The following is a 54231-nucleotide window of genomic DNA, read 5'->3' as shown; positions in this document are numbered from 1 at the left end:
CAGCACCTGCTCGTCGTCGTCCACCAGGCGGGTGAGCAGGCCGAGCCGGCACGCGTCCTCGGCGCCGACCGGTTCGGCGAGCATCAGCAGCTCGACCGCCTTGGCGTGGCCGACCAGTCGGGGCAGGGTCCAGGAGGCCCCGGTGTCGGCGGCCAGCCCGACCCCGGCGAACGCCATCAGGAACCGGGTCTTCGGGCCGCCGATCCGGAAGTCGGCGAGGAACGCCAGCGAGGCGCCGGCCCCGGCGGCCATCCCGCGCACCGCGGCGACCACCGGCTTCGGCAGGTTGGCCAGGCGGGCGGCGATCGGGTTGTAGTGCGCCCGGACCGTGCCGAGCGGGTCGGCGTCGGCCGACTCCAGCGTCTGCACGTGCTCCCGCAGGTCCTGCCCGGCGCTGAACGAGCCACCCGCGCCGGCGAGCACGACCGCCCGGCAGGAACGGTCGGTCTCCAGTTCGGCGAGGGCGTCCCGGAGCGCCTCCTTGAGCGCCACGTCGAGCGAGTTCATCGCCGTCGGGCGGTTCAGCGTCAGGGTGACGACGGCGTCGGTGCGGTCGACGAGCAGCGGCTCGGTCACGTGTCTAACGACCCTTCTGTCGGGCGAGGCGGTTGCTGGCGTCGAGGCACTGCTCGACGTACCGGTCGGCGGCCGGCCGGAGCCGGGCCGCGTGCCGGTCGAAGAACCCGGCCGCGCTGGTGCCCGGCCAGCGCTCGGGGAGCAGCGCCGGGGGCAGCTGCGGGTCCTGGAACAGGAAGGTACGCCACGCGTGCACGAGCCGGAACCGGGCCGCGTACGCGTCCTCGTCGCTGCTGCGCACGGTGACGCCGGAGAGCAGCGGCTTCTGCTCGGCGACGAAGCGTTCGTACGCCCGGCCGATCTCGGACAGGTCCCAGGCCCGGCGGACGACGCCCATGGCGCCGGGCGTGCCGGCGGCGTGCGCGGCGGTGAACCGCTCGTAGCGCACGCCGGCCTCGGCGAGCAGCAGGTCGACGTCCTCGCCGGGGCGGGTGGCCACCCAGGTGCAGTCGTCGAGGGTGCCGTAGCCGAGGAAGCTGAGGTTGGCGGCGAGCCGTTGCCGGTCCCGGCGGGACGGGGGCGCCGTCAGCACCAGGAGGTCGAACCGTCCGTCCCAACTGTGCCGACCGGTCCGGTAGATCCGGGAGGCCGCCTCGTCGAGTCGACGGCCCGCCTTCGGGGTGATCGAATATCCCGGTCCGGAGGCCAGCCGGAGCGGTTCCAGCCAGCCCTGGCGGACCATCCGGGAGACCGCGGTGCGCACCGCCGGTGGGGCGATGCCGAGGGGTGCGAGCAGCTTGACCAGGGCGGCGACCGGTGCGCGGCCACCCCTGGCGCGGAGGTGGTCGCCGTACAGGTCGAAGAGTGCCGACCGTGCCTGCATGACCGCACATTGTGACAGGCCTATCCAAGATAAGCTAGATGCTGTTACATCAATGCTGCTTCGGTTTGGGTCCGGCGGTGTTCATCAGGGAAAATCGTTGGTCGACGCCTCCGCGACGCTTGCGGGTGGCGATGGCGAAGTGGCTGTGGGGCAACCCACCGACCCTGGTGTAGGTCTGAGGGGAGACAACATGGCGGCGATGAAGCCGCGGACGGGCGACGGTCCGCTGGAAGTCACCAAGGAGGGCCGGGGCATCGTCATGCGGGTCCCGCTGGAGGGTGGTGGCCGGCTCGTCGTCGAGATGACTCCCGACGAGGCCACCGCGCTGGGTGACGCACTGAAGGCGGCTGCCGGCTGATGCGAGGAGCGGGTCGCGCGGCGTTCGCCGCGCGGCCGGTTCGTCCTACCCTGAGCCACCGGCTTGGCCGGTGGCTCAGGGCCTTCATCGGCCAGTGAGCGGCAAACTGTCCCGCTAAGAGCATTTTCGGAGGTACGGTCCAGCGTGCTGGCCATTCGTCTGGTGAGCGGGTCCGTGCGACCCGACACCCTCGTCCTGCCCGTTCGTCCCGGAGGGCCGGACTCCCCGGCCGTGCTGGTGCCGACCGCCGCCCCGTCCGCCGACGACGTCCGGGCCGAGGCGGGCGCGCTGCTGCCCGCCGCCCGACTCACCGGCGCCGCCGGCGAGGTACGCGAGCACCTGCGCCCCGGCGCCGCCCCGGACCGCCTCTGGCTGCTCGGTGTCGGTGCCGGCGACGAGCAGGACTGGCGGATCGCCGGAGCCGCGCTGGCCCGCGCCGCCAAGGATGAGACGCAGATCACCATCGCACTTCCCGACGACGCCGGGACGGCGCTGCGCGGGCTCGCCGAGGGCCTGCTGCTCGGCTCCTACCGCTACCGCCTCACCGACGCCGGGGCGCGGCCGTCCCTGGCCGGGGTGGACCTGCTGGTGACCGACCCGCAGGCGCACGCCGACACGCTGGCCGCGGCCCGGACCACGGCCGAGATGACCGTGCTGGCCCGGGACCTGACCAACACCCCCTCGTCGACGAAGCACCCGGAGTGGTTCGCCGACCAGGTGGCCGCCGCCGCGTCCGGCCGACCCGACCTGCACCTGCGCGTGCGCGAGCCGCGGGAGTTGGCGGCCGAGGGCTTCGGCGGGCTCCTCGCCGTCGGCGGCGGCTCCGCCCGCGGCCCGCGCCTGGTCGAGCTGGACTGGCGCCCGGCCGGCGCGCGTACCCACGTGGTGCTGGTCGGCAAGGGCATCACGTTCGACACCGGCGGCATCTCGATCAAGCCGGTGCCCGCCATGAAACTGATGCGCAAGGACATGGCCGGCGCCGCCGCCGTGGTCGCCGCGACGCTCGGCGCCGCCGCGCTGGGCCTGCCGGTACGGGTCACCACGCTGGCCCCGCTCGCCGAGAACATGGTCAGCGGCTCGGCGTTCCGCCCCGGCGACATCATCCGGCACTACGGCGGCCTGACCAGCGAGAGCACCAACTCGGACGCCGAGGGCCGGCTGGTGCTGGCCGACGCCATGGCGTACGCCGTGCGGGAGCTGAAGCCCGACCTGCTGGTCGACCTCGCGACGCTGACCGGGGCGAACGCGGTGGCCCTGGGCAAGCGGCACGCCGCGCTCTACAGCGAGAACGACGACCTGGCCGCGGGCCTGCTGGCCGCGATCTCGGCGGCCGGGGAGCGGGCCTGGCGGATGCCGCTCGCCGACGACTACGTGGAATACCTGGCCAGCGACATCGCCGACCTGCACAGCTCCCCGGCGCGGGGCGCGGGCTCGGTGGTGGCCGCGCTGTTCCTCCGCGAGTTCACCGGCGACCTGCGGGACCGCTGGGCGCACCTGGACATGTCCGCCCCCTCGTGGTCCGACGACGTGCACGGCGAACTGGTCAAGGGCGCGACCGGCTGGGGCGTACGCGGGCTGCTGCGCTGGCTGGGGACGCTGGGCTGACCGGCGGCGGGTCAGCTCCGCACGGCGGCGAGCAGGCCGTGGCCGACCGGCAGCAGCGCCGGCACCCAGTGCTCGGACTCGCGGATCGCCTTGACGGTCTCCCGCACGGTGACCGTCTCCACGTCCCGGGCGGCCGGGTCGCCGATCCGGCCGCCGGCCAGGGCGCCGTTGAGCGCGAGCACGCCGCCGGGCCGCAGCAGCCGCAGCGCCGCGTCCACGTACGCCGCGAAGCCGGTCGCCGCGGCGTCGGCGAAGACCAGGTCGTAGGCGCCGTCGGCGAGGCGGGGCAGCACGTCGAGCGCCCGGCCGGTGATGATCCGGGTACGTCCCGACGGGAAACCCGCCTCCTGGAACAGTCGGCGGGCGAGGCGCTGGTACTCGACCTCCACGTCGATCGTGGTGAGCACGCCGTCGGGGCGCATGCCGCGCAGCAGCCAGACACCGCTGACCCCGGTGCCGGTGCCGATCTCGACCACCGCCCGGGCGTTGCCGGCGGCGGCGAGCAGTCGCAGCGCGGCGCCGGCGCCGGGCGTCACCGCCTCGACGCCCACCTCGCGGGCGAGCGCCCGGGCGGTGCGCAGCACGAGGTCCTCGGTGACGTACGACTCGGCGAACTGCTGCGCCTGGGCCGTCGAACTGCCGTGACCGGCGACCGTGGCGATGGGACACCTCCGGGGGCGGGCTGGTGCGAGGGGTCGGTTGGCACTGTGAGCGTAGAGGCGACCCGGTACGGGCGCAGCCGCGAGTCGGCGGTGGGACGATCACGGGCGGCAACCCCTGACTCCACGCGGGGCATCCGTGCAATCCTGGAGGTGTCCCGCGCGTCACGGTCGTCCGGCTCCGCCGGCGCCCGGCACGGGGCGTGCGGGACGGAGTGGGAGGCACGGACGTGACCGACGGCTGGGACTGGCGCCAGCCCGGCGGAGCGCCGGCACCGGCGGGAGGGCCGGGGCCCGGGCAGCCACCGCAGGGTTCCGCGGGTGGGACGACGTCGCCCTGGTGGTCCGACGCGCTGGCCGACCCGTGGCGGGATCCGTACGCGCCGGCGGCCGTGGTGGTCCCGGCCGCCGCGCCCGACGGGGCGGGTGAGCCGGAGCCGGTCACCGACCCGGACCTGCCGACCCGGCCGGGGCTGCGCCAGGTGGTGCTGATCTCGTTGATCACCGCGCTGCTGGCCGGCTCGCTGGGCAGCGCGCTGACCTACGCCCTGATGCGCGGCGGCGACGTGCCCACCCTGGGCGCGCAGGCCGGGCAGGCCCCGGCGCTGGCCCAGCGCAAGCCCGAGTCGCTCGCCGGGGTCGCCGAGCGGGTGCTGCCCAGCGTGGTCACCATCCGGGTGGCCAGTCTCGGCGGCATCAGCGAGGGCTCCGGCTTCGTGGTGAGCACCGACGGGCACATCGTCACCAACGACCACGTGGTCGCCGACGGGCCCGGCAAGGCCACGGTGATCTTCAACGACGGCAGCACCACCCCGGCGACGGTCGTCGGGCAGGACCCGGAGTCGGACATCGCGGTGGTCAAGGTGACCCGCAGCGGGCTGACCCCGGTGCAGTTCGGCGACTCCGACGCGCTCGCCGTGGGCGACCCGGTGCTCGCCATGGGCTCGCCGCTGTCGCTGGCCAACACGGTCACCGCCGGCATCGTCAGCGCGCTCGACCGCACCATGCAGGCCGGTGAGCCGGGCGGCCCGACCCGCTACTACGCGGCCATCCAGACCGACGCCGCGGTCAACCACGGCAACTCCGGCGGCCCGCTGGTGGACGGCGGCGGCCGGGTGGTCGGCGTGAACTCGACGATCAAGTCGTTGGTGGCGGACGGGCAGGAGGCCGGCAACATCGGCCTCGCCTTCGCCATCCCGATCAACCAGGCGAAACGGGTCACCGAGGACATCATCGGCACCGGCAAGGCCCGGCGTACCGTGATCGGCGCCCAGGTCGGCGGCACCGGCGTCACCGGCGGCGGCGTACGCCTCAACGCGGTCGAGCCGGCCGGCCCGGCGGCGGCGGCCGGGATGCGCACCGGGGACGTGGTGCTCCGGCTGAACGGGCATCCGATGACCGATCCGACGGATCTGGTGGCCCTGGTGCGCAAGTACGCGCCGGGTTCGGTGGTGACGGTGGAGTACCGGCGCGGGTCGTCGCGGCAGAACGCGTCGGTGACGCTCGCCGCCGACGCGAAGTGAGGAGGGGTCACCCCCTCCCCGTCGGCCACCTCACGTGCGTAGTCTTGCCCTGGACACGGACGAGGAGGCCGCGGTGTTCGAGAACCTGAACTGGTGGGAGATCGGCGTCCTGCTGCTCCTGGCGCTGTTGATCTTCGGGGACAAGCTGCCCAACGTGATCAACGACGGCCTCCGGATGGTCCGCAACCTCCGCAACATGGCGCGGAACGCCACCGGCGACCTGAGCCGCGAGCTGGGCACCGACATCCAGCTCGAGGATCTGCACCCCAAGGCGTTCATCCGCAAGCACCTGCTCAGCGAGGAGGACGAGCAGGCGCTCCGCAAGCCGCTGCAGAGCATGTACGACAACCTGCGCTCCGACGTCACCGGCGTGCACGACGAGCTGAAGGACGTCGCGAAGGCCGCGGACCTGCGCAACCCGGGCCCCCGCCCCGCCGTCGCGACCCCGGCCGCCCCCACCCCGCCGGCCCCGCGCCCCTCGTACGACGACGCCACCTGACCCATCCCGTCCCGGCGACCGGCACGGGCGGGGTCAGGGCGGACGTGAGCCGCCCCCTCCCGGCGGGCCGGAAGGGGGCGGTGGGGGAGCGGTGGATCGAGGTCTAGCGGCCCGCCGGCTTCAGGCCGAGCGGCTTGCCGAGCAGTGACTCGCGGCGCACCGCGAGCCGGTCGGCCACCTGGAACAGGGCCTTCGCGGCGGGCGCGTCCGGCTGGGCCAGCACGATCGGCTGGCCGGCGTCGCCGCCCTCGCGGACCCGGGTGTCCATCGGGATCTGCCCCAGCACCGGCACCTGGGCGCCGATGGTCCGGGTCAGCGACTCGGCCACGGCCTCGCCGCCACCGGCCCCGAAGACCTCCATCCGGGAGCCGTCCGGCAGCTCCAGCCAGGACATGTTCTCGATCACGCCGACCACCCGCTGGTGGGTCTGCAGCGCGATGGCGCCGGCCCGCTCGGCCACCTCGGCGGCAGCCGCCTGCGGGGTGGTGACGACCAGGATCTCCGCGTTCGGGAGCAGTTGTGCCACCGAGATCGCGATGTCGCCGGTGCCCGGGGGCAGGTCGAGCAGGAGCACGTCCAGGTCGCCCCAGTAGACGTCGGCGAGGAACTGCTGCAGCGCCCGGTGCAGCATCGGGCCGCGCCAGACCACCGCCGCGTTGCCGGGGGTGAACATGCCGATCGAGATCACCTTCACGCCGTGTGACTGCGGTGGCATGATCATGTCTTCGACGCGGGTCGGCGCGCCGTCGGCGCCGAGCATCCGGGGCACCGAGTGGCCGTAGATGTCGGCGTCCACCACACCGACCGACAGGCCGCGGGCGGCCAGCGCGGCGGCCAGGTTGACCGTGACGCTGGACTTGCCGACGCCGCCCTTGCCGCTGGCGACCGCGTAGACCCGGGTCCGGGAGCCGGGCTGGGCGAACGGGATCACCGGCTCGGCGGTGCCGCCGCCGCGCAGCTTGGACTGCAGCTCCTGGCGCTGCTCCGGACTCATCACACCGAAGATGATCTCGACGCCGCTGACGCCGGGCACCGCGCCGACGGCGGCGGTGATGTCGGTGCGCAGCTTGTCCTTCAGCGGGCAGCCGGCCACGGTGAGCAGCAGTTCCACCCGGACCACGCCGTCGTCGTCGCGCTCGGCGGAGCGGACCATGCCGAGTTCGGTGATCGGCCGACGGATCTCCGGGTCGTTGACGGTGGCCAGGGCGGCCTGGATCGCGTCGGAGACGGTGCTGACGGGTGCTGACATGCCCGCAATGTTACGTCGGGCTCTCCTGCCGGCCGTCGTGGGCGTAGTCACCGTCGAACTCGTCGCGGGGCTCGTCGAGCGGGTCGCCGCCGGCCCGGCGCCGGGTCTCCTGCCCCTGCTGCCGCCGTTCCAGCTTGCGTCGCCGCTCGGCCGCCTCGTCCAGTTCCTCGGCCAGCCGGGCCAGCTCGGAGCGGAGGAAGTCGCGGGTCGCCACGTCGCCCATCGCGATCCGCAGGGCCGCGATCTCCCGGGCCAGGTATTCCGTGTCCGCCTTCTGCATGGTCGCCCGGCGCCGGTCCTCGTCCAGCGCGATCCGGTCCCGGTCCGCCTGCCGGTTCTGCGCGAGCAGGATCAGCGGGGCCGCGTACGAGGCCTGGAGCGAGAGGATCAGGGTCAGGAACGTGAAGGTGTACGGGTCGAAGCGCAGGTCGGCCGGGGCGAGCGTGTTCCACAGGAACCAGGCGGCGAGGACCAGGGTCATGTAGACCAGGAAGTTCGCCGTGCCCATGCCCCGGGCGATCCCCTCGGCCCACCGGCCGAAGGAGTCCGCGTCGATCCGGGGCAGATGCAGGCCCCGGGGGGCGCGCGGCTGGTCCAGCCGCTCGCCGCGTCGCTGCTCAGTCATCGTCCACGGTCCCGTCGTCGGTGGCGGACGGGGTCGGCGCCGCGTCCCGGTCCCGCCAGTCGCGCGGCAGGGAGTGGTCCAGCACGTCGTCCACGGTCACCGCGCCGACCAGCCGGTTGTTCCCGTCCACCACCGGCATCCCCACCATGTCGTAGGTGGCCATCCGGCGGGTGATCTCGGGCAGCGGGGTCGACGTGCGGAGCGGGTCGATGTCGTTGACCACGATCCCGCCGAGCATGTCGGCCGGGGGTTCGCGGAGCAACCGCTGGAAGTGCACCATACCCAGGTAGCGCCCGGTCGGCGTGGTCAACGGCGCCCGGGTCACGAAGACCTGCGCGGCCACCGCGGGCGAGAGCTGCACCTCGCGGATCCGGGCCAGCGCCTCGGCGACGGTGGCGTCCGGCGGCAGGATCACCGGCTCCGACGTCATCACGCTGCCGGCGGTGCCGGAGGCGTAACGCAGCAGTTGGCGTACCGGGTCGGCCTCGTCCGGCTCCATCAGGTCGAGCAGCACGTCCTGCTCCGGCGGGGGCAGTTCGTTGAGCAGGTCGGCGGCGTCGTCCGGGTCCATCTCCTCCAGCACGTCGGCGGCCCGTTCCCGGTCCAGCGCGGCCAGGATCTCCACCTGGTCGTGCTCGGGCAGCTCGCTCAGCACGTCGGCCAGGCGCTCGTCGTCGAGCGCGGCGGCCACCTCGTTGCGCCGGGCGTCGGGCAGGTCCTGGAGGGCGTTGGCCAGGTCGGCCGGGCGCATGTCCTCCAGCACGGCGAGCAGGTTGGCCGTACCCCGGTTGTCGCCGACCGCGCCCAGGCCGCGGACCCGGTCCCACTCGACCTGGTGGAGGTGGCCGCGGCGGGTGAGCCGGTTGGTGTGCTCGCGGACGGCGACCCGGGTCAGCGCCCACTCGCCGCCCCGGCTGCACTCCATGGCCACGTCCACCACCGAACCGGCCGGACCGGAGTCGAGCTGGACCCGCCGGTCGAGCAGCTCCTGAAGGACCAGCAGCTCGTTCGGACGCTTCTCGAAGCGGCGCAGGTTGAGGGTGCCGCTGCCGAGCACGACGGCGTCCGGGTCGATGGAGGTGATCCGGTTGATGGAGAGGAAGATGCGTCGCCGCATCGGCATCTCGGCGACCAGCCCCACCACCTCCGGCGGTCGCTGGGTCGGACGCATCCGGGCCACGGCGTCACGGATCCGGCCGACCTGGTCGCCGTTCGGGTCGAAGACGGCGACTCCGGCGAGTCGAGCGATGTAGACCCGGTTCGGCGTGCTCACGGGCACCAGCCTAAGGGCCTAGTGTCTACCAACATGTCGACCCTGTCCTACGAGATCGTGGACGTCTTCACCGATCGCCCGTTCGCCGGCAACCCGCTGGCCGTGGTGTTCGGCGCGGAATCGCTCGCCACCGAGCAGATGCAGGCGCTCGCGCAGGAGTTCAACCTGTCGGAGACGGTCTTCGTGCTGACGCCCACCCAGGTCGGCGCGACCTACCGGGCCCGGATCTTCACCCCGGTCGACGAGCTGCCGTTCGCCGGGCACCCGAGCGTCGGCGCCGCGGTGACGGCGAGCCGGCGCGGCGTGTTCGGTGTGGGCAGGGTCACCCAGGAGTGCGGCGCCGGGGTGCTGCCGATCGAGGTGACCGCCACCGGCGCGACGCTGACCGGCGGCACCCCCACCCTCGGCCCGGAGCTGGACCCGGAGCCGCTGCTGGAGATCGTCGGGCTGACCGCGGCCGACCACGCCGGGCCGCCACCCCGGGTCGCCGGGTGCGGCCTGGAGTTCCCGTACCTCCCGGTGCGGTCGGACGCGGTGGCCCGGGCCAGGCTGGACGCGGCGGCGGCGGAGCGGTACGGCGTGGAGCACGTCAGCCTCTTCTCCTGGGACGCCGACGCGCAAACCGCGCACGCCCGGGTCTTCGTGCCCGGCCTCGGCGTCCCGGAGGACCCGGCGACCGGTTCGGCCGCCCTGGGCCTGGGAGTCTGGCTGGTCGCCAGCGGCCTGCTGCCCGGGGAGGGGCGCTCGGCCTACGCGGTACGCCAGGGCGTCGAGATCAACCGCCCGTCGTCGCTGGCCTGCACGGTGACCGCGGCCGGCGGGACGGCGGTGGGCGCGACGGTGTTCGGCCAGGTGGTGCCGGTGGCCCGCGGCGAGATCAGCGTCCCGCCCTTCGTCGGCTGAGCCGTCCCGCCCTTTCGTCGGCTGGGCCGTCCCGCCCTTTCGTCGGCTGGGCCGTCCCCGCCCTTTCGTCGGCTGGGCCGTCCCGGTCAGGTGACGGCCCGAACGCGGCCCGGGGCGGTCCCTCTTTCGGATGCCTTTCGAGCTGAGTCGATGATGATGTCAGGGTCCGTCGTGCGGTGGTCGCGGACGGACGGCCGCTATGCCGGGCCCGTGCTCCGGGTCTGCTTCCGGCTGAGTCGTTTCTGATATCAGCTCGAAAGGGCGACGAGCGCCGCCCCATCGGCCCGGGCGGAGACGCCGGAGCCGGGCGGGGCCGCCGGCTCCGGGCTGTGCGCGCCGGGGCGCGGGATGCGGGAGGATGGCGGGGTGAGCGACGAGGTGGACGAGCGGGTGACCCCGCCACTGCTGGACGAGGCGGTGAAGAAGGCCGCCGTCTGCTGGGTGAGCGTTGCCGGAGGCCCGGCGTACGCGCTCTGGTGCCTGCCGCTGGACGGCGCGCTGCTGGTGGTGACCGGGCCCGGCGAGCAGGCCGCGCCCGGGCTGGCCGACGCCGACACGGCCGACGTCACGCTGCGCGGCGACCACGGCGGGCGGATCGTCAGCTGGCCGGCCCGGGTGACCCGGCTGCGGCCGGGCGCCGAGGAGTGGGACACCGCCGCCCCGCTGGTGGCGGCGAAGCGGCTCAACGCGTCCGGGTCGGCCGCCGAGCTGGTGGCCCGGTGGGCGGCCGAAGGCTGTGCGCTCAACCGGCTGACGCCGGCCGGCACGGCGGTGACCGGAGCCGACCTGCCGGCCGACTCGTTGGCCGAGCAGCCCCGCCCGGCCCCGGCGGTCCGGGCCGTCCGCAAGCCGTTCCGCCTGCACAGGGTCCGCCGCCGCTGATCGTCCGCTCAGTCCTTCAGGGGCGCGGCGTCGGCCGGCACCGGGACCGGCTCGACCCGGCGACCGGCGCGCGCCCCACCGAGCACGACCACGGCCACGCCGGCCAGCAGCAGCGCCAGTCCGGGCAACGCGAGCGGTCGGGGCAACTGGCCGAGCCAGGCCCAGCCGATCAGCGCCGCGCCGGGCGCCTCCAGCAGGATGAGCACGCTGACCGTGGTCGCGGAGACCCGGTGCAGGGCGTAGTTGAACATCGAGTGCCCGAGCAACTGGGCGCCGGCCACCAGGCCGATGATCGCCAGCCACGTCCCGCCGTCCCAGCCGTGCAGGCGGACCCCGCCGAGCAGGCAGACCACCAGCAGGATCACCGCACAGACGCCGTAGCAGATCGTGGTGTAGGTGGTGGTGCTGATGCTGGCCCGGGCGCGCTCGCCGAAGGCGGTGTAGACGGCCGCGAACATGCCCCCGACCACGGCCAGCAGGTCACCGCCGAAGGCCCGGCCGGAGACGGCGAAGTCGGCGCCGGTGGCGAGCGCCGCGCCGAGCACCGCCACCCCGATGCCGGCCCAGACCGCGACCGGGAGCCGCCGCCCCTGCCAGCGGGCGATCAACCCCTGCCACACCGGCTGCGTCGCGCCGAGCGCGGTCGCGGCCGCCACCGTGGTGAGCTGCGCGCTCGGCATCCAGGTGGCGAAGTGCGCGGCCAGCGCCACCCCGGAGAGAACGCAGTAGAACCCCTCCCGCCGGCCCGGCCCGACGGTGAGCGAGCGGAGTTCGGCCCGCCGTCGGGCCAGCGCCACCGGGCCGAGCACCGCGACCGACAACGTGTTGCGCCAGAACGCGATGGCCAGGGCCGGGGCGGCGGCGAACGCCACCAGCGGCGCGGAGGAGGAGACAGCGGCGACGGCCAGGGCGAGCGCGCCGAGGGTCGGCGCGCCCAACGGTGGGCGGTGCGGAGCGGTGGGCACGGAAAGCAATCCTCACACGGACACCCGACACCACGGAACGTCAGCGCTCCGTTACGATCACGCATCATGCTCAGGTTCCGCGCGGTGCTGTTCGACTTCTTCGGCACCCTGACCCACAGCGTCCAGCGCGGAGCCGCCCACGGCACCATCGCGGAACTGCTCGGCTGCTCCACCGAGGCGCTGGTCGAGGTGCTCGACGGCAGCTTCTACGAGCGGGCCAGCGGGTTCTTCGGCGACGCCGAGTCGACCATGCGGTGGGTCTGCGCGCAGGTCGGCGTACGCCCCTCCGACGCGGCCGTCCGCGCCGCCGTCGCCTCCCGTCACCGGGCCGTCCGGGCCGACACCCGGCTGCGCCCGGAGGCGGTGCCGGTGCTGGCCACGCTGCGCCGCCGGGGCGTACGCACCGGGCTGGTCAGCGACTGCACCCACGAGCTGCCGGCGTTCCTGCCCCAGCTCGCGGTCGCCCCGCTGCTCGACGCCCAGGTGTTCTCGGTGCAGGTGGGCCGCTGCAAGCCGGACGCGGCGCTCTACCTCGCCGCCTGTCACCGGCTCGGCCGCGCCCCGGCCGACTGCCTCTACGTGGGCGACGGCGGCAGCCAGGAACTCACCGGCGCGGAGCGGGTGGGGCTGCGCGCGTTCCGACTGGCCGCGCCGGACCTCGCCGGGCACATGGTCTTCAACGCCGACGACGGCTGGGACGGGCCGGAGCTGGCCTGCCTCACCGACGTGCTCGACCTGCTCGAACCGGTCGCCGTCGGCTGATTCCGGTCGGCCGAACTGTGGCCGTTCCGGCCACCGGCCAGGCCGCCGTGCACGACAGTGCGGGGGTGGGGGCGGACCGGCACGACGCGGCGGAGCAGGGCACCGTCGTCACGCCCTCGGCCGAGTTCCCGCCGCTGGACGACGCGGAACGGGCCGCGCTGGGCCGGATCGGCGCCCGCTGGCACGGCCCGCGCCGGGCCGACGACCTGCCCGTGGACCCGACGCCGGGCCGGCGTGCGGGCCGCCCGGCGCCCACCCGGTTCGGCCGGCTCACCCCGATCGACCTGTTCACCGTGGCGCAGCCGGACGAACTGGTCGCCACCGGCGCGGCGCACCTGCCCGGCAACCGGTTCGGCCGGGCGGTCACCCGGATCCGCCGCACCCTGGTCGGCCCGCCGCTGGCCAGCTCCTCGGTGCTCTACGAGCGGATGCGCAAGCTGGTCGCGTTGCCGGTGCTCTCCTCGGACCTGCTCAGCTCCGTCGCGTACGGGCCGGAGGCCATGCTCGTCGTGCTGGTCCTGGCCGGCAGCGCCGCGCTCGGCCTCGCCCTGCCGCTGGCCGCGCTGCTCGTCGTGCTGATGGTCGCGGTCGGGCTCTCCTACCGGCAGACCATCCCGGCCTACCCGCACGGCGCCGGGTCGTACATCGTGGCCGGGGACAACCTCGGGCGTACGCCGGGGCTGGCCGCCGCGGCCGGGCTGATGCTCGACTACGTGCTGACCGTGTCCGTGTCGGTGGCCGCCGGGGTGCACGCGGTCACCTCGGCGCTGCCCGGCCTCACCCCGTGGACCGTGCCGCTCGGGGTCCTGGTGATCGGCGTGCTGCTCGCCGGCAACCTGCGCGGCGTACGTACCGCCGGCAACATCTTCGTGCTGCCCACGTACGCCTTCGTGGTGGTGGTCCTCGCGGTGCTGGCGGTCGGCTACGCCAAGGCCGCGGCGCGCGGCTTCGCGCCGGTGCCGCCGCCGTCGGTGCCCGCCACGGAGGGGCTGGGCCTGCTGCTGGTGCTGCGCGCGTTCTCCTCCGGGGCGGTGTCGATGACCGGCATCGAGGCGGTCTCCAACGCGGTGCCCGCGTTCCGCCCGACCGAGTGGCGCAACGCCCGCACGACGCTGGGCTGGATGGTCGCCATGCTGGTCACGCTCTTCGCCGGTCTGGTCGGGCTGATCCACCTCGACGGCCTGGTGCCGCGCGCGGACGAGACGCTGTTGTCCCAGCTCGGCCGGGTCACCTTCCCCAGTGGGCCCGGGTACGCGATCCTCCAGGCCACCACCGCGCTGATCCTGCTGCTGGCGGCGAACACCGCGTTCAACGACTTCCCCCGGCTGCTCTTCTTCATGGCCCGCGACGGCCACGCGCCGCGCCGGTTCCTGCACATGGGTGACCGGCTGGCGTTCAGCAACGGCCTGGTGGCGCTCGCCCTCGCCGCCGCGGGCGTCTTCGTCGCCTTCGGCGGGCACACCGAGCGGCTGATCCCGCTCTACGCGGTCGGCGTCTTCCTCGCCTTCACGCTGTCGCAGACCGGGATGGTGGTGCACTGGCACCGCCGGCCGGGCCCGGGGCGGCGGCGCCGGCTCGCGGTCAACGCGGTCGGCGCGACGCTGTCCGGGCTGGTGCTGGTGACCGCCGCGGTCGCCAAGTTCACCGAGGGCGCCTGGGTGGTGGTGGTCGCGGTGCCGCTGCTGGTGCTGCTCTTCCGGCGGATCCACCGGCACTACGCCACGCTGCACCGGGCCCTCGCGCTGCACCCGCCCCCGCCGGGTCCGTCCGGCCCCGCCGGGTCCGCCGAGGGCGAGGAACTGCCCCAGCAGGTACGCCACCTGGTGATCGTGCCGGTGGCCCGGCTGAACCGGGCCTCGCTGCGGGCCCTGGCGTACGCGACCTCACTCGGTCGGCCGACGCTGGCCGTGCACATCGCGCCGGAGGAGGCCGAGGCGGACCGGTTCCGCGAGCAGTGGCGGGCCTGGGGCGACCACCTGCGGCTGGAGACCATCGTGTCGCCGTACCGGTCGGTGATCGGGCCGCTCGCGCACTATCTGGAGGCGTTGCACAGCAGCCGGCCGGAGCTGACGCTGACCGTCATCGTGCCGGAGGTGGTGCTGCGGCGACGCCGGCACCGGCTGCTGCACAGTCGGGCCGAGCAGCGGTTGCGGGCGGCGTTGCGGGCCCTGCCCGGCGTCGTGGTCACCAGCGTCCCGGTACACGTGTCGCAGTGACGTTTCACAGGTACCCGGCGAAGTGGTCGGTGACCAACGCGGCGATCGCCGCGGCGTCCCGGCTGCCGTCCACCTCGACCACGCGGATCCCGAGCGCGTGCGCGGCGGCGACCGCGTCGGCGGCGACCAGCTCGTCGCGGGCGATCCGGTTGCGCCGGGCCCGTTCCGGGTCGCTCACCCCGGGGTGTCGGGCGGTCGCCCGGGGCAGCCGTTCCACCTGGTACGCGCGGAACTCCGGCGTCGGCACCAGCACCACCATCTGCCGGGTCGACCCGACCACCGGCGCGACCAGTTCCGGACGCAGCCCCCAGCCCTCGGCGATCACCCGGCCTCCGCTGACCAGGGCGCTCAGGTCGTCCAGCACCCACTCGAAGCGGCGCGGGAACCCGGCGAGGGTCTCGGCCGCCATCCGCCGTGGGTCGGTCGCCACCCACGTCTTCTCCGGGTCGGGCCCGTCCGGCGGTTCTCCTCGGCGGACCCGGTCGGCGATCCGCCGGTCGTCGTGTCCCCGCGCGTCGTGGCGGTCGTAGAGGTAGGCGGTCAGCCCGTGCCGCAACGCCAACGTGACGGCGAGCGTGGTCTTGCCGGCCCACTGCCCGCCGCCGATCCAGAGGGCACGGCGGGCGGTGGCCAGGGGATCGAAGTCCATGCCCCGACCCTGCTCCCCGCCAGCGCCAAGATCAAGTCTTGTTCTCGGCGTCGGAGCGTGATGAAGTGAGGGGGAGGGACAGGTCAGACGTCGTGGACCTCCAACACCCGGGTGGTGGGGGCGGCGTCGCCCAGCTCGGCCCGCAGCGCGGCGCGCTCCGGGTCGGCGAGGAACGCGTCCAGCCCGGCGCGGGCGGTGAAGCGGATGACGTGCACCTCGGTCTGCCCGTCCCCGGTGCGCAACCGCCGTTCCAGCCGGCCGCCGTGCCGGTCGAGCAGCGCCAGCACGGCGTCCTCGTAGCGTCGCCCGGCCGGCGCGTCGGCGCTCAGGTCGACCAGCGCGACCAGCAGGACCTCGTTCCCCGTCGTCATGGGCCGAGTCTGGCAGCGCGGGCGACCCCGCGGCGACCCCGCCGGCGACGTGCCGGGGCGGCGACGCCTCGGGCGGCGATCCGGTGGGCGGATCCCCTCAGGCGTCGATGCCGACCGCCTTCGCGCTGGCCGTCCAGAGCCGCGCCGCCAACGCCGGGTCGGCCGCCTTCGGCCGGGGCCGGTGCGGCTTGCGGTCGGCGTAGTAGCCGCCGTCCACCAGCCGGGACGGGTCCTGGCGGGCGAGCCAGACCAGCGTCTCCGCGCCCTTCTCCGGGCTGCGGAACGGCAGCAGGCGCATGCCGAGCGCCACCAGGCGGCTCTCGTTGCCGAAGCGGGTGCGCACCACGCCGGGGTGGAACGCGTACGCCGGCAGCTCCGGCCAGCGCCGCGCGGCCTCGGCGGTGAACAGGATGTTCGCCTGCTTGCTGGTGCCGTAGGCGCGGAACGGCCGGTAGTGGCGCAGCGACGCGTTCAGGTCGTCGGGGTCGAGCACGCCGCTGCGGTGCGCGTCGGAGGCGGTCACCACCATCCGGCGGACCCGGTCGGCGAGCAGGTTGCTGAGCAGGAACGGGGCCAGGTGGTTGGCCTGCATGCTCAGCTCGAAGCCGTCGACCGTGGTGATCGGTTCGAGGGCGATCGCGCCGGCGTTGTTGGCCAGCACGTCGATCCGGTCGTAGTGCTCGCGCAGCCGCTCGGCGAGCCCGCGTACGTCGTCGAGCACGGCGAAGTCGGCGCGGAACAGCTCCGGCTGCTCGCCGCAGGACTCGCGCACCCGCTCCCCGGCGGCCCGCAGCCGGGCCGGGTCGCGGCCGACCAGCACCACCTGGTCGCCACGGCGGGCCAGCTCGACGGCGGCGGCCAGCCCGATGCCCGAACTGGCCCCGGTCAGCACCACGATCCGACGCTCAGTGAGATCTTCCACAGGTCCATTCACCCCGGTCACGGCACGAGGTTACCGTGGCGTCACCACGCCCTTTGGGATCGTTAAGTTCTCGACATCCACCGCCCGCGTCGGCCCCGTACGGCCGGACGCTGGAAGGAGCGCATCCATGGCCGTTGTCGGTCGCCCCCGCCGGTCCTGCCTCGCGGTACCCGGCTCCAGCGTCAAGATGCTGGGCAAGGCCCAGGGTCTCCCCGCCGACCAGGTCTTCCTCGACCTGGAGGACGCGGTCGCCCCGCTGGCCAAGCCGGACGCGCGCAAGAACATCGTGGCCGCGCTGAACGACGGCGACTGGACCGGCAAGACCCGGGTGGTCCGGGTGAACGACCTGACCACGCCGTGGACCTACCGGGACGTCATCGAGGTGGTCGAGGGCGCCGGGGCGAACCTGGACTGCATCATGCTGCCGAAGGTGCAGAACGCGGAGCAGGTGCACTGGCTGGACCTGCTGCTCACCCAGATCGAGAAGACGCTCGGTCTGGAGGTGGGCCGGATCGGCATCGAGGCGCAGATCGAGAACGCCGCCGGTCTGGTCAACGTGGACGCCATCGCGGCCGCCTCGCCCCGGGTGGAGACCATCATCTTCGGTCCGGCCGACTTCATGGCCTCGATCAACATGAAGTCGCTGGTGGTCGGCGCGCTGATCCCGGACTACCCGGGCGATCCCTACCACTACATCCTGATGCGCATCCTGATGGCCGCCCGGATGCACGACAAGCAGGCCATCGACGGCCCGTTCCTGCAGATCCGGGACGTGGACGCGTTCCGCGAGGTGGCGAAGCGCTCGGCCGCGCTGGGCTTCGACGGCAAGTGGGTGCTGCACCCCGGCCAGATCGACGCGGCCAACGAGGTCTACTCGCCGGCGCAGGCCGACTACGACCACGCCGAGCTGATCCTCGACGCGTACGACTTCTACACCTCGGAGGCGGGCGGGAAGCTCGGCGCGGTGATGCTCGGCGACGAGATGATCGACGAGGCGTCCCGCAAGATGGCGCTGGTGGTCGCGGCCAAGGGCCGGGCCGCGGGCATGACCCGTACCTCGTCGTTCACCCCGCCCACCGAGTGACCGCACGCCGCTGACGTCGCCGGGCCGCCCCCTCGCCGGGGGCGGCCCGCGCGCGTCAGTAGCTGCTGGAGCTGTCCGAGTTGACCGCGATCACGATCATCACGATGTAGAAGACGATCAGGGCGACCAGCAGGGCGGTGAGGATCCAGCCCACGATGATGGCCGCCTTGGCCATGCCCTCGCCCTGCTCACCGGTCTCCCGGATCTGCTTGCGCGCGACATGGCCCATGATCGCGCCGATCGGGGCGGTGATGCAGGAGGTGAAGCCGACCAGCGAGAGCACCAGCGCCACGATGGCCAGCGAGTTCGTCTTGCTGGTCGGCGGCGCGTAACCCGGGTAGGCGCCCGGCGGCGGGTACGCCCCGGGCGGCGGGTAGCCGCCGGGCACCGCGTACGGGTCTCCGGCGGGCTGCGGGTAGGGCGACTTCGCGACCGCGTACGGGTCGACCGGCGCGTACGGGTCGACCGGCGGGCTCGACTGCGGGTCCTGCCAACCACCGGGGGGTGGGGGATAGCTCATCTGATCATCTCCAGGTACGTGGTCCGGGTCAGGGTAGCCACCCGGGCGCAACACGGAGGACCCCCTTTCCGGGTGCCGCGTTGCCCGGAAGGTCCACAGCGGGCAGGATCCTCGACATGGCACTTGACGCGCGTGGTGGTCGGTCGCGACGGGACATGAGCCGGCCGGGGTCGGTGCGCCGCCCGCGCGGCGGCGAGCCGACGGGCGCCGCCGACCAGGAACGGTCCGAGCCGCTCCCGGAGACGGCCACCATGCGCCTGGACGGCCGGGTCGCCCTGGTCACCGGCGCGGGCAGCGCCGACGGCATCGGGTACGCGACCGCGCGCCGGCTGGCCGACCTGGGCGCCCGGGTGGCGATCGTGTCGACCACCCGCCGGATCCACGACCGCGCCGGCGAGCTGGGCGTCACCGGCTTCGTCGCCGACCTCACCGACGAGTCCGAGGTCGGCGCGCTCGCCGACGCCGTGGCCGAGCAGCTCGGCGACGTCGAGGTGCTGGTCAACAACGCCGGCCTGGCGAGCCGGGCCAGCCCGGAGGTGCTGCGGCCGGTGGCCCAGCTGACCTACGACGAGTGGCGCGGCGAGATCGACCGCAACCTGACCACCGCGTTCCTGTGCAGCCGCGCGTTCATCGTGGGCATGGCCGAGCGGGGCTGGGGGCGGATCGTCAACCTGGCCGCCACGGCCGGGCCGGTCAACGCGCTGCCCACCGAGGCGGGCTACGCGGCGGCGAAGGCCGGCGTGGTCGGGCTGACCCGGGCGCTGGCGATGGAGATGATCGCCGACGGGGTGACCGTCAACGCGGTGGCGCCCGGCATCATCCACACCGCGGCGTCCACCCTGGCCGAGATCAAGCAGGGGCACGGCACGCCGGTGGGGCGCCCGGGCACGCCGGACGAGGTGGCCGCCGCCATCGCCTTCCTCTGCTCACCGGCCGCGTCGTACATCACCGGGCAGATGCTGGTGGTCGACGGCGGCAACAGCGTCCGCGAGGCGCAGTTCCGCTGAGCGGTCAGTAGCCGGTGCCGTTGTCGGAGTTGGCCCAGATGGCCAGCCCGATCCAGCCGCAGCACGCGATCACGCCGAGCACGGTGAAGACGTAGCTGAGGATCAGGCCCCAGGTGGCGAGCTGGTCGCCCTCCTCGCCGGTCTGCCGGATCTGCCGCTTGGCCAGGTGGCCGCAGACGATGCCGGCCGGCGCGAAGACGAACGCGAAGACCAGGGACAGGATGGCGAGCACGTTCGGGCCGCCGCGGGGGCGCTGCCCCGGGCCGGACGGGCCGTACTGGCCGTAGGGCGGCTGCGGGGCGTACGGCGGCTGCTGTCCCCACTGCGGGTGCTGCTGCCCGTACTGCGGCTGCCCGTAGGGCTGGCCGTGGCCCGGCGGCTCGTACGGCGACGGTGGCTGCTCGTCGGTCACGTACGCCCCCCGGATCGCAGGTCAACGGCCCTCTCTCTTGCGGACGCTACCCGCAGCGGTGAACCTTTTCACAGCGGTTGTGTGGACTGGTCACCTTGGCGCGGCCGGTCCCGGGGCCGATACTGACCGAGCGTTCAGTTACCCATGAGTAATGCGCCGACCCCGGAGGCTGAGATGGCCCGACTCGCCCAGACGCCCGGCCTGACCGACGTGCAGCGGTCGATCCTGGAAACCGTCCGGGAGTTCGCCGACAAGGAGATCATTCCGCACGCCCAGCGGCTGGAGCACGCCGACGAGTACCCCGCCGACATCCTCGACGGGATGCGCGAGATGGGGCTGTTCGGCCTCACCATCGACGAGGAGTACGGCGGTCTGGGCGAGTCCCTGCTGACCTACGCGCTCGTGGTCGAGGAGCTGTCCCGGGGCTGGATGTCGATCTCCGGCATCGTCAACACCCACTTCATCGTGGCGTACCTGATCTCGCAGCACGGCTCGGCCGACCAGAAGGCCCGGCTGCTGCCCCGGATGGCGACCGGCGAGGTGCGCGGCGCGTTCTCCATGTCGGAGCCCGAGTGCGGCTCGGACGTGTCGGCGATCAAATCGAAGGCGGTCCGCGACGGCGACTCCTACGTCCTGAACGGCCAGAAGATGTGGCTGACCAACGGGGCGTACTCGTCGGTGGTGGCCACCCTGGTCAAGACCGACACCGGGGCCGACTCGGTCTACGGCAACATGAGCACCTTCCTGCTGGAGAAGGAGCCCGGCTTCGGCGAGACCGCGCCCGGCCTGACCATCCCCGGCAAGATCGACAAGATGGGCTACAAGGGCGTCGAGACCACCGAGATGGTGCTCGACGGCGTCACCGTCCCGACCTCCGCCGTGCTCGGCGGCGAGGAGAAGGTCGGCCGCGGCTTCTACCAGATGATGGACGGCATCGAGGTGGGCCGGGTCAACGTCGCCGCCCGCGCCTGCGGCATCTCGATCCGCGCGTTCGAGCTGGCCGTCGCGTACGCCCAGCAGCGCAAGACGTTCGGCCAGCCGCTCGCCCGGCACCAGGCGATCGCGTTCAAGCTCGCCGAGATGGGCACCAAGATCGAGGCCGCGCACTCCCTCATGGTCAACGCGGCCCGACTCAAGGACGCCGGTCAGCGCAACGACGTCGAGGCGGGCATGGCCAAGCTGCTCGCCTCGGAATACTGCGCCGAGGTGGTCCAGGAGGCGTTCCGCATCCACGGCGGCTACGGCTACTCCAAGGAGTACGAGATCGAGCGCCTGATGCGCGAGGCGCCGTTCCTGCTGATCGGCGAGGGCACCTCGGAGATCCAGAAGACGATCATCTCCCGCGGCCTGCTCAAGGAGTACAAGCTGTAAGGAAGGGCCCCTTCTTAACGTCTCCGGTAGAGCAGGGGTCCCCTCTTAACGCGTCGGCCGGCGCGTGACGTGGTCGGTGGCGGGCAGGTGCCGGCGGGCGCGTTCGACCAGTGCGGCCGGCTCGTCGGCGTACAGCCGGATCTCCCGCACCGGCGCGCTCGGTCCCTTCGGCAGCGGCACCGACAGCGGCTCGCGCAGCACCACGTCGATCGCGGTCTGGCTGCCGACGCCGAGGTTGAGCACCGCCGGGTCGTCCGCGTCGTACTGGACGGCCCGGCTGGACGGCAGCGAGCGGCGACGGAACGACACCTCGGCGACGGCGGTCCACGGGATCGTGACGTCGATCGAGACGCCGTTGCGCACCCGCAGGCCGGCGTCGTCGACGACGTGCGGGTGGATTCGGAGGCTGGCCAGCAGCCCGACCATCCACAGCACGCCCCACACCCCGAGCCCGATCGCCGCGTGCCGCACCGTCGGCTGGTCGACGGTGTGCCGCAGGATCACGTCGAGGACCGGGATCTCGATCGTGGACAGGACGATGAAGGCTAGCAGGATCGCCTGCACCCCGCCGACGTAGGCGTAGGTCTCCGCGCCCGGCGCCACCGGGTACGGCCGGCGCAGGATCCACCGGGTGAGGCTGCGCCACATGCCCCACTCGTACGCCACCACGCGCCGCGCCAGCCGGAACGCCCGCCTCATCACCGCACCCCCTCGTTTTCAATGCAGTCGTAATGTAAAATGTCCTCGGCGGCGTGTCAATGCAGTCGTATTGTGAAACTATGGGGGCATGCCGAAGCGGGTCGACCACCGGGAGCGTCGCGCGCTGATCGCCGACGCGTTGATGCGGGTCGCGGCCGAGCAGGGGCTGGAGGCGGTTAGCCTGCGTCACGTCGCCGCCGCGGCCGAGGTCAGCCCCGGGATGGTGCAGCACTACTTCCGTACCCGGGACGAGATGATGGTCTTCGCGCTCGCCGTGGTGCGCGAGCGCAACGAGGCCCGGATCCGCCGGGCGGTCGAGCCGCTCGGCGCGACGCCGGCGCCCCGCACGCTGCTGCGGACCATGCTGGCCGAGCTGCTGCCGCTGGACGAGGAGCGGCGTGTGGACGGCCGGGTGGCCCTGGCCTTCCTCGCGTACACCGCCGTCCGGCCAGCGGTGGCCGCCGCGCTGCACGACGAGACGGCCGCGCTGCTGGCGTTCGTGACCGGGCAGATCGCCGCCGGGTCACCGCTCGTGGCGGACGGCCGGCTGGACCCGGAACGGGCCGCGGTCGGGCTGCTCGCCGTGATGGAGGGGCTCGGCATCTACGTGCTCGGCGGCCACTATCCCCCGGAGACCGCGCTGGCCGCGCTCGACGCCCAGCTCGACCTGCTCTTCGGCCCCGAGCTGTCGCCCGGTGCCCTCAGCCGCGACGGGACAGCCCGGCGGCGGCCCGCTCGACGATGAGGCACCTGTCCTCGACGTAGTCGATGCCGGCCTCCTCGGCGATCCGCCGCGCCTCGGCGGAGACGATCCCGAGCTGCAACCAGACCGCCGGCGCGCCGATCGCCACCGCCTGCCGCACCACCTCGACCGCGTCCCGCGCGGGCCGGAACACGTCCACCAGGTCGACCGGGTGCGGGATGTCGGCCAGCGTCGGGTAGGCCTTCTCGCCGAACAGCTCGTCCACCGTCGGGTTCACCGGGATGATCCGCCAGCCGTGCCGCTGCATCTCCAGCGGTACGCGGTGCGCGGCCTTGCCCGGGTCGCGGGAGGCCCCGACGACGGCGATCACGGCGGAGTCGGCGAGGAGCTGCTGGGCGGAACGCATTCGCCGAGACTAACCCGCCGACCCGGTCACAGCAGCGAGAGCTGTTCGGCGGCCGGGGCCGGCGGCGGCGTCTCCGGCAACCGGTGGTTGTCGCCGGTCTCGCCCCGGTGCAGCCCGTGCCGGCGGGCCGCCATCCGCACCCGCGCGGTCACCTCCCGCTGGTAGGCCTGCGGCGCGTAGGCCCCGGCCCGGTAGAGCTGGCGGTAGCGGGGCACCAGGTGCGGGAACTCCCGGGCCAGCCAGCGCGCGTACCACTCCCGCGCGCCCGGGCGCAGGTGCAGCGCCAGCGGGGTCACGCCGGACGCGCCGGAGGCGGCGATCGCGGCCACGGTCGCGTCGATCGACTCCTCGTCGTCGCTGAGGCCGGGCAGGATCGGGGCCATCAGCACCCCGACCGCGAAGCCGGCGTCGGTCAGCCGGCGGACCGCGTCCAGCCGCCGGCGCGGGCTGGGCGTGCCCGGCTCGGCGACCCGCCAGAGCGCCTCGTCGACGAAGCCCACCGAGTAGGACAACCCGACCCGGGTCACCTCGGCGGCCTGGCGCAGCAGCGGCAGATCGCGCAGCAGCAGCGTGCCCTTGGTGAGGATGGAGAACGGGTTGGCGAAGTCGCGCAGCGCCTCCAGGATCGGCGGCATCAGACGGTAGCGCCCCTCGGCCCGCTGGTAGCAGTCCACGTTGGTGCCCATGGCGACGTGCGCGCCGCGCCAGCGTGGGGCGGACAGCTCCCGGCGGACCAGCTCGCCCGCGTTGACCTTGACGACCACCTTGCGGTCGAAGTCCGCCCCGGCGTCGAGGTCGAGGTAGGTGTGCGTGTTGCGGGCGAAGCAGTTGTGGCTGACCACCCCGTTGGCGATGAAGTCGCCGGTGCCGGTGGTGATGTCCCACAGCGGCAGCTCCAAGCCGAGATCCTCGACCGCTGTCACCTGGAGCCGGGCCGCGCACTTGAGCGCCGTGCCCTCGATCGAGCGGCGCCCGGTGGCGGCCGGGTCGGTCAGGTGGAAGAAGCGCAGTCGCTCCGGCAGGCCGCCGGTCAGCCGGAGCTGGCACGACCCGGTGCGGTTGCCCGGCTCGTCGCGCACCCAGCGGAAGGCGAACCGGTCGAGGGCCTCGGCGGCGTGGCGGCAGCGCCGGTCGTCGGCGACGCCGATCCGAAACACGCCTCGGCGGCAACTCCCGGCGGCGTCGAACAGGCCGGCGAGGAAACCCAGCCGCCAGTCGTCGGTCGGCTCGTCCGGCGGCCGGACCAGGTCGGCGACGGCCCCGACCAGGGCCGAGCCGGTCGTCCGCATCGCCGTCGCCGCCCGGCGACCGCCCCGGCCGCTCGTCTGCTCGACGTCGACCCCGGCGTCGGCGAGGAACCGCTCCGCCCGCTCCAGCGCCTCGGTCGCGGAGGTGGCCAACCGGAACCGGGTGCCGGGCCGGTCGGCGCCGCGCACCAGCGCGTGCAGGTAGCCCCGGCGGTAGTCGGTCGAGCGCTTCGGCGCGACGGCGAACCGCCCGGTGCCGAGCAGGCGGTTGCGGGTGGTTAGGTAGGGGCGTCGCGCCCCGCCGCGCATGCTGCCGGTGACGTGCTTCCAGCCGCGTTCGGTCAGGAACCGGTGGTCGCCGCTGGCCACCAGCGTCGTGCCGTCGGCCAGCGTGACCCGGTGGGCCCGCTTCACCGTCGACCACTTGTCGAGCACCGTGGTGACGACGTAGTGGCGGTAGGCGCCCCGCCGCTCGGTGCCGTAGATCCGGTCGCCGGGCTCCAGCTCGCTGATCGCCCGGGTGCGACCGTCCGCCATCAGGATCGGCGTGTCACCGGACAGGCAGTAGGTGCACGCGTGGGAGCAGCCCCGGTAGGGATTGATCGTCCACTCGAACGGCACGCGGGACTGCCCGGGCACCCGGTTGATGATCGACTTTGCCTGCACCTCGTAGAAGGTCATGCCGGCGAAGTCGGGGGTGTCGAACGTGCGGGCGACCGCGTGGGGCAGCGCCAGCGGCAGGGGTGGAGCCGCCGGCGCTGCCCGGTCAGGAGCCCCCTCGTCCGGGGGAGCGGAGAGGTTGTCCCAGCGCATGGGCTTCATTCGAACACGTGTACGAACGATGCGCAAGTGACGCGCCGGACACCGGCCGCCGCCACGCCCGGGGCGGGTGCAGGATGGAGGCATGGAGACGTCGACCTTCGTCTACGACGGCGACTGCGCGTTCTGCACCAGCTGCGCGCAGTTCATCGAGCGCCGGATCCCCACCGGGGCCCGCGTGGTGCCGTGGCAGTTCGCCGACCTGTCGGCGCTGGGCCTGACGGAGGCCGAGTGCGAGGAGGCGGTCCAGTGGGTGGGCGCGGACGGCTCCCGCGCCGCCGGGCCGGACGCCATCGCCCGGTTGCTCGGCGACAGCGGGCCGATCTGGCGGGTCGCGGGGGCCGGGCTGCGCTTCGCGCCGGTACGCGCCGCCGCCTGGCCGGCGTACCGCTGGGTGGCCCGCAATCGCCACCGGATGCCGGGCGGGACGGCCGCGTGCGCGCTGCCCCAGGAGGCCCGGGAGCGGTTGTACGGCCCGACCGGCCGCCCCGACCCGACCCCCTGACCGGTCGGCCGTCCCTCAGCCGCCGGAAGTGGAACCGGCGGTCGGGTCCGGTGCGGCCGTCCGGGCCGTCGAGGCGGACGCGGCGGGAGCCGGATCGGCCGACGGCGCGGAGCGGGGGCCGTCGGCGACGGCGGGAGCGGCCGGGCGGTCGCCGCGGCCGAGCAGGCGCCGGGCCAGCACCACCGGGCGGACCTTCTCCAGCGGCAGGAAGCTGGTCATCGCCACCAGGTGCGGCGCGAACGAGATGGTGATCGTCGCGACGGTCACCAGGTGGAACGAGTAGAAGAAGCCGACGACGGCCGGCCGCCACCGGGCCGGGAGCACGAACACCAGCGGGCTGAGCAGCTCGAACGCCAGGATGCCGAACTGGGCCACGATCAGCAGGTGCGGGACCTGCGCGATCAGGTCGGCGAGATCGGTGCCCCGGCGGATGATCGCCCGGGCCAGCACCGAACCGGTGGCCCAGTCCAGGCCGCCGAAGCGGAACTTGGCCCAGGCGGCGAGGAAGTAGGTGCAGATGACCGCGATCTGGGTGACGCGCAGCGCCCATCCGCCCGCCTCGGTGCGGGTCGGGTCCCCGTGGCGGGCCCGGCCGGCGGTGGGCAGCACGGCCAGCGCCACGAGGAGCCCGAACCGGTCGTGGTCGACCTTGCCGTAGCTCATCGCCACGATCATCCACTCGAAGTAGAGCGCGAAGACCGTCCAGCCGAGCAGCCGTGGCGCGCGGCCGGTGGCGGCCAGCAGCGCGGCGACCAGCAGCACCCAGAAGACCACACCGACCAGGGCGGGGGTGGGCGTGGGCAGCGGGAGCAGCCGGCCCACGAGCAGCGGCTGGTAGAGGTCGCCCGGGACGTCGACGCGGGTGCGTACCCAGGGGGTGAACACGACCAGGTCGGCGGCGACGAAGAGGTAGACGAGGGTGCGGAAGGCGGCCACCCGGCCGCGCGGCACCGCCTCGGTGAGCCAGCCGGTCATCCGGTCTCCCACCGCACGGCGGTGCGGTCGGTCCACTCGCCGGTCGGGCGTCCGCCCTGGATGTCGTACCAGCGGACCACGATCCGCACCTCGACCAACGCCGGGGCGTCGGGGTGGCGTTCGGCGTACGCCTCGGCGACGGTGCGCAGCAGACTCGGGTCGCTCGCGTACCGGTCCTGCTGGCCCTCGATCTCGGCCCGGCGGATGCCGGTGGCCTCCTGGCCGAGGGACACCACCGCCCCGGTGCGGTCGACGCCCTCCACCCGGGTGTCCGGCGCGGGCGCGTTCGGCGGGTCGGAGGTGGAGTACATCCGGAACGGTCCGAACGGGAAGTCGTCGTCGGTGCCGTAGACCGTGCCGAGAAGGAGCAGCGCCGCCCCGAGCAGGGTGGCGCCCAACCGGACGGCGCGCCCGCGGGTGGTCAAGGTCTCCATCGCGTCGTGACGCTACGGGAGGGAAGCGCCCGAATCTGTCCCTCAATCGGCCAATTCTCGCTGCCCGTCCCGACCGTGCCACGCGGACGTGACACGCCGCCGGCCGGGCCCGTGGTCGGGCCCGGCCGGCGGCGGAAAGTGCTCAGTGCTTGTGCTCGGCCAGCTTCTTGCGGACGTCGTCCATGTCCAGCTGCTGCACCTGCTCGATCAGGTTCTCCAGCGCCGACTCGGGCAGGGCGCCGGGCTGGGCGAAGACGATCACGCCGTCCCGGATCGCCATCACGGTCGGGATGGAGCTGATGTTGAACTTGGCGCCCAACTCCTGCTGCGCCTCGGTGTCGACCTTGCCGAAGACGATCTCCGGGTGCTTCTCCGAGGAGCGCTCGTAGACGGGGGCGAAGCGCTTGCACGGACCGCACCAGTCCGCCCAGAAGTCGAGCAGGACGATGCCGTCGCGCCCGGTCACCTCGTCGAAGTTGGCCGTGGTCAGCTCAACCGTTGCCATTGCTCTCTCCGATCACCGCGGATTGCTGTACGTCCGGTGGAACCAGGGTCGATCCATGGGAATTCCCGTGACCTGCGCGACGAAACGCTGCGCAGCCCGACGGTGACCCAGGGCACATCGAGGTCCATCTGTACAAGCGGCCGTGCGGAACGCAAGTGCAGGCCGCATTTGCGTGACGGGACGTGATGGGAGCGTTTCCAAGGAGATCGCGCTCTGTTTCGGCTACGAATCGGTAACTTGCCCTCTGACGAGCGGGGATCGGGCCTGCGGAGATCGCTTCCCGGGGGGTCGACGGTGACGGTGAGTAGTGTTACGAAAAGATAAATGTGACGTCCGTCTCTGTCGTCACCGTACCGTCGTACGGCAGAATCTCTCACATCAGAGCGTGGGCGGCGGGTGCCGGGGAGGGCCCCGCCGCTCATTGCGTCTCCACCCAGGTGGCGCCCGGTGTGACTTTTCCGCCGGGGGAGCGCCCCCGTTCTCGCCTTAACAAGCGGTAAGGCATGCTGTGCCGAACTCCATCGCCGCCCGTCGAAGGGGACAAGGATGCAGTTCGGCCGCTACTACGAGGAGTTCGAGGTCGGCGCGGTCTACCGGCACTGGCCGGGCAAGACGGTCACCGAGTACGACGACCACCTCTTCTGCCTGCTCACGATGAACCACCACCCGCTCCACATGGACGCCCACTACGCGGAGTCCGCCTCCCAGTTCAAGCGCAACGTGGTGGTCGGCAACTACATCTACTCGCTGCTGCTCGGCATGTCGGTGCCCGACGTCAGCGGCAAGGCGATCGCCAACCTGGAGATCGAGTCGTTGCGGCACGTCGCACCGACCTTCCACGGCGACACGATCTACGGCGAGACCACCGTGCTGGACAAGCGGGAGTCGGCCTCGAAGCCCGACCGCGGCGTGGTCGCGGTGGAGACCCGCGGCTACAACCAGGACGGCACGATGGTCTGCGTGTTCCGTCGCAAGGTCATGGTCCCGAAGAAGGAGTACGCGGCCGCCGCCGTCCCGGCCGGCGTCGACCCGGAGCGTCCGAGCTTCCCCGAGCCGCGCTGATCCGCGCACCCCGGCCGGCAGGGCCCCGTACCCGTTCCGCGGGGACGGGGCCCTGACCCTCTTCCGGGGCATATGCTCTGGCTGGAGGTCCCCATGAGCCACTCCGTCGCCGGAGAGCCGCCCTCTGCCGGTCGCCGTGCCGCACCGCTCACCACCGCCGCCTACTCGGCTGCGGAGTGGGACCTGCTCACCGACCTGCCGGGTCGAGTCCTCGTCGCCGCCGCCTCGCCCGGTCCCGGGCGTCCGCCCCGCGGCGTCGCCGCCGGACTGGCCGGCCTGGACGCGGTGGCCGCCGGCCGGGCCTTCGACAGCGATCTGATCCGGGCCGTGGTCACCGCCATCTACGCCCGCCACGACGGGGCCGCCGTCCGGGACGAGCGCCTCACCGACCTGGTCGACCTGCTCGCCGCCGCGCGGGCCGCGGTACGGGTGCTGCGCCGCCGCGCCGATCCGGCGGACTCGGCCGCCTACCGGCAGTGGGTGGAGTCGGTGGCGGCCCGGGTGTGCCGGGCCGACGACCTTCCGCCGAGTCCCGCCGACCGCCGGTTTCTGGACCGGTTGGGCGGGGCGCTCGACCTGCGCTGACCGCCGGCGCCGGCGGGCCGTACCCTCTGCAGACCGTGACCGACGACCAGCTCGACGTGGGTGTGGGGCCCTGGCCCGGTGACCCGCCGGACGACCCTCGCTACGACCCGGAGCTGCTCGCGGCCGGCGACCGGCGCAACGTGGTCGACCGCTACCGCTACTGGCGGCGGGAGGCCGTGGTGGCCGACCTGGACCGGCGGCGGCACGACTTCCACGTGGCGATCGAGAACTGGCAGCACGACTTCAACATCGGCACCGTGGTCCGCAACGCCAACGCCTTCCTCGCCGCCGAGGTGCACATCGTCGGGCGGCGCCGGTGGAACCGCCGGGGCGCCATGGTGACCGACCGCTACCAGCACGTCCGGCACCACCCGACGATCGAGGAGTTCGTCGCCTGGGCGGCCGGGGAGCGGCTGCCGGTGGTCGGGATCGACAACCTGCCCGGCTCCCGGCCGCTGGAGACCAGCGTCCTGCCGCGCCGCTGCGTGCTGCTCTTCGGCCAGGAGGGCCCGGGGCTGTCCCCGGTGGCCCGGACGGCCTGCGACACGCTGTTCTCGATCGCCCAGTACGGCTCCACCCGTTCCGTCAACGCGGGCGTGGCCAGCGGCATCGCCATGCACGCGTGGATCCGGTCGCACGCGGGTCCGCCGCCGGACTGACGCGCCGCGGGTCCGCCGTCGGGCGGAAATCCCACGCCGGTCGGCCCGCCCCGCTTGACGCCTCGCCGGCCCGGGGTGACGGTGAGGACGTGACTGTCGCGGTGAGTTGTCCGAAGTGCGCGGGCCCGGTACGCGAGCCCGACCTGATGCACGGCGAGTACCGGTGCCTGCGCTGCGGGCCGGTCGCGCCCCTGCACGTGCCGGAGCACATCGGCGCCGAGATCATGGCCAGCGTGGTGGAGCGGGTGGCCGCCGACGGGGAGCCGGCCGACCGGCCCGGCATGCCGCTGTGGTGCCCGTGGCCACTGCCGCCGGGCTGGACGCTGACCGGGGTGGCCTGGGCCGGCGACGACCGGGCCGGGGTCCGCGCCACCGTGGTCGCCTGCGCCGGCCCGGCCCCGCTCGACGGTGGACCGGCCGACCTGATCTTCGTCGCCGAGGAACCCGGCGTCGGTCTCGGTTCCCGCTTCGCGGGACTGCCCGGCCCCGACCCCGGCCCGCAGGTCGAGGAGGCGCTGACCGATCCCGGCCCTGGTCACCCCGAGCGTCTGCCGCACGCGAAGATCCGGGTGGGCGGCCATCCCACTCCACTGTGGCTCGTCCGTTCCGAAACGGATCGAAGTGCGTACGCCGGCGAGGCTCGGGGAATGTGGCTCCATGCGATAGCCTGGCCGGCGAGTGCGGGTCACCTCCTCGCGGAAGAAGTCGTGCTGCACGACCTCACCGAGTGGACACCGCCCGAACTCGTGTACGGCGCACCGTCCCCGTACCTGCACGGGCAGGCCTGACCGGCCGGCACCGGCGAGTCGGGGAGCGGACGCAGATATTCACGGACAGACACCATGCTGATACTCTGGGTGCCGCTGCGGTAAACGGACCCGGCTCCGCGCGAGAGGATGGCCCGCTATGGTCAAGAAGGTCCTCACCTGGGCCGGCATCGCATTCTTGATCTTCTTCGTTGCGTACCGGCCCAACTCCGCCGCCGACGTCTTCAAGTCCCTGGGCGGCGGCATCATGGACATCGCACAGGGCTTCGGCGACTTCTTCACCAACCTGGTCGCCTAACCGCACATGGGAAGCCCCTCCGGTCCACCCTACGACCCGGACGATCCCGACCGGGCACGCCGGGAGCGCGACACCGAGCCGATCCCCCGGATCGACCCGGACGACGGTCCCGGTTACGGCGCCGGCCCCGCCTACGGCGGCGGACCCTCCCTGTCGGACGACGCCGCCTTCGGCGACGGACCCGGCTACGCGGGCGAGGGTCGCTCCGGTCGTGGCTGGGCGCGCGACCCGGAGGGCTACCCCGAGCAGCCGATCTCCGAGGAGGAGCTGGCCGGTCTCCGGGCCGACGCCTCCGGCATGGCGCCGCGCCGGGTGCTGCCGATGGAGGACGAGCCGAGCGCGCTGGCGGCCCGCTACCTCTTCCCGACCGAGCGCTTCCGCGGTGAGTGGAAGCGCCACTGGGTGCACCTGACCACGCCGATCATCGTCGGCGTCGCGGCCACCTTCGTGCTCGGCTACCTCTCCGGCTTCCTCGCCGGGCGGGACGTCGGCGCGCTCACCACGGTCGCGGTGCTGCTCTGGTTCGGGGTGATGGGCTGGGTCGCCTGGCGGGTCGCCGACTGGTGGTACGACCGCTTCATCCTGACCAACAAGCGGGTGATGGTGGTCAACGGGATCATCACCCGGCGGGTCGCGATGATGCCGCTGGTCCGGGTCACCGACATGAAGTACGAGCAGACGCCGACCGGCCGCGCCCTCAACTACGGCACGTTCGTGCTGGAGTCGGCGGGTCAGGAGCAGGCGCTCCGCGAGATCAAGAACCTGCCCAACCCGAACGAGCTCTACCTGCGCGTGGTCGAGGAGATGTACGAGCCGCAGGCCGTGGAGGCGCGGATCGGCAAGGAGCAGGACGAGGCGAAGGCCGACGACGGCGCCTGAAACTTTTCGTCCGAACATCGGATGAAGTGCACACCTTTTGCCGACGTGACCACCCGTCCAGCCATGGGAGCCTGCCAGGCAGGACGGGGGCGCGGAGGTGAGCGTGGCGAGCAGGGATCCGCTGGAGGAGGAGTTCCGCGAGTTCGTCGCGGCCCGCTCCGGCGCCCTGCTGCGCACGGCCTACCTGCTGGCCGGCGACTGGGCGACCGCCGAGGACCTGCTCCAGACCGCGTTGACCAAGACCTACCTGGCCTGGAAGCGGCTCGGCGGGATCGACGCCATCGAGCCGTACGCCCGCCGGGTCCTGGTCAACACGTCCACCAGCTGGTGGCGTCGCCGGTGGCACGGTGAACGGCCGACCGAGGTGCTGCCGGAGCGGGCCGGTGTCGACGAGATCGAGCAGCAGCTCGACCGGGACGCGCTCTGGCGGCACCTGCAGGCGTTGCCGGCGCGGCAACGGGCCGTGCTGGTGCTGCGCTTCTACGAGGACATGTCGGAGGCGCAGACGGCGGCCCTGCTCGAGATCTCGCCGGGCACCGTCAAGAGCCAGACCTCCCGGGCGCTGAACACCCTGCGCCGCCGGCTCGGCTCGGAGACGGCCCTGGGTCTGCCGACCGATCCGGTCGAGCGGTCCGCCGAACCGGTCGTCCGCGGCGCGCCCGCCCCGAGCGGGCCGCGCACCCGGCCCGCAGCGACCCGCCAACCCGCCGCGCCGGCCCCCCGCGTCCCGGCCGGTTCCGCCGGCCGCCCCGACGTGTCAGCGGCCCCCCGCACCCCGGCCCGAGCGGTCGGCGCCCCGGCGTCCCGCGCCCCGGCCGAGCCGGTCGGTGCCCCGGCCGAGCCCGCCCGGCGGCCCGCCGAAGCCGCCCGCCCGGCGTCGCCGCAGGTCGCCGCGCCGGTCCGTCCCGCCGTCCCGGTCGCGGCGGAGACCTGATGAGCGGCATCCGACAGCACGCCGACAACCGGACGGGCGGCCCGGAGCGTCCATTCCCCGTGAGCGAGGACGAGCTGGAGCGGGCGCTGCGGGACACGCTGTCCCGTCAGGTCGCCACGCCCCGACCTCTCGGCGCCGACCCGGCCGGCGCGGCGATGCGCCGGGCCCGCCGCGCCGGCCGCCGTCGCGCGCTCACCGGGCTGGCCCTCGCCAGCGTGGCGACGGTCCTGGTCACCGCCGGGATTGCCCAGATCACCGGGCCGGCGGGGACCGGCGGCACGCCCACCGTGGTGCTCGGCGACCCGCCCGGGTTCTCCCCGTCCCCGTTCCCCTCGGAGTCCACGCCGACGACCCGGTCCGGCTCCGTCCGCGCCGAACTCGACCTGCTCGTCGACGGCTGGCTCGAGGTCAGCGGCGGCGAACGGCGGGCGCTGACCGGGGTGGACGGGGTCGAGCGGGCACAGCGCGTCCACGACCAGGGCGGCTGGCTGGTGACCTCGGCGGCCACCGCGGCCGGCCGTACCCTCTGGTGGGTGCCGCCGACCGACCGCAACACGCCGCAGGTCATGCTCGCCGCGGCGGACGCGGTCGCGATCTCCGCCGACGGTCGGCAGGTGGCCTGGCGGGACGGCCCGGAGCTGATCGCCGCCGGGGTGGTCGCCGGGCAGCTCATCGCGCCCGTCCGGGTGACCGCGCCGGCCGGCGTGGTGCCGGTCGGCTTCACCGGCGACGACGTGCTCCTCCGGCAGCCCGACCAGGGCGGGATGAGCGTCTGGCGGCGGGCCGCGGGCGGCCTGCCGGGCTCGGCGAACCCGGACGTCCACGCCGTCTACGGGGCCCGGCCGGACGGCCGGCTGGTCGGCCTGGTCACCGCCGGCGCGGCGCGGCAACCCTGCCTGGCGCTGCTCGACCCGGCACGCGGGCTCGCCCCGGTGCGGACGGGCTGCGGCGCGAAGCCGGCCGTCGACGGCCTCGGCGGTGTCTCGCCCGACGGGCGGTGGCTCCTGGTGAACGGCGCCGGAGACGCCGCCCAACTGGTCGACCTGACCGACCTGGGGGCCACCCCGGCGGCCCACCCGGCGGGCCCCGCGCTCTCCGGCGCGGTCGCCTGGTCCCGGGCCGGCGTCGCGTTGCACGTGGACGCCGCGGGCGAGCTGGTCCGGGTCGAACCCAAACGGGTGCTGGCCGGCGAGAAACCGACCCCGTCGGCGGTCTCCGGGGTGACCACGGGCACGCGACCCGTCGTGGTGGCCGACGTCCCCACCCCGCCCGACGGGGCGTAGCGTCGGGCGGGTGAGCGCCTCCGCCCGCATCGACCTGCACACCCACTCCACCGCGAGCGACGGCACGCTCCGCCCGGCCGACCTGGTTCGGGCCGCCGCCGACGCGGGCCTCGACGTGGTGGCGCTCACCGACCACGACACCACGGCGGGCTGGGCGGACGCGGTCGCCGCCCTGCCGCGCGGCCTCACCCTGATCCGCGGCGCGGAGCTGTCCTGCCGCTGGTTCGGTGTCGAGCCGGCGATCCCGCTGCACCTGCTCGCGTACCTCTTCGACCCCGACGAGCCCGAGCTGGCCGCGGAGCTGGCCCGGGTCCGGCGGGCCCGGGAGGAGCGGGGCGAGCGGATCGTCCGGCTGCTCCAGGCCGACGGCATCCCGGTGAGCTGGTCGGAGATCCTGGCCGGCGCGGCGGGCGGCACGGTCGGCCGCCCGCACATCGCCCAGGCGCTGATCCGCGCCGGCCTGGTCGCCACCACCACCGAGGCGTTCGGCCCGGACTGGCTGGGGGAGCGGTACCGGCTGCCGAAGGACGACATCGACGTGTTCCGCGCCGTGGCGCTGGTGCGGTCGGCCGGCGGCGTGCCCGTCTTCGCCCACCCGAGGGCCAGCCGGCGTGGCCGGATCGTGCCCGACGACCTGATCGTGCAGCTGGCGGCGGCCGGCCTGGCCGGCCTGGAGGCCGACCACGAGGACCACAGCCCGGCCGAGCGGGAACACGTCCGGCGGCTCGCCGCCGAGCTGGGACTGCTGGTCACCGGCTCGTCGGACTTCCACGGCTCGCACAAGACCGTGCGGCTCGGCGCGTTCACCACGGGGCCCGAGGCGTACGAGCGGATCGTCGGGCTGGCCCGGGGGGTGACCCCGGTCGCTTCAGGCTGAAGCGTTCCGACGGCACCGCTACCGTGTCCGCGTGGATCTCAAGCTCTTCGGCGAGGTCTTCGTGACCCTGCTGGTGATCGTCGACCCGCCCGGAATGATGCCCATCTTCCTCGCGCTCACCGGGCCGCTGCCCGCCCGCGACCGGAACCGGGCCGCCTGGCAGGCCGTCGCGCTGGCGCTCGGGGTCATCGTGATCTTCGCGGTGGCGGGGCAGACCCTCCTGGCCTACCTGCATGTCGACCTGCCCGCGTTGCAGGCCGCCGGCGGTCTGCTGCTGGTGCTGGTGGCGCTGGAGCTGCTGACCGGCAAGGCGGACGACCCGAGCCAGCAGGTCACCTCGAACATCGCGCTGGTGCCGCTGGGCACCCCACTGCTGGCCGGTCCCGGCGCCATCGTGGCCACCATGCTGTTCGTGCAGCGGGCCGGCGGCGTCGCCGACTATGTCGCGATCGCCCTGGCCATCGTGGCAGTGATGGTCGCCGTCTGGGTGGTGCTGCGCTTCTCCGGCGGGATCGTCAAGGTGCTCCGCCCGGGCGGCATCGAGGTGCTGACCCGGATCGCCGGCCTGCTGCTGGCCGCCATCGCCGTGCAGCTCATCGCCGACGCGATCGCCGCCTTCGTGACCGAATACCTCAACAACGCCTGAGCCGGCCGGCCGCTGTCGCACCCGGATGGCAGGATCTCAGGCGTGCGACGACCCTCACCGACCGGACGACCCGCCGGCGGCCGGCCGCCCCGGCCCCGCGCCGAGCAGGCCGAGCAGCTCGGCTTCGAGGGCATGCCGGAGCGGCTCTTCGTCTGCACCCCCAGCAAGCTCGGCGCCTACGCCGACTGCCCCCGTCGCTACCGCTACGCCTACGTGGACCGCCCGGCCCCGCCCAAGGGGCCGCCGTGGGCGCACAACTCGCTCGGCGCGAGCGTGCACACCGCGCTCAAGAACTGGTATGCGTCGGCCCCCGACCGCCGCCGCCCCGAGGTGCTCGGCACCCTGCTCAAGGGCACCTGGGTCCGCGAGGGCTACCGCGACGACGAGCAGGAGCGCGACGCCTTCCGGCGGGCGCTGGCCTGGCTGGAGTCCTACGTGGCGGGCCTCGACCCGGCCGACGAGCCGGTCGGCGTCGAGCGGGTGGTCGCGGTGAAGACCGCGGTGCTGGCGTTCAACGGCCGCACCGACCGGATCGACTCCCGCCCCGGCCCGGACGGCCGGCCCGAGCTGGTCATCGTCGACTACAAGACCGGCCGCACCGGGCTGGACGCCGACGACGCGCGCGGCTCGCAGGCGCTCGCGCTCTACGCGTACGCGGCGGAGCGGGTGTTCCGCAAGCCGTGCCGCCGGGTCGAGCTGCACCACCTGCCCACCGGCACGGTCGCCGCGCACGAGCACACGCCCGAGTCGCTGCACCGGCAGCTCAGCCGCGCGGAGGACACCGCCCGCGACATCATGGCCGCCGAACGGGCGGTCGCCGACGGGGCCGATCCCGACGCGGCGTTCCCCACCGAGCCGGGGCCCCGGTGCGGCTGGTGCGACTACCGGCGCACCTGCCCGACCGGCGCGCAGACCCCGGGCAAGGAACCCTGGTCCGCCGTCGACCGCCTCGCCGAGCCGGTCGGCGACGCCGACTGAGGCGTCTCAGGCCGCCGTGAGACGGGCGGCGCGCTCCTTGGCGGCCTGCTGCAACGGCCCCTCCCGGTAGCGCCGGGGCACCGCCGCCAGCGCGAGTCGCAGCGCCCGCACGCCCAGGTCCGCCGACATCGCGGTGGTGGGCAGGCCGAGCCCACCGTAGAGCCGCAGCGCCCAGGCCGGCAGCAACCCCAGCGCGGTCCCCGCGACCCCCAGGTAGGCCCAGCGCGGCGGACCGAGCGTCAGGCCGAGCCGCACCGGCAGGCTGAGCTTCCACGGGATCGGTGGCGCGGTGAGGAACAGCGCCGTCTCGGCCGCCTCCCGGGTCATCCGCAACTGCGGACGGACGTCCCGGTAGTAGGCCGCGACCTCGGCGGCGGTGCCCGGCACGTCGGTCGGGTCCAGCCCCACCAGGGCCGCCGACCGGCGCTGCTCGGTGTAGTAGCCGTCCACCTCGTCGTCGCTCAACGCCAGCCCGGCCCGCCGGGCGGTGCTCACGAACGACTCGACCTCGGTGACGTGCACCCAGCGCAGCAGGTCGGGGTCGTCGACGCGGAACTCCTCGCCGGTGAACGGGTCGGTGGCGCGCATCCGGGCGTGCAGCGTGCGCAGCCGCCGGCCGGCCGCCTCCGCGTCGGCGGTGGTGCCGTAGATCGTCGTCGCCACGTAGTTCGCCGTCCGGACCAGGCGGCCCCAGGCGTCGGAGCGGTAGTTGCTGTTCTGCGCGACACCGGCCATCGCGCGCGGGTGCAACGCCTGCAGGTAGAGCGAGCGCAGGCCGGCGACGATCAGGATCGGCTCCTCGTGCACCTTCCACGTGACCGACCCCGGACCGAACAGGCCGAGATCCTCGGTGTCCACCGGTCAAGAGTGCCACGCCGGGCGCGGGCGCCTCGTCAGACGTCGGCGGAACGGCGGGACTGGCAGGCCGGGCAGAGCCCCCAGAAGGTCACTTCCGCCTCGTCCAGCTCGAAGCCGTGCGCCACGTTCGGGTCCAGGCAGGGCGCGCTGCCGACCGCGCAGTCCACGTCGGCGATCTCGCCGCACCCGCGGCACACCACGTGGTGGTGGTTGTCGCCCACCCGCGCCTCGTAGCGGGCCGGACTGCCGGCCGGCTCGATCCGGCGGGACAGGCCAGCCCGGGACAACGCGCCGAGCACGTCGTAGACCGCCTGGGTGGAGACCGAGTCCAGCCGCTGGCGGACCCGCCGGGTGATCTCGTCGACCTCCAGGTGACCGCCGCCGGAGAGCACGTCGAGCACGGCGAGGCGGGGCCGGGTGACCCGCAGGCCCCGCGACCGGAGCAACTCCTCACCCGTGGACATGGATCCATGACAGCACGGGGTCGGCGGGCCGACAAGCGAGCGTTCTTCGCGGGTGGTCGGGGCCACAGCGTGAACCGGAACGGTGCGGAACGCGTGTGTCGAAGTAGGCCACGCTTCGTCGTACGCTGACCGCGCGGTTCCACCCACTTGCCGGAGGTGTCGGTGTTCAGGGAAGTCAACGGTCTCCCGGGCCACGTCCTGGTCATTCACGCCGCGGTGGTGCTCGTGCCGCTGCTGGCGCTGCTCACCGTCGCGTACGGGGTGCTGCCCCGCTGGCGGCCCCGGCTGGACTGGGCGGTGGGCGCGCTCGCCGTGGTCACCCCGATCGTCACCTGGGTGGCGACGGAGTCCGGCGAGGAACTGGAGGAGGCGCTGGAGTCGCGGGGCTACCCCGCCGAAGGGCTCCAGAAGATCCACGAACATTCCGAGTACGGGGAGACGCTGCTCTGGTTCACGCTGGGCCTGGCCGTCGTGGCGCTCCTGCTGCTGCTGGTGACCAGCCGCTTCACCCGGGACCGGAACCTGCCCCGCTGGCTGCCCCTGGCGCTCACCGCCGTGGCGGCCGTGCTCGCGGTCTTCGCGCTGGTGTACGTCTACCTGACCGGCGACAGCGGCGCCAAGATGGTGTGGGACGGGATCGTCTGACGCCGGTCAGAACAGCACGCGCGAGCACAGCAGGCAGGTGAGCAGCACCAGCACCGCGCCGACGACCGCGCCGACGCCGTAGGTGACCCGCTGGGCGCGCTGCTCCGCCTGGTCCATGGCGGCCATGTCCTGCGGCGGGAGTTGTCGTGGCGGTGGCGTCCGCACGTGCACCGGCGGCCGCCAACCGGGCGGCGGAGGGGTGCTCGGCGGTGGCCCGGCGTACCCGGCCGGCGCCTGGTTCCCGGACGGGTCCGGCAGTTCGCCGGCCGTCGCGGCCCAACCACCGGGCGCGGCCGGGTCCGGCCGGGCCCAGGGACTCTCGATCGCCCCCTCGCGGGACCACGGGCTGGTGGACCCGGCCGGTGCGGCCTCCGCTGTGGCGGTCCCCGCCGCGCCGGTGACCGGCTCCGGCTCGGCCGCTGCGGCACCCTGCCCCTCCCGGGGCGGGCCGGCTTCCGGTGTACCGGTCGGCTGCGCCGGGACCGCCGTCTCGTCAACGCCGGCCGGCTGCTCCGTCATCGCGGTCTCGTCGGTGCCGGCCGGCTGCTCCGTCATCGCGGTCTCGTCGGCGTCGGCCGGATGCTCCGGGCGTCGCCAGGTCTCGTCGTCGGGGCTGCCACCGCTCGGCGTCGTCACGCCGTCCGACGCTACCAACGCCCCGGCCGCTCGGCCGCCCGACGCGGCGACGTCGGCTCGCCCGCCCGCGTCGCGGCGGACCCGTCCGGCCGGGCGGCGGTATCGTTGTCGCTCGTGACCGACCCCGGCATCCGGGTCCCGCGCGGCGACGACGACCGCGTGGTCGACCTCAGCGACGATCTCGTGGTGCTGCCCGAGCAGACCACCGACGACACCGACCACGGCTGGGGCGAGCGCCCCGGCCGCGACGACGACTGGCTGCTCGCCGAGCGCCCGCCGCACTGGGGCTGACCCGAGCGGGCCCGGCCGGCGTCAGCCGCGTACCACGACGGCGAAGCGGCTGCCCTCGGGCAGGCCGACGGCGCGACGCGCCTGCTCCGGCGGAAGCGCCAGATAGAGCGCCGAGGTGCCGTCGACCGCCCCGGCCGCGCCCACCACCTCCAGCACCAGCGCGCGCGGGGCGACCACCGTCGGCTCGGCCGACCCACCGGCCGGCACGACGAGCAGATCCACCCGGGCGCCCGGTCGCAGCACCGCGAGGGCGGCCGGCTCGGCCAGCCGGACCGGCACCCCGACCGCCCCGGCGGGCAGTGCCGGCGCTCCCGAGGGCGGCGTGCCCGCCCCGGCCGTGGGGCCGGCGGCCGGCTCCGCACCGGGCGGGCAGCCGGCCGGGGTCTGGAACACGGCTGCGGCCAGCCCGAGCAGCACCGCGACCGCGGTCACCCGCAGCAGGGTTCGGCGCCGGGGCAGACCACGCCAGCGAACCGGACGCAACGTCCCCTCGTCACCCGCCACCGTCGTCCCTCCCGCCGACCGGACCGTCGCACAGGAGGCTAGGCGCGCCCACCCGTCACGCGCCGTCCCTGTGGACAACCCGGCGCCCTGTGGACAACCGCCCGTCGCGCCCCTCGACCGAGCGGGCACGCGAACGTGGCCGCCCCCGTACGGGAGCGGCCACGGTCGAGGAGCGTGGGTCAGGTGGAGCTGGACGCCGCCGGCGTCTTGCTCGCCGAGGAGCCCGACGTCGAACCGGACGACCCCGAGGACGACGAGCCGGACGAGGACGAACCGGACGACGAGGACGAGGAGTCGGACGACGAGGACGACTCGGACTTCGCCGGCTTGCTCGCGGCGGCGGTGTCGGAACCGGACGAACGCGAGTCCGTGCGGTAGAAGCCGGAGCCCTTGAACACGATGCCGACGGAGTTGAAGAGCTTGCGCAGCCGCCCCTCACACGCCGGGCACTCGGTCAGCGGCTCGTCCGAGAAGGACTGCACCGCCTCGAGCTGGTGGCCGCACGCGGTGCAGGCGTACTGGTACGTGGGCACGTTCTCCTCCGGATCTCAGACGGCCTGACTGGCACTCGTGGTCTTCGAGTGCCAATGGTGCGTCATCGCACCCGGGTTCGTCCAGCGGAAGCGCCCGGCCCCACACCCGGCACCGCGACCAGCCCGTCGGACGGGGTGATCACCCAGTGCACCGGGCGGTCGTGCGGACCGGTGGGAACCGAGGTCACCAGCTCGCCGTCATGCAGCAGCGCCACGGTCGGCACGCCGGCCGGCACCCGGGCCAGCGCCCGGTCGTACGAGCCGCCACCCCGGCCGAGCCGGACGCCCCGGCGGTCCACCGCCAACGCCGGCACCACCACCAGGTCGGCCCCGGCCACGGCGGCGCGGCCCAGGGGCGGACCGGTCGGCTCGCGCAGGCCCCGCCCGGCGGCGCGCAGCGACTCCCGGCCGGTCCAGGCGGCCCAGTCCAGGTCCAGGTCGTCGCGGAGCACCGGCAGGAGCAGCCCGGCGTCGGCCGGCAGCGCCGCCCGCAGCACGTCGGGCAGGTCGTCGCCGCCGGGCTCGGAGGCCACCGGCACGTACGCGGTCATCCGGGCCGGGCGCAGCCGGCGTACCAGGGCCACCAGCTCGGCCTGCACGGACGCCGCGGCCTCGGCCCGGCGTGGCGGGGACAGCGACCGACGCGCGGCGAGCAGCGCGACGCGCAGCTCCCGCTTCGCCTCGTGCACGTCATCCGAAAATTTCGGCATGCAACACTCCTGACGCAACGCTTGCCTACCGGTCGCTCTGTGTCAGCATCGCACCAAGGGGCGCGGAACTTCCGGGGGGAAGATGACGCTACGTGGGCGGTTGACGGCGGCGTTCCTCGTGGTGGTCCTCGGCCCCGTCCTGCTCGGCGCGTTCTTCGTCGGGGCCACGCTGAGCGCGGTCGACCGCAGCCGCGCCACCGAGCGGCTGGGCCTGGCCGCGGCCGGCGTGCGGACCTCGGTCGACGCGCTCTGCCAGCAACTGCGCGCGGCGGCCGACGCGGTCGCGCTGGCCGCCGACCCGCTCGGCCGGTCGCGCGTCGCGGACCAGGTGGTCGGCCGGGGCCTGGCCGCCGCCGTCCGCATCGCCGACCCCGCGGGGGACACCCGCTACGCCACCGCCGGTGGCCCGACCCGTCCGTGGCAGGACTGCGCCGGTCCGCCCGCCGGGCCGGTCGGCGCGCTCGCCGCCGAGGTCCGGCTCCGCGACCCGGCCGGCGCCGACCTGGGCGCGGTCGCCGCCGCGCAGCCCGTCGACCCGGCCTTCGTGGCGCGGCTCGCCGCCGTGACCGGCGTCGGGGTCACCCTCCTCGACGACCCTGGGCGGATCACCCACACGACCGAGGACCAGGGGGTACGCGCAGCGGTGCTGGCCGCCGCCCGCAGGGCGGACGGGGACCGGGTGACCGGGACCGGCGACGGTCGCTACGTGCGCCGGGTGGGGCCGTCACCGGGGCAGCCGTTGCCGCTGGTGCTCTCCGTGCCCGGCGAGCGGCCGCCCGGCCTGTACGGCGGACTGCTCGCGGCCGTCGCGCTGGCCGCCCTGCTGGCCGTGCTGGCCGCCTGGCGGCTGGCCCGGGTGACCACCCGACCGCTGGTCGAGCTGGCCGGCGCGGTGGACCGGGTGGCGCACGGCGACCTGACCACCCGGGTGCCGGTGCGCAGCCGGGACGAGATCGGCCGGCTGGCCGACGCGTTCAACCGGATGACCCGGGAGACCGGCAGCTACGTGGCGGCGCTCACCAGCAGCCGCGACCAGCTCCGCAACCACCTGGCGGTGCTCGGCGACACGCTGGCCAGCACGCACGACCTGCAACGCATCCTGCGGGTGATCCTGGACAGCGCGATCGCCGCGACCGGCGCCCGGGCCGGCGCGGTGCTGCTGCTCGACGGCGACGGCGTGCTGGTCGGCCAGTGCGTCGAGGGGCTGACCGGACGCTGGCCGACGGGTGAACCAGCCGACCCGGCGACGCTGCGGGTGGCGGTGGGCGCCGGGGTGGTCGGCGCGGTCGCGGCGACCGGGGAGCCGCTGCGCGGCCGGTGGGCGCCGCCCGACGCGCCGGCCGGGGAGCCGTCCTGCGAGACGTACGTGGCGGTGCCGTTCGCCGCCCCGGGCGCCGCCGAGTCGCGCGGCCCGGACCGGCCGGGCCACCCGCCGGCCGACGGCGACCCGCCCGCCCCGCCCGGTGGGGCGCTCGGCGTGCTGGCCCTCTACGACCGGCTCGGCGGCCACGAGTTCGACGACGACGACCTGGTCACGCTGCGGACCTTCGCCGGTCACGCGGCGGTGGCGGTGGAGAACGTCCGGGTGCACGAGGAGGCGCAGCGGCTCTCCCTGACCGACCCGCTGACCGGGCTGTGGAACTACCGCTACCTGCGCGAGTCGATCCGGCGGGAGGTGGAGCGGGCGAACCGGTTCGGCCGGATGCTCAGCGTGCTCGCCCTGGACCTGGACCGGTTCAAGGACGTCAACGACACCTGGGGGCACGCCGCCGGGGACGCGGTGCTGGTCGAGTTCGCCCGCCGGGTGCGCGGCGTGATCCGCGAGGTCGACCTGGCGTTCCGGCAGGGCGGCGAGGAGTTCGTGGTGCTGCTGCCGGAAACCGACGCGCGCGGCGCCACGATCGTCGCCGAGAGGCTCGGCGCGGTGGTGCGGGACCAGCCGGTGCCGGTCGAGGGGCACGGCGACGAGCCGGTCCGGGTGCCGGTGACGGTCTCCATCGGCATCGCCGTCTACCCGGACCACGCCGCCGGCGGCCAGCAGGTGTTGGACGCCGCCGACGACGCGCTCTACGCGGCGAAGGCCGCCGGCCGGGACGGCTACCGCCTGGCCCCGGTCCCGGATCCGGCTCCCACGCAGGAGATTCCGGTGGTGGCGGCCACGGTCAGCCCGCCGGACGGACTGCCCCGGGCCGGCACGGCGGACCCGACGGGCACCGCACAGGGCGGCGCGTCTTCCGGTCCTCACCCGCCGCGGCAGAGCCGTGGCCGATAGTCTCGCGGCATGTCGGAGCACTCAGCGAACCCCTCAGCGGCCCCCGGTCGCTCCCGCGCGGTCAAGGCCGTCATCCCGGCCGCCGGCCTGGCCACCCGGTTCCTGCCGGCCACCAAGGCGGTCCCGAAGGAACTGCTGCCGGTCGTCGACCGGCCGGTGCTGCAGTACATCGTCGAGGAGGCCACCCAGGCCGGCATCGGCGACGTGCTGCTGATCACCGGGCGGGGCAAGACCTCGATGGTGGACCACTTCGACCGGCGGCCGGACCTGGAGGACCGGCTCGCCAAGAAGCCCGAGCTGCTGGCCGCGGTCAAGCGCACCGAGGAACTGGCCGCCGTCTACACGGTCCGCCAGCCGGAGCAGCTCGGCCTGGGCCACGCCGTCGGGTACGCCGAGTCGCACGTCGGCGACGCGCCCTTCGCGGTGCTGCTCGGCGACGAGTTCGTCAAGCCCTCCGAGCCGCTGCTGCCGGCCATGCTGGAGCTGCAGGCCCGCACCGGCGGTGTGGTGCTCGCGTTCTTCGAGGTCGACCCCGCCGAGACCAGCCGGTACGGGATCGCCTCCGTCGAGCCGGCCGAGTCGGAATACGCCGACATCGCCGAGGTCGTCAAGGTCACCGGCATGGTCGAGAAGCCCAGCCCCGAGGACGCCCCCAGCAACCTGGCCGTCCTCGGCCGGTACGTCCTCCCCGGGAAGATCTTCGACGCGATCCGGCGCACCGAGCCGGGCAGCGGCGGCGAGATCCAGCTGACCGACGCGATGGAGCTGCTGCGGACCGAGGGCGTGCCGGTGCACGCCATCGTCTACCGGGGCACCCGCTACGACACCGGCATGCCGCTCGGCTACCTGCAGACCGTGGTGCAGATCGCGGCCGAGCGGGAGGACCTGGGCGCCGAGTTCCGCAAGTGGCTGGCCGAGTTCGTCAACAAGGGCGACGAGACGGTCACCGACGCCATCCTCAACGGCCTGCGCGACACGTCCGGCGGTGCCGATACATGACCGCGACGGCCGACGCCGAGGCGGCCGCGAACGAGTTGACGCCGCTCGCCGACTACCTGGGCAGTGTGCTGCGCAGGTTACGCGCGCTGCCTCCGCTCGACCTCGACCTGACCCAGGCGTACGGCAACGTGCTCGCCGAGGACGTGGTCGCCCCGCACTCCTACCCCGCCTTCGACCAGGCGGCGGTGGACGGGTACGCCGCGCGCTGGGAGGACATCTCCGGAGGGAGCCGGGGGCCGGGCTATGTCCCGGCCCCCTCCGGTATGCCCGGCGGGCGCAGCATCCGGCTCAACGTGGTCGGCGACCTGGGCGCGCCGAGCTGGCGACCGGTCCGGCTCACCCCCGGCTCGTGCTTCTCGGTGGCGGCCGGCGCGCCGCTGCCGATCGGCGCCGACGTGGTGGTGCCGGTGGAGTGGACCGACCAGGGCATGGCCGCCGTGGAGATCTTCCGCGCGCCCAAGCGGGGCTACGGCCTGCGTCGCGCCGGCGAGGAACTGGTCGCCGGCACGCTGCTGGCCCGTGCCGGCGCGTACGTCTCGCCGGCCCTGGTCGCCGTGTTCGCGGCCACCGGCATCGGCCACGTGGTGGTACGCCCGAGCCCCCGGGTGGTCATCGTGGCCACCGGCGACGAGCTGGTGGACGTGGGCCGGGGCAGCCAGCCCGGCCAGGTGGTGGACACCAATTCGCACGCGTTGACCGCGGCGGCGGCCGAGGCGGGCGCGCTCGCGTACCGGGTGGGGATCTGCGACGACGACCCGGAGGCGCTGCGCGGCCTGCTGGAGGACCAGACGCTGCGCGCCGACCTGATCATCACCACCGGCGGCACCGGCACCGGCCCCGGCGACATGGTCCGCCGGATCCTGTCCCGCCGCGACGGCGGCCGGGCCGGGCCGGTCACCTTCACAGAGGTGGCCCTCTATCCCGGAACCGCCCTCGGGTTCGGTACGGTCGGCGCCGAGGAGGTGCCGGTGGTGTGTCTTCCCGGTGAGCCCGGCGCGGCGCTGATCGGCTTCGAGGTGCTGGCCCGCCCGGCCATCCAACTGTTGGCCGGCGCCGAGCCGGTGTTCCGGCCCAGCGTCCGCGCGCACCTGCTGGAGACGGTCTCGTCGCCGGTGGGGCTGCGCGAGTTCCGGCCCGCGCACGTGGCCGAGCGACGGGGCGGCGGCTACACCGTGCAGCCGCTGGCCGGCGGCCCGTTCACGCTGTCCGGCCTGGCCGAGGCGAACGGCCTGCTGGTGCTCGGCGAGCGGGTCCAGACCGCCGCCGCGGGGTCCACGGTGGACGTGTTGTTGCTGGACAGGCGCCGGTGAGCGCGAGGAGTGAGCTTGCGAGCCCCGCAGTCGCGAGCGGGAGGTTAGCTCCGTGAGGTTCCGGCGGGCGCCGGGGTGGCCGGCGGTGCTGGTGGACGGTCCGGTGGTGCTGCGGCCGTACCGTCGGTCCGACGCCCTCGCCTGGTCCGAGATCCGCCGGGCGAACCGGAGCTGGCTGGCCCCGTGGGAGTCGCATGTGCCGGGCAGTTGGGACGAGACGAACTCTCCGGCCGCGTTCCGGCTGGTCCACGCCGACCAGCGCAGGTCGGCGCGTACCGGAGACGGGATGCCGTTCGCGGTCTGCCTGCGCGAGGACGGGCGGGAGCGGCTGGTCGGGCACCTCAACGTGGGCAGCATCGTGCGGCGGGCGTTCTGCTCCGGGTACGTGGGCTACTGGGTGGACTCCCGGGTGGCCGGTCGTGGGGTGATCCCGACCGCCGTGGCGCTCGCCGTGGACCACGCGTTCGGCCCGGGCGGCCTGCACCGGATCGAGGTGAACATCCGGCCGGAGAACGTCCCCTCCCGGCGGGTGGTGGAGAAGCTGGGCTTCCGGGAGGAGGCCTACCACGTGCGCTACATGCACATCGACGGCGCGTGGCGGGACCACATCGGATACGCGATGACCGGCGAGGAAGTGGCCGCCGAGGGCGGCCTGCTGGCGCGGTGGCACCGCGTACGTGACACCCGGCGGTGACGCGTTCGGACCGTGACCGCCCGGCGCGGCGCACGGTGAACCTGGTCGGCGGCCCGTAACCTCAAGTAACTGCAAGCTGTGGCAAGCGCTGCCCGCCCGCACGATGTGCGCCGTTAACGACGGTCGACGGAAGAAGTTGCGGCCGTGTGGCGCTCGCCCCGAACTTGGTGACGGGAGGGGTGAGGGTGCCCACGTCGGTGCTCCTCGCCGTCCTCGCCGCCGCCGGTCTGCTCGCCCTCGCTCCGGCGCTGGTCCGCCGGTACGACGCCACCGAGCGGCTGGTGGCGGAGCGGGCGCAGTCGACGGCGCGGGTGCTCCAGCGCCAGCGTCGACGCCGCACCGTGCCCGGGCGGCGACCGCTGCACCCGCCGCGCGCCCTCGTGGTCACCCTCAGTGAAGACTCGGACACGGGCAGTCTCGCCCGGCCGGTCTCCGCGCCGCCCGTGCGGCGCCGCTCCGGCCGGCTCCGGCCCGTCTCGGCCGTCCCGGCGCAGTCCCGCCGACGGCACCCGCCCCGGCGTCGGCACACCCCCGCCGTCTACCGGCGTCGCCGGGTGCTCGCCGCGCTGCTGCTGCTCAACCTGGTCGAGCTGGTCGGCGTGGTGCTGGTCGGCCCCGGGTTCTGGATCAGCGTCTCGGTGACCGGCGCGTTGCTCGTCGCGTACGTCGTGCACCTGCGCCAGCGCGCCCTGGCCGAGCGCCGGCGGCGGCGCGCGGAGGCCCGGGAGGCCGCCTGGCTGGCCGCCCGCCAGGCCGAGGTACGCCGTGAGCAGGCCCGCCGAGCGGCGGCCCGGCGGGAGGCGCAGCGCCGGCTGGCCGCCCAGCGCGAGGCGGTCCGGCGTACGGCGATGGGCCTGGACCGCCCGGCGGACCTGCCCCCGGCCGCGAGCGGTGGCTCGGTGTCCTACCGACGGGCGGGTGGCCTGCGCGGCCGCCCCTACCAGTCCGGCCGCGGCGCCTGACCTCTCTTGATCGACTCCAGTTCGGGGAAGTGGCGGTGTCCCAGTGCGCCGGATGCCCCCACTTCCCCGACTTGGCGCTGCCGGGTCCGGTGGGGTGATTCGCGTGCCGGGTGCGCGACCTGTTAGCCTTGTCGCCGAACCGCCCGGTGCGAGCCGGGCGGGATCAACGCTGGTTCGCCGGCGGAGGGGCTGTGGCGCAGACCGGTAGCGCACCTCGTTCGCATCGAGGGGGTCAGGGGTTCAAATCCCCTCAGCTCCACCCAGTTCGAAGGCCGTTCCCGCTCGTCGGGGGCGGCCTTTTCGTTCGTGTGCAGCAGTGCGGGCCAGCAGCCGGTGATCGCTGGTCCGGCAGCGGTGTGGGGAGCGTCGTGAGGTAGATCCGCCTCTGCCCGTCGTGGATCGTGCAGCGCCGATGCCGACGGCGTTCCAGGTGCTCCAGGCCGCGACATTGCTCAGGGTGCTCGTCGAGTCGCCTTCAGGAGCGCGGATGGCTGCCGCGAGACGCAACGATGGCAATCGTCTCGCGGCAGCAGTCCGTCGCGCATCCGGCGACTCCGATCGTGCGTCGAATCAGCGGCCAGCGGATGCGTCGGCGGGTGAGGCCGATTGTCAGGTGGTGCACATCTGCCGTGTCTGCGAGAAGTACGTGTCCTGGTAGAAGAGGTCCGGCCAGTCCGGCGAGTAGGGATCCGAAAGATAGAAGGTGCCCAGACCCTGCACCGCCCTGCCGCAAGAGAAGGACCTGGTGGGGCCGAAGCATGCGGTCTCGTACCCGTTGCTCAGGAGCGTGTTGTTGCAGTAGGTCGTGTCTACCTGGTTGCCGCTCGTGATCAAATAGTTGATCGCATCGAACTTGATCGAGTTGCCGGAGTAGTTCTTGATGATGAGGGCGGGCTGAGTCAGGTTGCCGTTGACGATGATGCATACGGCCACGGTGACGGTTCCCGCGCGCTGGTTCAGGGTCCGGTAGTTGCACGTCCACTTGCTCGTCAAGGTGAATGACTGCCAGTTGGCGGACTGGGTCGCGGCGCTTGCCGCCGTGGACGTGGCCGCGACTGTGCCGGTGGAGAAGGTGAGGGCGGCGACTATGGCCGCTGCCAGCCGGAAGCGTGGTCGGCGGGAGCTGTTCCGATGGGTGGACACTAAACCTCGTCCTTCTCTCTGGAAACGCGCTCGAACAAGTGGCCGCATCGTATCGGCCGCCCTCGCTGTATGGGGGGCACTGTTTTCGCCGCAGGTACCACCGACGACCGCGAGGGCACTGTTGACAATGGCTGACGAAGCGATCAGGGCCCCCGCGGGTCTCATGTCGGCCCGCGGCTGTCGGCTCCGTCCGGCTGCCACAGCTGGACGACGTTGCCCTCCGGGTCGCGCAGGCTGGCGAACCGGCCGTTCGGGTACTCCTCCGGGTCGACCTCGACGGCGATGCCCGCGCCGCGGAGTTGGGTGACCATGGCGTCCAGGTCGGCGACCCGGAAGTTGAGCGACCAGGAGTGCTCGACACCGCCGACGTGCTCGGAGTTCGGAGGCATGGCCGCCAGGACGGTGCGGCCGGCCTGTTGCCACCAGGAGGAAACCTCGTAGGACTCCGGCGCCAGGTCGACCCCGAGGTGGGTGGCGTACCAGCGGTTGACCCGGTCCGGGTCCTGGGCGCGGAAGAAGACCCCGCCGATGCCCGTCACACGTTCCACTGTGTCTCCCCTCGATCGCGGTGTCCTCGCACCTTATGGGCGGGTCGTCGCGGCCGGTCGCTACCGCGCCGACCGCGATTGCTTCGCGAACGCCCGCCAACATCTATCAGCACCGATTGACAATGTTTGGAATCCAAACTTACTCTCGCGCTGGGCGGGTGCGCGCCCCGCCTGTCCCGTCCACGCGCACACCCCACCACGAAGGAATCCCGATGCTCGGCTTTTCCCGTACCGCGAACCGGGCCCGATTGCGGGTCGGCCTGGTCGCGGCGACCGCCGCGACGCTCGTGGCCGGCACCGCCCTCTTGGCGACCAACGCCCAGGCGGCGGCCGGCTGCCGCGTGAGCTACACGACCGCCAGCCAGTGGGCCGGCGGCTTCACCGCCAACGTCTCCGTCACCAACCTCGGTGACCCGGTCAACGGCTGGAACCTGCGCTGGACGTTCCCGTCCGGCCAGCAGGTCACCCAGGCGTGGAACGCCACGGTCACCTCCTCCGGCGCCCAGGTCACCGCCACCAACGTCAGCTACAACGCCGCGATCCCCACCAACGGCAGCGTCTCGTTCGGGTTCAACGGCTCCTGGTCCGGCGCCAACACCGCGCCGACCTCGTTCTCGCTCAACGGGGTGGCCTGCACCGGCGGCGTCGGCGGGACCACGCCGCCGCCCACCACCACGCCCCCGCCCACCACGCCGCCCCCGACCACCCCGCCCCCCACCACGCCGCCGCCGGCCGGCAACGCGATGGCGGCGGTGGCCGCCATGCAGCCCGGCTGGAACCTCGGCAACTCGTTCGACGCCGTCGGGGCCGACGAGACGGCGTGGGGCAACCCGCGGGTGACCCAGGCGCTGCTGGACAACGTGCGGGCGCAGGGCTTCAACAGCATCCGGATCCCGGTGACCTGGAGCAACCACCACGGCGGTGCGCCGAACTACACCATCGACGCGGCCTGGCTCAGCCGGGTACGCGAGGTGGTCGGCTGGGCCCTCGCGGACGGCTTCTACGTGGTGATCAACATTCACCACGACTCGTGGCAGTGGATCAACACGATGCCCACCGACCGCACCACAGTGCTGAACCGCTACAACGCGCTCTGGACCCAGATCGCCGCCGCGTTCCGGGACAGCTCGTCGAAGCTCGTGTTCGAGAGCGTCAACGAGCCGCAGTTCACCGGCAGCTCCGGCGACGCGCAGAACGCCAGCCTGCTCAACGAGCTGAACACCTCGTTCCACCGCATCGTCCGCCAGTCCGGCGGTGGCAACGCCACCCGGCTGCTCGTCCTGCCGACCCTGCACACCTCCGCCGAGCAGGCCCGGGTCGACGAGCTGACCAGCACGTTCAACTCCCTGAACGACCCGAACCTGATCGCCACCGTGCACTTCTACGGCTACTGGCCGTTCAGCGTGAACATCGCCGGCGGCACCCGGTTCGACGCGACCGTGCAGCAGGACCTGACCGACCAGTTCGACCGGGTCCACAACGCCTTCGTCACCCGCAACATCCCGGTCATCATCGGCGAGTACGGCCTGCTCGGGTTCGACCGCCACACCGGCACCATCGAACAGGGCGAGAAGCTCAAGTTCTTCGAGTTCCTCGGCCACTACGCGCGCAGCCGCAAGCTGACCACCCAGCTCTGGGACAACGGCCAGCACTTCGACCGGACGTCCTTCGTCTGGAAGGACCCCGAGCTGTTCGCGCAGATCAGGTCGAGCTGGACCACCCGCTCCGGCACCGCGTCCAGCGACCAGGTGTACGTGCCGCGCACCGGCTCGATCACCGCCAAGAGCCTGACGCTCAACCTGAACGGCACCACGTTCCAGGGGCTGCGCCAGGGCACCACCGACCTGGTCAACGGCACCGACTACACGATCTCCGGCAGCACCCTCACGCTCACCGCGTCCGCGCTGACCCGGCTGGTCGGCTCCCGGGCGTACGGGGTGAACGCCAACCTTCAGGCCCGCTTCTCCGCCGGCGTGCCGTGGCGGATCAGCATCATCACGTACGACCCGCCGGTGCTCGGCAACGCCACCGGCCCGGCCGGCGGGTTCACCCTGCCGGCGCAGTTCCGGGGCGACCAGCTGGCCACCATGGAGGCCAAGTACGCCGACGGCAGCAACGCCGGTCCGCAGAACTGGACGTCGTTCAAGGAGTTCGACGTGACCTTCGCACCGGACTACAGCAGCAACACGATCGCGCTGAAGCCGGAGTTCTTCGCGGAGGTCAACGACGGTCAGCGGGTCACCCTGACGTTCCACTTCTGGAGCGGCACCACGCTGACCTACCACGTCACCGAGTCCGGCGGCACCGTCACCGGCACGGTGAGCTGACCGCGACGGCGCGGCTCGCGGCGGTGGGCGTCGACACCGCCGGGAGCCGCGCCTTTCGCGCCGGCCGATGACTTTCCGGCCCGACGCCGGTCGACAGGGGCATGACCACACAGACGCTCCAGACACCCGAGGTCGACCTCGTCTACGACGTGCACGAACCCCGCGCGGCCGCCGGCGCGCACCGGCCCCTGTTCATGATCGGCCAGCCGATGTGCGCCGACGGCTTCACCGTGCTGGCCTCGCACTTCCCGGACCGCACCGTCGTCACGTACGACCCGCGCGGGCTCGGCCGCAGCGTGCGCAAGGACGGTCGCACCGACGCCGTGCCCGAGGTCCAGGCCGCGGACGTACGCGCCGTCGTCGACGCCCTCGGCGCGGGGCCGGTCGACATGTTCGCCAGCAGCGGCGGGGCGGTGACCGCGCTCGCCCTGGTGGCGGCGTGCCCGGGCACGGTGGCCACGCTGGTGGCGCACGAACCGCCGCTGGTCGCGCTGCTCCCCGACGCCGAGGCCGCCGCGCGGGCCACGGCCGCCTGCCAGGAGGCGTACGACAGGCACGGCTGGGGCGCCGGCATGGCCGCGTTCATGGCCATGACGTCCTGGCGGGGCGAGTTCACCGACGACTACTTCGCCCGGCCCGCGCCGGACCCGGCCGCGTTCGGGCTGCCGACCGCTGACGACGGCACCCGGGACGACCCGCTGCTCTCCGACCGGTCCACCGCGATCACCGGCTACCGGCCGGACGTCGACGGGCTGCGCGTGACGCGTACCCGGGTCGTCCTCGCGGTCGGCGAGGAGTCCGCGGAGACCCTCACCGCGCGCACGACGGCGGCGGCGGCCGAGCTGCTCGGCGGGCGGCCGGCGGTCTTCCCCAGCCACCACGGCGGCTTCCTCGGCGACCAGGGCGGCTACGCCGGCAAGCCGGACGAGTTCGCCGCCCGGCTCCGGGAGATTCTCGACGCCTCGGCCTGACCGGGCTCAGGCGCGGCGCAGGTCGGCGACCATGACCGGGTAGGGGCCCGCCGGCGTGTCCGGGTCCGCCTGGTCGGCGGGCACCACGTTCTCCATCCGCAACCGCACCGTCGTCGGGTCGGCGGCGTCGAGGGTGATCCGCCACCCCCAGCCGCCGCCGTACTCGGCGGACAGCTCGACCTCCGGCACCCCGCCCGTCGTGCCGGCGAGCGTCATCGCGGTGGGCTGCTGGTGCCACGAGTCGCCCCACCAGGCGGCCAGCGAACCCGGCTCGTCCCCGGCGGCGATCACGAGCAGCCCGTCCTGCGGCCCGTCCGTCGGGTGCGCCCACGAGTACGACACCGTGGTCAGGTGACCGCCGGCAGCCGTCGCCACGGTCAGCGTCGCGGGCGACTCGGCGAGCGGGTCGGCCGGCATCAGCCGGAAGCCGTTGGTGCCGGTCCAGGATCCGGTGGCGTCAGCGAGAACCATCGGGCCAGCATAGGGGCGAGGGAGCCGCCCGACCGTCCTCAGGCGAGTGTCGTACCGGGCTTCCGCGGGATCAGTCGCAGCCGATCCCGTCGCCGTCGCGATCCAGGTCGTAGATGTCGCTGCCGATGACCCGGACCGGACCGGTCACGTACGCCGGACCGTCGCCGCTGCCTCCGGAGCAGTCCACGTCGCTCGCGATCGGCACGCACGCTCCGCTGTAGTTCGGGTCGCACTGGCGCGTCTGCTTGGTGCCGACCGCGACCACCTGCGTGACCGGCTGCTTCGTGACCACGGACCGGAGCAGCTTCTTCGAGGTCTGCACCCCGTCGGTGACGGTCACCTGGTAGGTGAGGGTACGGATTCCCGTGACGCCGCGAGTCCGTACCTTCTTGGTTCCCTTCGCGAGGGTGGGGTCCTTGACCGTCCGGGTGGTATAGGCGATCTTCGCGGTCGAGGTGACGGTCCTGATCTGCACCTGAGGCGACGGAGAGGCGCTCGGGCTCACCTCGGTCGGGGTCGCGGTCGGCGTCGAGCTCGGTAGATCAACGACCGCCGGTGCCGGTGCCGCCGCCTCGACTTCGCTCGGCGCGGACGTGGTGGGTGCGGCATCCTTCTGGCCCGGTCCGCCCGGGGAGTCGGTGGCGGCGCCGATCGCCACACCGCCGCAGCAGCACAGCACGACCACGCCCGCGGACACGACCGCGACCTTGGCTCCGCCGGAGAGTCGGCGCCACCACGACTGCCTCGGCGCCGGGTACGTCGGGCCGAACGGAACGGGCCCGGGGTGATGCGGTGATGGGTTCGTCACGCACCACAGTCTGCTTGCGTCCGCAACGATTGCCAGCGGGTCAATCGGAGCGCTCCCAGGCGACGCTCCGGCAGCAGGTCAGAACGATGAGTCGCGGGATCCGGACCAATCGGCGGGACCCGTGACGCACCCGGCCGACCGGCGACTCCGGCCGGTAGGTCGCACGCCGCCCGCCCGTCCGACAGACACCCGGCCGATCAGCCCCGGCCGACCCCGCCCCACTCACCCCAATCGTCGCTTCCCGGGGGTGGGCTGCCGCAGATCTTGGTACGAAACGGCCCTCAGGGGGACCGTTTCGTACCAAGATCTCAAGCGGGCCGAGAAGGGATCAGCTGGAGAAGTCGTCCCGGGCGTCGCGGGCGTCTTCCTGGACGTGTTCGCCGGGACGATTGCCCCGGACCTCGTCCAGTTCCCGCACGCGGTCGGCCTCGGCGCGTTCGTCCCGGTTCAGGTTGCCCAGCTGTGCCCGCGCCGGGCCGGCCAGGTCCTCCAGGTCGTCCTTCGCACGCTCGACGCTCATCGCCGCCTCCCCGGATCGTCGTGCGGCCACCGTCGCCGCCTGTCCCGGCC

The 54231-nt window shown here is 73.8% G+C and carries 63 protein-coding genes and 1 tRNA gene (1 of these 64 only partly in view); 35 read left to right on the top strand and 29 right to left on the bottom strand.

Annotated elements, in window-relative coordinates:
* Window positions 1-576, bottom strand: the 5' portion of a protein-coding gene (locus GA0070622_RS30045; RefSeq protein ID WP_091582740.1) for an enoyl-CoA hydratase/isomerase family protein. Its footprint begins 216 nt before the window's first position; the window shows 576 of its 792 coding nt (coding positions 1-576); its start codon is at window positions 574-576; its stop codon lies beyond the left edge, outside the window.
* A gap of 4 nt (window positions 577-580) precedes the next feature.
* Window positions 581-1399: a PaaX family transcriptional regulator gene (locus GA0070622_RS30040; protein ID WP_091582737.1), complete on the bottom strand. Its 819-nt coding sequence runs from the start codon at window positions 1397-1399 to the stop codon at window positions 581-583.
* 190 nt (window positions 1400-1589) lie between these two features.
* Between GA0070622_RS30040 and GA0070622_RS30035 the strand changes: the two genes are divergently transcribed.
* Both GA0070622_RS30035 and GA0070622_RS30030 read left to right on the top strand, forming a co-directional pair.
* Entirely contained in the window at window positions 1590-1757 is a 168-nt protein-coding gene (locus GA0070622_RS30035) for a DUF3117 domain-containing protein (protein ID WP_013283866.1), read from the top strand.
* Between the two features lie 144 nt (window positions 1758-1901).
* Window positions 1902-3362 (top strand): leucyl aminopeptidase family protein, encoded by a 1461-nt coding sequence (locus GA0070622_RS30030; protein ID WP_091582732.1) that lies wholly within the window; start codon window positions 1902-1904, stop codon window positions 3360-3362.
* Between the two features lie 11 nt (window positions 3363-3373).
* Here the strand turns inward: GA0070622_RS30030 and GA0070622_RS30025 are convergent, their stop codons facing one another.
* Entirely contained in the window at window positions 3374-4024 is a 651-nt protein-coding gene (locus GA0070622_RS30025; RefSeq protein ID WP_255292681.1) for an O-methyltransferase, read from the bottom strand.
* 212 nt (window positions 4025-4236) lie between these two features.
* On the opposite strand from GA0070622_RS30025, the gene GA0070622_RS30020 reads away from it, so the two are divergent.
* Window positions 4237-5544: a S1C family serine protease gene (locus tag GA0070622_RS30020; protein ID WP_176710595.1), complete on the top strand. Its 1308-nt coding sequence runs from the start codon at window positions 4237-4239 to the stop codon at window positions 5542-5544.
* Window positions 5545-5617: 73 nt separating this feature from the next.
* A complete protein-coding gene (locus tag GA0070622_RS30015; RefSeq protein WP_091582719.1) occupies window positions 5618-6043 on the top strand; it encodes a twin-arginine translocase TatA/TatE family subunit in 426 nt (141 codons plus the stop codon).
* Window positions 6044-6146: 103 nt separating this feature from the next.
* Here the strand turns inward: GA0070622_RS30015 and GA0070622_RS30010 are convergent, their stop codons facing one another.
* Genes GA0070622_RS30010 through GA0070622_RS30000 form a run of 3 tightly spaced genes read right to left on the bottom strand, consistent with a single transcriptional unit; the run spans window position 6147 to window position 9190 of the window.
* Window positions 6147-7292: an Mrp/NBP35 family ATP-binding protein gene (locus GA0070622_RS30010; RefSeq protein WP_091582715.1), complete on the bottom strand. Its 1146-nt coding sequence runs from the start codon at window positions 7290-7292 to the stop codon at window positions 6147-6149.
* Window positions 7293-7302: 10 nt separating this feature from the next.
* Window positions 7303-7917 carry a DUF1003 domain-containing protein gene (locus GA0070622_RS30005; RefSeq protein WP_091582711.1) on the bottom strand — a complete coding sequence of 205 codons (615 nt, stop codon included), beginning with the start codon at window positions 7915-7917 and terminating at the stop codon, window positions 7303-7305.
* The gene (locus tag GA0070622_RS30000) at window positions 7910-9190 is read right to left on the bottom strand and encodes a magnesium transporter MgtE N-terminal domain-containing protein (protein ID WP_091582706.1); all 1281 of its coding nucleotides are present in this window, start codon (window positions 9188-9190) and stop codon (window positions 7910-7912) included. Before GA0070622_RS30000 ends, GA0070622_RS30005 begins: the two co-directional genes overlap by 8 nt.
* 33 nt (window positions 9191-9223) lie before the next feature.
* Between GA0070622_RS30000 and GA0070622_RS29995 the strand changes: the two genes are divergently transcribed.
* Window positions 9224-10093, top strand: coding sequence for a PhzF family phenazine biosynthesis protein (locus GA0070622_RS29995; RefSeq protein WP_091582703.1), 870 nt, complete (start codon window positions 9224-9226; stop codon window positions 10091-10093).
* A 348-nt stretch (window positions 10094-10441) separates the two neighbouring features.
* Entirely contained in the window at window positions 10442-10975 is a 534-nt protein-coding gene (locus GA0070622_RS29990; protein WP_176710594.1) for a hypothetical protein, read from the top strand.
* An 8-nt stretch (window positions 10976-10983) separates the two neighbouring features.
* On the opposite strand, the gene GA0070622_RS29985 is transcribed toward GA0070622_RS29990, so the two are convergent.
* Window positions 10984-11940: a DMT family transporter gene (locus GA0070622_RS29985; RefSeq protein ID WP_091582698.1), complete on the bottom strand. Its 957-nt coding sequence runs from the start codon at window positions 11938-11940 to the stop codon at window positions 10984-10986.
* Between the two features lie 66 nt (window positions 11941-12006).
* On the opposite strand from GA0070622_RS29985, the gene GA0070622_RS29980 reads away from it, so the two are divergent.
* Window positions 12007-12702, top strand: coding sequence for an HAD family hydrolase (locus tag GA0070622_RS29980; RefSeq protein WP_091582694.1), 696 nt, complete (start codon window positions 12007-12009; stop codon window positions 12700-12702).
* A gap of 65 nt (window positions 12703-12767) precedes the next feature.
* Window positions 12768-14918 (top strand): APC family permease, encoded by a 2151-nt coding sequence (locus GA0070622_RS29975; RefSeq protein ID WP_091584235.1) that lies wholly within the window; start codon window positions 12768-12770, stop codon window positions 14916-14918.
* Between the two features lie 4 nt (window positions 14919-14922).
* Here the strand turns inward: GA0070622_RS29975 and GA0070622_RS33350 are convergent, their stop codons facing one another.
* The 3 genes from GA0070622_RS33350 to GA0070622_RS29960 all read right to left on the bottom strand — a co-directional run bounded on the left by GA0070622_RS33350 (window position 14923) and on the right by GA0070622_RS29960 (window position 16860).
* Complete coding sequence (locus tag GA0070622_RS33350) at window positions 14923-15567, bottom strand: hypothetical protein (protein WP_091582689.1); 645 nt, start codon at window positions 15565-15567, stop codon at window positions 14923-14925.
* A gap of 83 nt (window positions 15568-15650) precedes the next feature.
* Window positions 15651-15938, bottom strand: a complete 288-nt coding sequence (locus GA0070622_RS29965; protein ID WP_091582686.1) for a DUF1330 domain-containing protein — start codon at window positions 15936-15938, stop codon at window positions 15651-15653.
* A gap of 97 nt (window positions 15939-16035) precedes the next feature.
* Window positions 16036-16860, bottom strand: coding sequence for an SDR family NAD(P)-dependent oxidoreductase (locus tag GA0070622_RS29960; protein WP_176558732.1), 825 nt, complete (start codon window positions 16858-16860; stop codon window positions 16036-16038).
* Between the two features lie 127 nt (window positions 16861-16987).
* Between GA0070622_RS29960 and GA0070622_RS29955 the strand changes: the two genes are divergently transcribed.
* Window positions 16988-17944 (top strand): HpcH/HpaI aldolase/citrate lyase family protein, encoded by a 957-nt coding sequence (locus tag GA0070622_RS29955; RefSeq protein ID WP_091582678.1) that lies wholly within the window; start codon window positions 16988-16990, stop codon window positions 17942-17944.
* Between the two features lie 55 nt (window positions 17945-17999).
* On the opposite strand, the gene GA0070622_RS29950 is transcribed toward GA0070622_RS29955, so the two are convergent.
* The gene (locus GA0070622_RS29950; protein WP_091582673.1) at window positions 18000-18464 is read right to left on the bottom strand and encodes a DUF4190 domain-containing protein; all 465 of its coding nucleotides are present in this window, start codon (window positions 18462-18464) and stop codon (window positions 18000-18002) included.
* A gap of 116 nt (window positions 18465-18580) precedes the next feature.
* Between GA0070622_RS29950 and GA0070622_RS29945 the strand changes: the two genes are divergently transcribed.
* Entirely contained in the window at window positions 18581-19471 is an 891-nt protein-coding gene (locus GA0070622_RS29945) for an SDR family NAD(P)-dependent oxidoreductase (RefSeq protein ID WP_091582669.1), read from the top strand.
* 4 nt (window positions 19472-19475) lie between these two features.
* On the opposite strand, the gene GA0070622_RS29940 is transcribed toward GA0070622_RS29945, so the two are convergent.
* A complete protein-coding gene (locus GA0070622_RS29940; protein ID WP_091582666.1) occupies window positions 19476-19883 on the bottom strand; it encodes a DUF4190 domain-containing protein in 408 nt (135 codons plus the stop codon).
* A 174-nt stretch (window positions 19884-20057) separates the two neighbouring features.
* Here GA0070622_RS29940 and GA0070622_RS29935 point away from each other — a divergent pair, with 174 nt between their 5' ends.
* On the top strand, window positions 20058-21254 hold the full coding sequence (locus GA0070622_RS29935) for an acyl-CoA dehydrogenase family protein (RefSeq protein ID WP_091582663.1): 1197 nt from the start codon (window positions 20058-20060) through the stop codon (window positions 21252-21254).
* A 45-nt stretch (window positions 21255-21299) separates the two neighbouring features.
* Here the strand turns inward: GA0070622_RS29935 and GA0070622_RS29930 are convergent, their stop codons facing one another.
* Complete coding sequence (locus GA0070622_RS29930; RefSeq protein WP_091582659.1) at window positions 21300-21953, bottom strand: PH domain-containing protein; 654 nt, start codon at window positions 21951-21953, stop codon at window positions 21300-21302.
* An 88-nt stretch (window positions 21954-22041) separates the two neighbouring features.
* Here GA0070622_RS29930 and GA0070622_RS29925 point away from each other — a divergent pair, with 88 nt between their 5' ends.
* Window positions 22042-22698: a TetR/AcrR family transcriptional regulator gene (locus GA0070622_RS29925; protein ID WP_091582655.1), complete on the top strand. Its 657-nt coding sequence runs from the start codon at window positions 22042-22044 to the stop codon at window positions 22696-22698.
* Here the strand turns inward: GA0070622_RS29925 and GA0070622_RS29920 are convergent.
* The gene (locus GA0070622_RS29920; protein ID WP_091582652.1) at window positions 22655-23062 is read right to left on the bottom strand and encodes a CoA-binding protein; all 408 of its coding nucleotides are present in this window, start codon (window positions 23060-23062) and stop codon (window positions 22655-22657) included. The genes GA0070622_RS29925 and GA0070622_RS29920 overlap by 44 nt on opposite strands.
* 26 nt (window positions 23063-23088) lie before the next feature.
* Window positions 23089-25122 (bottom strand): intein-containing Rv2578c family radical SAM protein, encoded by a 2034-nt coding sequence (locus GA0070622_RS29915; RefSeq protein ID WP_091582648.1) that lies wholly within the window; start codon window positions 25120-25122, stop codon window positions 23089-23091.
* Window positions 25123-25213: 91 nt separating this feature from the next.
* On the opposite strand from GA0070622_RS29915, the gene GA0070622_RS29910 reads away from it, so the two are divergent.
* Window positions 25214-25633, top strand: coding sequence for a thiol-disulfide oxidoreductase DCC family protein (locus GA0070622_RS29910; protein ID WP_091582643.1), 420 nt, complete (start codon window positions 25214-25216; stop codon window positions 25631-25633).
* 15 nt (window positions 25634-25648) lie between these two features.
* On the opposite strand, the gene GA0070622_RS29905 is transcribed toward GA0070622_RS29910, so the two are convergent.
* From GA0070622_RS29905 to trxA, 3 genes are all read right to left on the bottom strand, one after another.
* Window positions 25649-26608, bottom strand: a complete 960-nt coding sequence (locus GA0070622_RS29905; RefSeq protein WP_245666907.1) for an MFS transporter permease — start codon at window positions 26606-26608, stop codon at window positions 25649-25651.
* On the bottom strand, window positions 26605-27042 hold the full coding sequence (locus GA0070622_RS29900; RefSeq protein ID WP_091582640.1) for a hypothetical protein: 438 nt from the start codon (window positions 27040-27042) through the stop codon (window positions 26605-26607). Before GA0070622_RS29900 ends, GA0070622_RS29905 begins: the two co-directional genes overlap by 4 nt.
* A 142-nt stretch (window positions 27043-27184) precedes the next feature.
* On the bottom strand, window positions 27185-27547 hold the full coding sequence (gene trxA / locus GA0070622_RS29895; RefSeq protein WP_091582637.1) for a thioredoxin: 363 nt from the start codon (window positions 27545-27547) through the stop codon (window positions 27185-27187).
* Window positions 27548-28093: 546 nt separating this feature from the next.
* Between trxA and GA0070622_RS29890 the strand changes: the two genes are divergently transcribed.
* From GA0070622_RS29890 to GA0070622_RS29845, 11 genes are all read left to right on the top strand, one after another.
* On the top strand, window positions 28094-28609 hold the full coding sequence (locus GA0070622_RS29890; protein WP_091582634.1) for a MaoC family dehydratase: 516 nt from the start codon (window positions 28094-28096) through the stop codon (window positions 28607-28609).
* A gap of 93 nt (window positions 28610-28702) precedes the next feature.
* Complete coding sequence (locus GA0070622_RS29885) at window positions 28703-29194, top strand: hypothetical protein (RefSeq protein ID WP_091584233.1); 492 nt, start codon at window positions 28703-28705, stop codon at window positions 29192-29194.
* Window positions 29195-29229: 35 nt separating this feature from the next.
* A complete protein-coding gene (locus tag GA0070622_RS29880) occupies window positions 29230-29853 on the top strand; it encodes a TrmH family RNA methyltransferase (RefSeq protein ID WP_091582631.1) in 624 nt (207 codons plus the stop codon).
* Window positions 29854-29942: 89 nt separating this feature from the next.
* The gene (locus tag GA0070622_RS29875; protein ID WP_342672789.1) at window positions 29943-30641 is read left to right on the top strand and encodes a DUF6758 family protein; all 699 of its coding nucleotides are present in this window, start codon (window positions 29943-29945) and stop codon (window positions 30639-30641) included.
* A gap of 118 nt (window positions 30642-30759) precedes the next feature.
* On the top strand, window positions 30760-30918 hold the full coding sequence (locus tag GA0070622_RS32770; RefSeq protein WP_013283898.1) for a hypothetical protein: 159 nt from the start codon (window positions 30760-30762) through the stop codon (window positions 30916-30918).
* Between the two features lie 6 nt (window positions 30919-30924).
* On the top strand, window positions 30925-31797 hold the full coding sequence (locus GA0070622_RS29870; RefSeq protein ID WP_091582625.1) for a PH domain-containing protein: 873 nt from the start codon (window positions 30925-30927) through the stop codon (window positions 31795-31797).
* 103 nt (window positions 31798-31900) lie between these two features.
* Window positions 31901-32731 (top strand): SigE family RNA polymerase sigma factor, encoded by an 831-nt coding sequence (locus tag GA0070622_RS32245; RefSeq protein ID WP_141561848.1) that lies wholly within the window; start codon window positions 31901-31903, stop codon window positions 32729-32731.
* On the top strand, window positions 32731-34014 hold the full coding sequence (locus GA0070622_RS29860) for a WD40 repeat domain-containing protein (protein WP_091582622.1): 1284 nt from the start codon (window positions 32731-32733) through the stop codon (window positions 34012-34014). The genes GA0070622_RS32245 and GA0070622_RS29860 overlap by 1 nt, the downstream gene beginning before the upstream one ends.
* 10 nt (window positions 34015-34024) lie before the next feature.
* Window positions 34025-34891 carry a PHP domain-containing protein gene (locus tag GA0070622_RS29855; RefSeq protein ID WP_091582619.1) on the top strand — a complete coding sequence of 289 codons (867 nt, stop codon included), beginning with the start codon at window positions 34025-34027 and terminating at the stop codon, window positions 34889-34891.
* Between the two features lie 31 nt (window positions 34892-34922).
* Complete coding sequence (locus GA0070622_RS29850) at window positions 34923-35537, top strand: MarC family protein (RefSeq protein WP_091582616.1); 615 nt, start codon at window positions 34923-34925, stop codon at window positions 35535-35537.
* 132 nt (window positions 35538-35669) lie between these two features.
* Window positions 35670-36515: a RecB family exonuclease gene (locus GA0070622_RS29845; RefSeq protein ID WP_245666996.1), complete on the top strand. Its 846-nt coding sequence runs from the start codon at window positions 35670-35672 to the stop codon at window positions 36513-36515.
* 6 nt (window positions 36516-36521) lie between these two features.
* Here the strand turns inward: GA0070622_RS29845 and GA0070622_RS29840 are convergent, their stop codons facing one another.
* Both GA0070622_RS29840 and GA0070622_RS29835 read right to left on the bottom strand, forming a co-directional pair.
* Window positions 36522-37373 (bottom strand): oxygenase MpaB family protein, encoded by an 852-nt coding sequence (locus GA0070622_RS29840; protein WP_091582610.1) that lies wholly within the window; start codon window positions 37371-37373, stop codon window positions 36522-36524.
* A 35-nt stretch (window positions 37374-37408) separates the two neighbouring features.
* Window positions 37409-37837: a Fur family transcriptional regulator gene (locus GA0070622_RS29835; RefSeq protein ID WP_091582607.1), complete on the bottom strand. Its 429-nt coding sequence runs from the start codon at window positions 37835-37837 to the stop codon at window positions 37409-37411.
* 162 nt (window positions 37838-37999) lie between these two features.
* Here GA0070622_RS29835 and GA0070622_RS29830 point away from each other — a divergent pair, with 162 nt between their 5' ends.
* Entirely contained in the window at window positions 38000-38482 is a 483-nt protein-coding gene (locus tag GA0070622_RS29830; protein WP_091584230.1) for a DUF2231 domain-containing protein, read from the top strand.
* Window positions 38483-38488: 6 nt separating this feature from the next.
* Here the strand turns inward: GA0070622_RS29830 and GA0070622_RS33345 are convergent, their stop codons facing one another.
* Window positions 38489-39118, bottom strand: a complete 630-nt coding sequence (locus tag GA0070622_RS33345) for a hypothetical protein (protein ID WP_245666905.1) — start codon at window positions 39116-39118, stop codon at window positions 38489-38491.
* A 114-nt stretch (window positions 39119-39232) separates the two neighbouring features.
* Here GA0070622_RS33345 and GA0070622_RS32765 point away from each other — a divergent pair, with 114 nt between their 5' ends.
* Window positions 39233-39409 (top strand): hypothetical protein, encoded by a 177-nt coding sequence (locus tag GA0070622_RS32765; protein ID WP_172967859.1) that lies wholly within the window; start codon window positions 39233-39235, stop codon window positions 39407-39409.
* Window positions 39410-39430: 21 nt separating this feature from the next.
* Here GA0070622_RS32765 and GA0070622_RS29820 read toward each other — a convergent pair whose 3' ends face one another.
* Window positions 39431-39913: a flagellar biosynthesis protein FlgA gene (locus GA0070622_RS29820; RefSeq protein ID WP_091582605.1), complete on the bottom strand. Its 483-nt coding sequence runs from the start codon at window positions 39911-39913 to the stop codon at window positions 39431-39433.
* Window positions 39914-40092: 179 nt separating this feature from the next.
* Entirely contained in the window at window positions 40093-40395 is a 303-nt protein-coding gene (locus tag GA0070622_RS33625) for an FmdB family zinc ribbon protein (RefSeq protein WP_342672792.1), read from the bottom strand.
* Between GA0070622_RS33625 and GA0070622_RS33620 the strand changes: the two genes are divergently transcribed.
* Window positions 40325-40474, top strand: a complete 150-nt coding sequence (locus GA0070622_RS33620; RefSeq protein WP_342672793.1) for a hypothetical protein — start codon at window positions 40325-40327, stop codon at window positions 40472-40474. The two genes, GA0070622_RS33625 and GA0070622_RS33620, sit on opposite strands and share 71 nt — an antisense overlap.
* Window positions 40475-40508: 34 nt before the next feature.
* On the opposite strand, the gene GA0070622_RS29810 is transcribed toward GA0070622_RS33620, so the two are convergent.
* Window positions 40509-41156: a 5-formyltetrahydrofolate cyclo-ligase gene (locus GA0070622_RS29810; RefSeq protein WP_091582599.1), complete on the bottom strand. Its 648-nt coding sequence runs from the start codon at window positions 41154-41156 to the stop codon at window positions 40509-40511.
* 82 nt (window positions 41157-41238) lie between these two features.
* Between GA0070622_RS29810 and GA0070622_RS29805 the strand changes: the two genes are divergently transcribed.
* From GA0070622_RS29805 to GA0070622_RS29780, 6 genes are all read left to right on the top strand, one after another.
* Complete coding sequence (locus GA0070622_RS29805; protein WP_176710593.1) at window positions 41239-43428, top strand: sensor domain-containing diguanylate cyclase; 2190 nt, start codon at window positions 41239-41241, stop codon at window positions 43426-43428.
* Between the two features lie 9 nt (window positions 43429-43437).
* Window positions 43438-44427: a UTP--glucose-1-phosphate uridylyltransferase gene (locus GA0070622_RS29800; protein WP_091582597.1), complete on the top strand. Its 990-nt coding sequence runs from the start codon at window positions 43438-43440 to the stop codon at window positions 44425-44427.
* Window positions 44424-45737, top strand: a complete 1314-nt coding sequence (locus GA0070622_RS29795) for a molybdopterin molybdotransferase MoeA (protein ID WP_091582594.1) — start codon at window positions 44424-44426, stop codon at window positions 45735-45737. Before GA0070622_RS29800 ends, GA0070622_RS29795 begins: the two co-directional genes overlap by 4 nt.
* Before the next feature lie 52 nt (window positions 45738-45789).
* Entirely contained in the window at window positions 45790-46431 is a 642-nt protein-coding gene (locus GA0070622_RS29790; RefSeq protein ID WP_091582591.1) for a GNAT family N-acetyltransferase, read from the top strand.
* A 179-nt stretch (window positions 46432-46610) separates the two neighbouring features.
* Window positions 46611-47393 carry a divisome protein SepX/GlpR gene (sepX, locus tag GA0070622_RS29785; RefSeq protein WP_176558730.1) on the top strand — a complete coding sequence of 261 codons (783 nt, stop codon included), beginning with the start codon at window positions 46611-46613 and terminating at the stop codon, window positions 47391-47393.
* A 185-nt stretch (window positions 47394-47578) separates the two neighbouring features.
* A tRNA-Ala gene (locus tag GA0070622_RS29780) sits at window positions 47579-47652 on the top strand.
* 350 nt (window positions 47653-48002) lie between these two features.
* Here GA0070622_RS29780 and GA0070622_RS29775 read toward each other — a convergent pair.
* A complete protein-coding gene (locus tag GA0070622_RS29775) occupies window positions 48003-48536 on the bottom strand; it encodes a hypothetical protein (protein WP_091582585.1) in 534 nt (177 codons plus the stop codon).
* A 161-nt stretch (window positions 48537-48697) separates the two neighbouring features.
* Window positions 48698-49084 carry a VOC family protein gene (locus tag GA0070622_RS29770; RefSeq protein ID WP_091582582.1) on the bottom strand — a complete coding sequence of 129 codons (387 nt, stop codon included), beginning with the start codon at window positions 49082-49084 and terminating at the stop codon, window positions 48698-48700.
* Between the two features lie 212 nt (window positions 49085-49296).
* Here GA0070622_RS29770 and GA0070622_RS29765 point away from each other — a divergent pair, with 212 nt between their 5' ends.
* Both GA0070622_RS29765 and GA0070622_RS29760 read left to right on the top strand, forming a co-directional pair.
* Entirely contained in the window at window positions 49297-51411 is a 2115-nt protein-coding gene (locus GA0070622_RS29765; protein ID WP_091582580.1) for a cellulase family glycosylhydrolase, read from the top strand.
* Between the two features lie 101 nt (window positions 51412-51512).
* The gene (locus GA0070622_RS29760; RefSeq protein ID WP_091582577.1) at window positions 51513-52382 is read left to right on the top strand and encodes an alpha/beta fold hydrolase; all 870 of its coding nucleotides are present in this window, start codon (window positions 51513-51515) and stop codon (window positions 52380-52382) included.
* Between the two features lie 6 nt (window positions 52383-52388).
* On the opposite strand, the gene GA0070622_RS29755 is transcribed toward GA0070622_RS29760, so the two are convergent.
* From GA0070622_RS29755 to GA0070622_RS29745, 3 genes are all read right to left on the bottom strand, one after another.
* A complete protein-coding gene (locus GA0070622_RS29755) occupies window positions 52389-52853 on the bottom strand; it encodes a hypothetical protein (RefSeq protein WP_091582574.1) in 465 nt (154 codons plus the stop codon).
* Window positions 52854-52923: 70 nt separating this feature from the next.
* Window positions 52924-53328, bottom strand: a complete 405-nt coding sequence (locus tag GA0070622_RS33330; RefSeq protein ID WP_245666903.1) for a G5 domain-containing protein — start codon at window positions 53326-53328, stop codon at window positions 52924-52926.
* A 661-nt stretch (window positions 53329-53989) separates the two neighbouring features.
* Window positions 53990-54181 carry a general stress protein CsbD gene (locus GA0070622_RS29745; protein ID WP_091582568.1) on the bottom strand — a complete coding sequence of 64 codons (192 nt, stop codon included), beginning with the start codon at window positions 54179-54181 and terminating at the stop codon, window positions 53990-53992.
* Window positions 54182-54231 lie beyond the last annotated feature (50 nt).

The sequence above is a fragment of the Micromonospora sediminicola genome (assembly GCF_900089585.1).
Taxonomy (GTDB): domain Bacteria; phylum Actinomycetota; class Actinomycetes; order Mycobacteriales; family Micromonosporaceae; genus Micromonospora; species Micromonospora sediminicola.
The sequence above is the reverse complement of the archived record's forward strand: the minus strand, read 5'-3'. Positions and strand labels throughout refer to the sequence as shown.

Excerpts from the sequence above, each read along its gene's own strand:
- GA0070622_RS29795 (WP_091582594.1), top strand. The coding sequence starts at position 44,424 with ATGACCGCGACGGCCGACGCCGAGGCGGCCGCGAACGAGTTGACGCCG.
- GA0070622_RS29905 (WP_245666907.1), bottom strand. The coding sequence starts at position 26,608 with ATGACCGGCTGGCTCACCGAGGCGGTGCCGCGCGGCCGGGTGGCCGCC.
- GA0070622_RS29810 (WP_091582599.1), bottom strand. The coding sequence starts at position 41,156 with ATGCCGAAATTTTCGGATGACGTGCACGAGGCGAAGCGGGAGCTGCGC.
- GA0070622_RS29910 (WP_091582643.1), top strand. The coding sequence starts at position 25,214 with ATGGAGACGTCGACCTTCGTCTACGACGGCGACTGCGCGTTCTGCACC.
- GA0070622_RS30005 (WP_091582711.1), bottom strand. The coding sequence starts at position 7,917 with ATGACTGAGCAGCGACGCGGCGAGCGGCTGGACCAGCCGCGCGCCCCC.
- GA0070622_RS29800 (WP_091582597.1), top strand. The coding sequence starts at position 43,438 with ATGTCGGAGCACTCAGCGAACCCCTCAGCGGCCCCCGGTCGCTCCCGC.
- GA0070622_RS29760 (WP_091582577.1), top strand. The coding sequence starts at position 51,513 with ATGACCACACAGACGCTCCAGACACCCGAGGTCGACCTCGTCTACGAC.
- GA0070622_RS30010 (WP_091582715.1), bottom strand. The coding sequence starts at position 7,292 with ATGTCAGCACCCGTCAGCACCGTCTCCGACGCGATCCAGGCCGCCCTG.
- GA0070622_RS32770 (WP_013283898.1), top strand. The coding sequence starts at position 30,760 with ATGGTCAAGAAGGTCCTCACCTGGGCCGGCATCGCATTCTTGATCTTC.
- GA0070622_RS30035 (WP_013283866.1), top strand. The coding sequence starts at position 1,590 with ATGGCGGCGATGAAGCCGCGGACGGGCGACGGTCCGCTGGAAGTCACC.
- GA0070622_RS29890 (WP_091582634.1), top strand. The coding sequence starts at position 28,094 with ATGCAGTTCGGCCGCTACTACGAGGAGTTCGAGGTCGGCGCGGTCTAC.
- GA0070622_RS29805 (WP_176710593.1), top strand. The coding sequence starts at position 41,239 with ATGACGCTACGTGGGCGGTTGACGGCGGCGTTCCTCGTGGTGGTCCTC.
- GA0070622_RS29925 (WP_091582655.1), top strand. The coding sequence starts at position 22,042 with ATGCCGAAGCGGGTCGACCACCGGGAGCGTCGCGCGCTGATCGCCGAC.
- trxA (WP_091582637.1), bottom strand. The coding sequence starts at position 27,547 with ATGGCAACGGTTGAGCTGACCACGGCCAACTTCGACGAGGTGACCGGG.
- GA0070622_RS29745 (WP_091582568.1), bottom strand. The coding sequence starts at position 54,181 with ATGAGCGTCGAGCGTGCGAAGGACGACCTGGAGGACCTGGCCGGCCCG.
- GA0070622_RS29755 (WP_091582574.1), bottom strand. The coding sequence starts at position 52,853 with ATGGTTCTCGCTGACGCCACCGGATCCTGGACCGGCACCAACGGCTTC.
- GA0070622_RS29920 (WP_091582652.1), bottom strand. The coding sequence starts at position 23,062 with ATGCGTTCCGCCCAGCAGCTCCTCGCCGACTCCGCCGTGATCGCCGTC.
- GA0070622_RS29995 (WP_091582703.1), top strand. The coding sequence starts at position 9,224 with ATGTCGACCCTGTCCTACGAGATCGTGGACGTCTTCACCGATCGCCCG.
- GA0070622_RS29935 (WP_091582663.1), top strand. The coding sequence starts at position 20,058 with ATGGCCCGACTCGCCCAGACGCCCGGCCTGACCGACGTGCAGCGGTCG.
- GA0070622_RS29980 (WP_091582694.1), top strand. The coding sequence starts at position 12,007 with ATGCTCAGGTTCCGCGCGGTGCTGTTCGACTTCTTCGGCACCCTGACC.
- GA0070622_RS29965 (WP_091582686.1), bottom strand. The coding sequence starts at position 15,938 with ATGACGACGGGGAACGAGGTCCTGCTGGTCGCGCTGGTCGACCTGAGC.
- GA0070622_RS29955 (WP_091582678.1), top strand. The coding sequence starts at position 16,988 with ATGGCCGTTGTCGGTCGCCCCCGCCGGTCCTGCCTCGCGGTACCCGGC.
- GA0070622_RS29990 (WP_176710594.1), top strand. The coding sequence starts at position 10,442 with ATGCGGGAGGATGGCGGGGTGAGCGACGAGGTGGACGAGCGGGTGACC.
- GA0070622_RS29930 (WP_091582659.1), bottom strand. The coding sequence starts at position 21,953 with ATGAGGCGGGCGTTCCGGCTGGCGCGGCGCGTGGTGGCGTACGAGTGG.
- GA0070622_RS29900 (WP_091582640.1), bottom strand. The coding sequence starts at position 27,042 with ATGGAGACCTTGACCACCCGCGGGCGCGCCGTCCGGTTGGGCGCCACC.
- GA0070622_RS30040 (WP_091582737.1), bottom strand. The coding sequence starts at position 1,399 with ATGCAGGCACGGTCGGCACTCTTCGACCTGTACGGCGACCACCTCCGC.
- GA0070622_RS29945 (WP_091582669.1), top strand. The coding sequence starts at position 18,581 with ATGGCACTTGACGCGCGTGGTGGTCGGTCGCGACGGGACATGAGCCGG.
- GA0070622_RS29860 (WP_091582622.1), top strand. The coding sequence starts at position 32,731 with ATGAGCGGCATCCGACAGCACGCCGACAACCGGACGGGCGGCCCGGAG.
- GA0070622_RS29845 (WP_245666996.1), top strand. The coding sequence starts at position 35,670 with ATGCCGGAGCGGCTCTTCGTCTGCACCCCCAGCAAGCTCGGCGCCTAC.
- GA0070622_RS29765 (WP_091582580.1), top strand. The coding sequence starts at position 49,297 with ATGCTCGGCTTTTCCCGTACCGCGAACCGGGCCCGATTGCGGGTCGGC.
- GA0070622_RS29870 (WP_091582625.1), top strand. The coding sequence starts at position 30,925 with ATGGGAAGCCCCTCCGGTCCACCCTACGACCCGGACGATCCCGACCGG.
- GA0070622_RS29835 (WP_091582607.1), bottom strand. The coding sequence starts at position 37,837 with ATGTCCACGGGTGAGGAGTTGCTCCGGTCGCGGGGCCTGCGGGTCACC.
- GA0070622_RS33350 (WP_091582689.1), bottom strand. The coding sequence starts at position 15,567 with ATGGACTTCGATCCCCTGGCCACCGCCCGCCGTGCCCTCTGGATCGGC.
- GA0070622_RS29950 (WP_091582673.1), bottom strand. The coding sequence starts at position 18,464 with ATGAGCTATCCCCCACCCCCCGGTGGTTGGCAGGACCCGCAGTCGAGC.
- GA0070622_RS29885 (WP_091584233.1), top strand. The coding sequence starts at position 28,703 with ATGAGCCACTCCGTCGCCGGAGAGCCGCCCTCTGCCGGTCGCCGTGCC.
- GA0070622_RS29915 (WP_091582648.1), bottom strand. The coding sequence starts at position 25,122 with ATGCGCTGGGACAACCTCTCCGCTCCCCCGGACGAGGGGGCTCCTGAC.